Source organism: Synechococcus sp. 63AY4M2, assembly GCF_002760475.1.
Lineage (GTDB): Bacteria > Cyanobacteriota > Cyanobacteriia > Thermostichales > Thermostichaceae > Thermostichus.
This window is the reverse complement of record NZ_AXUX01000001.1, coordinates 2,037,886-2,089,475: the sequence shown is the minus strand read 5'-3', so window position 1 is coordinate 2,089,475 and position 51,590 is coordinate 2,037,886. Positions and strand designations below refer to the sequence as shown.

At 61.2% G+C, this 51,590-nt stretch carries 52 protein-coding genes, 1 tRNA gene and 2 pseudogenes; 23 read left to right on the top strand and 32 right to left on the bottom strand.

Translation table 11 applies throughout. From position 1 onward, the window contains the following. Positions 1-394 precede the first annotated feature (394 nt). Positions 395-1,357 (top strand): Gfo/Idh/MocA family oxidoreductase, encoded by a 963-nt coding sequence (locus SYN63AY4M2_RS09310; RefSeq protein ID WP_228375523.1) that lies wholly within the window; start codon positions 395-397, stop codon positions 1,355-1,357. A gap of 28 nt (positions 1,358-1,385) precedes the next feature. On the opposite strand, the gene SYN63AY4M2_RS09305 is transcribed toward SYN63AY4M2_RS09310, so the two are convergent. The 3 genes from SYN63AY4M2_RS09305 to SYN63AY4M2_RS09295 form a co-directional block, all read right to left on the bottom strand. Next, complete coding sequence (locus tag SYN63AY4M2_RS09305) at positions 1,386-1,949, bottom strand: (2Fe-2S) ferredoxin domain-containing protein (RefSeq protein ID WP_041438576.1); 564 nt, start codon at positions 1,947-1,949, stop codon at positions 1,386-1,388. After that, entirely contained in the window at positions 1,933-2,199 is a 267-nt protein-coding gene (locus SYN63AY4M2_RS09300; protein ID WP_041438578.1) for an Asr1405/Asl0597 family protein, read from the bottom strand. The genes SYN63AY4M2_RS09305 and SYN63AY4M2_RS09300 overlap by 17 nt, the downstream gene beginning before the upstream one ends. 146 nt (positions 2,200-2,345) lie before the next feature. After that, entirely contained in the window at positions 2,346-2,897 is a 552-nt protein-coding gene (locus tag SYN63AY4M2_RS09295; RefSeq protein WP_011431259.1) for a Dps family protein, read from the bottom strand. Between the two features lie 248 nt (positions 2,898-3,145). Between SYN63AY4M2_RS09295 and SYN63AY4M2_RS09290 the strand changes: the two genes are divergently transcribed. Beyond that, a complete protein-coding gene (locus SYN63AY4M2_RS09290; RefSeq protein ID WP_011431260.1) occupies positions 3,146-4,399 on the top strand; it encodes a GTPase in 1,254 nt (417 codons plus the stop codon). A 7-nt stretch (positions 4,400-4,406) separates the two neighbouring features. Here SYN63AY4M2_RS09290 and SYN63AY4M2_RS09285 read toward each other — a convergent pair whose 3' ends face one another. Then, a complete protein-coding gene (locus tag SYN63AY4M2_RS09285; protein ID WP_011431261.1) occupies positions 4,407-5,429 on the bottom strand; it encodes a glycosyltransferase family 2 protein in 1,023 nt (340 codons plus the stop codon). A gap of 49 nt (positions 5,430-5,478) precedes the next feature. Next, a complete protein-coding gene (gene hslO, locus SYN63AY4M2_RS09280) occupies positions 5,479-6,441 on the bottom strand; it encodes an Hsp33 family molecular chaperone HslO (RefSeq protein ID WP_011431262.1) in 963 nt (320 codons plus the stop codon). Between the two features lie 373 nt (positions 6,442-6,814). Between hslO and SYN63AY4M2_RS09275 the strand changes: the two genes are divergently transcribed. The 5 genes and pseudogenes from SYN63AY4M2_RS09275 to ribB form a co-directional block, all read left to right on the top strand. Further along, positions 6,815-7,102: a DUF6464 family protein gene (locus SYN63AY4M2_RS09275; protein WP_011431263.1), complete on the top strand. Its 288-nt coding sequence runs from the start codon at positions 6,815-6,817 to the stop codon at positions 7,100-7,102. Positions 7,103-7,383: 281 nt separating this feature from the next. Further along, positions 7,384-7,872: a M67 family metallopeptidase gene (locus SYN63AY4M2_RS09270; RefSeq protein ID WP_011431264.1), complete on the top strand. Its 489-nt coding sequence runs from the start codon at positions 7,384-7,386 to the stop codon at positions 7,870-7,872. 210 nt (positions 7,873-8,082) lie between these two features. After that, positions 8,083-8,364: a MoaD/ThiS family protein gene (locus SYN63AY4M2_RS09265; protein WP_011431265.1), complete on the top strand. Its 282-nt coding sequence runs from the start codon at positions 8,083-8,085 to the stop codon at positions 8,362-8,364. A gap of 2 nt (positions 8,365-8,366) precedes the next feature. Continuing rightward, positions 8,367-9,530, top strand: a complete 1,164-nt coding sequence (gene moeB / locus SYN63AY4M2_RS09260; protein WP_011431266.1) for a molybdopterin-synthase adenylyltransferase MoeB — start codon at positions 8,367-8,369, stop codon at positions 9,528-9,530. A 216-nt stretch (positions 9,531-9,746) separates the two neighbouring features. After that, a pseudogene (gene ribB, locus SYN63AY4M2_RS09255) lies at positions 9,747-10,868 on the top strand (3,4-dihydroxy-2-butanone-4-phosphate synthase); the annotation flags it as partial. Between the two features lie 75 nt (positions 10,869-10,943). Here the strand turns inward: ribB and SYN63AY4M2_RS09250 are convergent. From SYN63AY4M2_RS09250 to SYN63AY4M2_RS14215, 5 genes are all read right to left on the bottom strand, one after another. Beyond that, positions 10,944-11,369, bottom strand: coding sequence for a hypothetical protein (locus SYN63AY4M2_RS09250; RefSeq protein ID WP_011431268.1), 426 nt, complete (start codon positions 11,367-11,369; stop codon positions 10,944-10,946). A 136-nt stretch (positions 11,370-11,505) separates the two neighbouring features. Continuing rightward, positions 11,506-12,495 (bottom strand): GntR family transcriptional regulator, encoded by a 990-nt coding sequence (locus SYN63AY4M2_RS09245; protein ID WP_041438581.1) that lies wholly within the window; start codon positions 12,493-12,495, stop codon positions 11,506-11,508. Further along, positions 12,492-12,851 (bottom strand): transposase, encoded by a 360-nt coding sequence (locus SYN63AY4M2_RS14225; protein WP_228375323.1) that lies wholly within the window; start codon positions 12,849-12,851, stop codon positions 12,492-12,494. Before SYN63AY4M2_RS14225 ends, SYN63AY4M2_RS09245 begins: the two co-directional genes overlap by 4 nt. Positions 12,852-12,892: 41 nt before the next feature. Next, positions 12,893-13,270 carry a transposase gene (locus tag SYN63AY4M2_RS14220; protein WP_240530524.1) on the bottom strand — a complete coding sequence of 126 codons (378 nt, stop codon included), beginning with the start codon at positions 13,268-13,270 and terminating at the stop codon, positions 12,893-12,895. Beyond that, on the bottom strand, positions 13,248-13,439 hold the full coding sequence (locus SYN63AY4M2_RS14215; protein ID WP_240530566.1) for a hypothetical protein: 192 nt from the start codon (positions 13,437-13,439) through the stop codon (positions 13,248-13,250). The genes SYN63AY4M2_RS14220 and SYN63AY4M2_RS14215 overlap by 23 nt, the downstream gene beginning before the upstream one ends. Before the next feature lie 494 nt (positions 13,440-13,933). Between SYN63AY4M2_RS14215 and SYN63AY4M2_RS09235 the strand changes: the two genes are divergently transcribed. After that, positions 13,934-14,512 carry a DoxX family protein gene (locus SYN63AY4M2_RS09235; RefSeq protein ID WP_041438584.1) on the top strand — a complete coding sequence of 193 codons (579 nt, stop codon included), beginning with the start codon at positions 13,934-13,936 and terminating at the stop codon, positions 14,510-14,512. A gap of 38 nt (positions 14,513-14,550) precedes the next feature. Here SYN63AY4M2_RS09235 and SYN63AY4M2_RS09230 read toward each other — a convergent pair whose 3' ends face one another. Genes SYN63AY4M2_RS09230 through SYN63AY4M2_RS09220 form a run of 3 tightly spaced genes read right to left on the bottom strand, consistent with a single transcriptional unit; the run spans position 14,551 to position 18,600 of the window. Continuing rightward, entirely contained in the window at positions 14,551-16,725 is a 2,175-nt protein-coding gene (locus tag SYN63AY4M2_RS09230; protein WP_083759194.1) for an RNA degradosome polyphosphate kinase, read from the bottom strand. Positions 16,726-16,783: 58 nt separating this feature from the next. After that, positions 16,784-17,743 carry a branched-chain amino acid ABC transporter permease gene (locus tag SYN63AY4M2_RS09225; RefSeq protein ID WP_011431272.1) on the bottom strand — a complete coding sequence of 320 codons (960 nt, stop codon included), beginning with the start codon at positions 17,741-17,743 and terminating at the stop codon, positions 16,784-16,786. Then, positions 17,743-18,600, bottom strand: coding sequence for a branched-chain amino acid ABC transporter permease (locus SYN63AY4M2_RS09220; RefSeq protein ID WP_011431273.1), 858 nt, complete (start codon positions 18,598-18,600; stop codon positions 17,743-17,745). Before SYN63AY4M2_RS09220 ends, SYN63AY4M2_RS09225 begins: the two co-directional genes overlap by 1 nt. Positions 18,601-18,705: 105 nt before the next feature. Between SYN63AY4M2_RS09220 and lptC the strand changes: the two genes are divergently transcribed. Both lptC and SYN63AY4M2_RS09210 read left to right on the top strand, forming a co-directional pair. Beyond that, complete coding sequence (lptC, locus tag SYN63AY4M2_RS09215; protein ID WP_011431274.1) at positions 18,706-19,707, top strand: LPS export ABC transporter periplasmic protein LptC; 1,002 nt, start codon at positions 18,706-18,708, stop codon at positions 19,705-19,707. Positions 19,708-19,789: 82 nt separating this feature from the next. Then, positions 19,790-21,436: a sulfatase gene (locus SYN63AY4M2_RS09210; protein ID WP_099887343.1), complete on the top strand. Its 1,647-nt coding sequence runs from the start codon at positions 19,790-19,792 to the stop codon at positions 21,434-21,436. Between the two features lie 3 nt (positions 21,437-21,439). Here the strand turns inward: SYN63AY4M2_RS09210 and SYN63AY4M2_RS09205 are convergent, their stop codons facing one another. Continuing rightward, positions 21,440-21,928, bottom strand: coding sequence for a DUF3531 family protein (locus tag SYN63AY4M2_RS09205; RefSeq protein WP_011431276.1), 489 nt, complete (start codon positions 21,926-21,928; stop codon positions 21,440-21,442). Positions 21,929-22,359: 431 nt separating this feature from the next. On the opposite strand from SYN63AY4M2_RS09205, the gene fabG reads away from it, so the two are divergent. Next, positions 22,360-23,103, top strand: coding sequence for a 3-oxoacyl-[acyl-carrier-protein] reductase (gene fabG, locus SYN63AY4M2_RS09200; RefSeq protein ID WP_228375524.1), 744 nt, complete (start codon positions 22,360-22,362; stop codon positions 23,101-23,103). 5 nt (positions 23,104-23,108) lie between these two features. Here fabG and SYN63AY4M2_RS09195 read toward each other — a convergent pair whose 3' ends face one another. The 6 genes from SYN63AY4M2_RS09195 to panB all read right to left on the bottom strand — a co-directional run bounded on the left by SYN63AY4M2_RS09195 (position 23,109) and on the right by panB (position 28,122). Beyond that, positions 23,109-24,755 carry a gamma-glutamyltransferase family protein gene (locus SYN63AY4M2_RS09195; RefSeq protein WP_099887342.1) on the bottom strand — a complete coding sequence of 549 codons (1,647 nt, stop codon included), beginning with the start codon at positions 24,753-24,755 and terminating at the stop codon, positions 23,109-23,111. A gap of 37 nt (positions 24,756-24,792) precedes the next feature. Further along, on the bottom strand, positions 24,793-25,485 hold the full coding sequence (locus SYN63AY4M2_RS09190; protein WP_011431279.1) for an HAD family phosphatase: 693 nt from the start codon (positions 25,483-25,485) through the stop codon (positions 24,793-24,795). 99 nt (positions 25,486-25,584) lie between these two features. Further along, a complete protein-coding gene (locus SYN63AY4M2_RS09185) occupies positions 25,585-26,247 on the bottom strand; it encodes a YqiA/YcfP family alpha/beta fold hydrolase (RefSeq protein WP_011431280.1) in 663 nt (220 codons plus the stop codon). A gap of 14 nt (positions 26,248-26,261) precedes the next feature. Further along, entirely contained in the window at positions 26,262-26,501 is a 240-nt protein-coding gene (gene secG / locus SYN63AY4M2_RS09180) for a preprotein translocase subunit SecG (RefSeq protein ID WP_011431281.1), read from the bottom strand. Between the two features lie 566 nt (positions 26,502-27,067). After that, positions 27,068-27,199 (bottom strand): hypothetical protein, encoded by a 132-nt coding sequence (locus tag SYN63AY4M2_RS14375; protein WP_255322492.1) that lies wholly within the window; start codon positions 27,197-27,199, stop codon positions 27,068-27,070. Positions 27,200-27,336: 137 nt separating this feature from the next. Further along, positions 27,337-28,122, bottom strand: a complete 786-nt coding sequence (gene panB, locus SYN63AY4M2_RS09170) for a 3-methyl-2-oxobutanoate hydroxymethyltransferase (RefSeq protein ID WP_011431283.1) — start codon at positions 28,120-28,122, stop codon at positions 27,337-27,339. 166 nt (positions 28,123-28,288) lie between these two features. Here panB and SYN63AY4M2_RS13810 point away from each other — a divergent pair. Both SYN63AY4M2_RS13810 and SYN63AY4M2_RS09160 read left to right on the top strand, forming a co-directional pair. Continuing rightward, positions 28,289-28,375 (top strand) — tRNA-Ser (locus SYN63AY4M2_RS13810). A 227-nt stretch (positions 28,376-28,602) separates the two neighbouring features. Further along, on the top strand, positions 28,603-29,352 hold the full coding sequence (locus SYN63AY4M2_RS09160; protein ID WP_099812816.1) for a phycocyanobilin:ferredoxin oxidoreductase: 750 nt from the start codon (positions 28,603-28,605) through the stop codon (positions 29,350-29,352). 6 nt (positions 29,353-29,358) lie between these two features. Here the strand turns inward: SYN63AY4M2_RS09160 and SYN63AY4M2_RS09155 are convergent, their stop codons facing one another. Then, positions 29,359-30,231 carry a hypothetical protein gene (locus tag SYN63AY4M2_RS09155; RefSeq protein WP_228375328.1) on the bottom strand — a complete coding sequence of 291 codons (873 nt, stop codon included), beginning with the start codon at positions 30,229-30,231 and terminating at the stop codon, positions 29,359-29,361. Positions 30,232-30,638: 407 nt separating this feature from the next. On the opposite strand from SYN63AY4M2_RS09155, the gene prmA reads away from it, so the two are divergent. The 4 genes from prmA to SYN63AY4M2_RS09135 all read left to right on the top strand — a co-directional run bounded on the left by prmA (position 30,639) and on the right by SYN63AY4M2_RS09135 (position 35,209). Then, positions 30,639-31,544, top strand: a complete 906-nt coding sequence (gene prmA / locus SYN63AY4M2_RS09150) for a 50S ribosomal protein L11 methyltransferase (protein WP_049749840.1) — start codon at positions 30,639-30,641, stop codon at positions 31,542-31,544. Continuing rightward, positions 31,514-32,332, top strand: a complete 819-nt coding sequence (locus tag SYN63AY4M2_RS09145; RefSeq protein WP_011431287.1) for a 16S rRNA (uracil(1498)-N(3))-methyltransferase — start codon at positions 31,514-31,516, stop codon at positions 32,330-32,332. The genes prmA and SYN63AY4M2_RS09145 overlap by 31 nt, the downstream gene beginning before the upstream one ends. An 80-nt stretch (positions 32,333-32,412) precedes the next feature. Then, on the top strand, positions 32,413-33,672 hold the full coding sequence (gene hisS, locus SYN63AY4M2_RS09140) for a histidine--tRNA ligase (RefSeq protein WP_011431288.1): 1,260 nt from the start codon (positions 32,413-32,415) through the stop codon (positions 33,670-33,672). A 7-nt stretch (positions 33,673-33,679) separates the two neighbouring features. Next, the gene (locus tag SYN63AY4M2_RS09135) at positions 33,680-35,209 is read left to right on the top strand and encodes a hypothetical protein (RefSeq protein WP_011431289.1); all 1,530 of its coding nucleotides are present in this window, start codon (positions 33,680-33,682) and stop codon (positions 35,207-35,209) included. Between the two features lie 14 nt (positions 35,210-35,223). Here SYN63AY4M2_RS09135 and SYN63AY4M2_RS09130 read toward each other — a convergent pair whose 3' ends face one another. The 4 genes from SYN63AY4M2_RS09130 to SYN63AY4M2_RS09115 form a co-directional block, all read right to left on the bottom strand. Further along, on the bottom strand, positions 35,224-36,060 hold the full coding sequence (locus SYN63AY4M2_RS09130) for a universal stress protein (protein WP_099887341.1): 837 nt from the start codon (positions 36,058-36,060) through the stop codon (positions 35,224-35,226). 101 nt (positions 36,061-36,161) lie between these two features. Then, the gene (locus SYN63AY4M2_RS09125) at positions 36,162-37,016 is read right to left on the bottom strand and encodes a hypothetical protein (protein ID WP_206337012.1); all 855 of its coding nucleotides are present in this window, start codon (positions 37,014-37,016) and stop codon (positions 36,162-36,164) included. A 98-nt stretch (positions 37,017-37,114) separates the two neighbouring features. Continuing rightward, positions 37,115-38,251, bottom strand: coding sequence for a hypothetical protein (locus SYN63AY4M2_RS09120; protein ID WP_099887340.1), 1,137 nt, complete (start codon positions 38,249-38,251; stop codon positions 37,115-37,117). Beyond that, a complete protein-coding gene (locus SYN63AY4M2_RS09115; protein ID WP_240530523.1) occupies positions 38,248-39,855 on the bottom strand; it encodes a hypothetical protein in 1,608 nt (535 codons plus the stop codon). Before SYN63AY4M2_RS09115 ends, SYN63AY4M2_RS09120 begins: the two co-directional genes overlap by 4 nt. A 307-nt stretch (positions 39,856-40,162) precedes the next feature. Here SYN63AY4M2_RS09115 and SYN63AY4M2_RS09110 point away from each other — a divergent pair, with 307 nt between their 5' ends. The 3 genes from SYN63AY4M2_RS09110 to SYN63AY4M2_RS09100 all read left to right on the top strand — a co-directional run bounded on the left by SYN63AY4M2_RS09110 (position 40,163) and on the right by SYN63AY4M2_RS09100 (position 45,003). Then, entirely contained in the window at positions 40,163-40,543 is a 381-nt protein-coding gene (locus SYN63AY4M2_RS09110) for a cupin domain-containing protein (RefSeq protein WP_346426066.1), read from the top strand. A gap of 137 nt (positions 40,544-40,680) precedes the next feature. Further along, the gene (locus tag SYN63AY4M2_RS09105) at positions 40,681-42,624 is read left to right on the top strand and encodes a cellulose biosynthesis cyclic di-GMP-binding regulatory protein BcsB (protein ID WP_240530522.1); all 1,944 of its coding nucleotides are present in this window, start codon (positions 40,681-40,683) and stop codon (positions 42,622-42,624) included. An 84-nt stretch (positions 42,625-42,708) separates the two neighbouring features. Next, positions 42,709-45,003, top strand: a complete 2,295-nt coding sequence (locus SYN63AY4M2_RS09100) for a glycosyltransferase (RefSeq protein ID WP_099887339.1) — start codon at positions 42,709-42,711, stop codon at positions 45,001-45,003. A gap of 55 nt (positions 45,004-45,058) precedes the next feature. Here the strand turns inward: SYN63AY4M2_RS09100 and SYN63AY4M2_RS09095 are convergent, their stop codons facing one another. The 3 genes from SYN63AY4M2_RS09095 to SYN63AY4M2_RS09090 form a co-directional block, all read right to left on the bottom strand. Beyond that, complete coding sequence (locus tag SYN63AY4M2_RS09095) at positions 45,059-45,418, bottom strand: hypothetical protein (protein WP_099887338.1); 360 nt, start codon at positions 45,416-45,418, stop codon at positions 45,059-45,061. Between the two features lie 234 nt (positions 45,419-45,652). Next, a complete protein-coding gene (locus tag SYN63AY4M2_RS14370) occupies positions 45,653-45,775 on the bottom strand; it encodes a hypothetical protein (protein ID WP_276307366.1) in 123 nt (40 codons plus the stop codon). Beyond that, a complete protein-coding gene (locus tag SYN63AY4M2_RS09090; RefSeq protein ID WP_240527812.1) occupies positions 45,753-46,373 on the bottom strand; it encodes a PhoD-like phosphatase N-terminal domain-containing protein in 621 nt (206 codons plus the stop codon). Before SYN63AY4M2_RS09090 ends, SYN63AY4M2_RS14370 begins: the two co-directional genes overlap by 23 nt. 284 nt (positions 46,374-46,657) lie before the next feature. Between SYN63AY4M2_RS09090 and clpS the strand changes: the two genes are divergently transcribed. After that, on the top strand, positions 46,658-46,939 hold the full coding sequence (clpS, locus tag SYN63AY4M2_RS09085) for an ATP-dependent Clp protease adapter ClpS (protein WP_099812808.1): 282 nt from the start codon (positions 46,658-46,660) through the stop codon (positions 46,937-46,939). A gap of 15 nt (positions 46,940-46,954) precedes the next feature. Then, positions 46,955-47,755: a CPBP family intramembrane glutamic endopeptidase gene (locus SYN63AY4M2_RS09080; RefSeq protein ID WP_099835760.1), complete on the top strand. Its 801-nt coding sequence runs from the start codon at positions 46,955-46,957 to the stop codon at positions 47,753-47,755. Between the two features lie 60 nt (positions 47,756-47,815). On the opposite strand, the gene SYN63AY4M2_RS09075 is transcribed toward SYN63AY4M2_RS09080, so the two are convergent. Further along, positions 47,816-49,303 carry a sodium:solute symporter family protein gene (locus SYN63AY4M2_RS09075; RefSeq protein WP_099887337.1) on the bottom strand — a complete coding sequence of 496 codons (1,488 nt, stop codon included), beginning with the start codon at positions 49,301-49,303 and terminating at the stop codon, positions 47,816-47,818. After that, positions 49,296-49,481 (bottom strand): hypothetical protein, encoded by a 186-nt coding sequence (locus SYN63AY4M2_RS09070; protein WP_240527811.1) that lies wholly within the window; start codon positions 49,479-49,481, stop codon positions 49,296-49,298. The genes SYN63AY4M2_RS09075 and SYN63AY4M2_RS09070 overlap by 8 nt, the downstream gene beginning before the upstream one ends. Before the next feature lie 138 nt (positions 49,482-49,619). On the opposite strand from SYN63AY4M2_RS09070, the gene dprA reads away from it, so the two are divergent. After that, positions 49,620-50,777 (top strand): DNA-processing protein DprA, encoded by a 1,158-nt coding sequence (gene dprA / locus SYN63AY4M2_RS09065; RefSeq protein ID WP_099812804.1) that lies wholly within the window; start codon positions 49,620-49,622, stop codon positions 50,775-50,777. A gap of 256 nt (positions 50,778-51,033) precedes the next feature. On the opposite strand, the gene SYN63AY4M2_RS09055 is transcribed toward dprA, so the two are convergent. After that, on the bottom strand, positions 51,034-51,369 hold the full coding sequence (locus SYN63AY4M2_RS09055) for an SOS response-associated peptidase family protein (protein WP_240527810.1): 336 nt from the start codon (positions 51,367-51,369) through the stop codon (positions 51,034-51,036). A 100-nt stretch (positions 51,370-51,469) separates the two neighbouring features. Next, a pseudogene (locus SYN63AY4M2_RS09050) lies at positions 51,470-51,590 on the bottom strand (IS200/IS605 family transposase); the annotation flags it as partial.

The window sequence follows — 51,590 nt, the reverse complement described above, 5'->3', positions numbered from 1 at the left end:
GGCTGGAGCCAGGGATTTTCCCCAACAAGCTGGAGAAAGGGAGATCCCTGGGGCGGTGGTGGAAGGGATCTCTTCTTTGACACTCCCACCCAGGGGATTCTTACGCAGCCCAAAATGGACTCGCAAAGGCGCTGTCAAGACGCCCCTAGACAGTCCTTTGAGGCATAACCTCAAAGTTCTGCTTACTTCGGACTTAAGTTCCTCCAGGTTAGTTATTGCCGCGCGGGTTTTGCACCGCAGTAGGTCGTTTTCCTGGAGAAGCTCTGTACTAAAAGAAGCAACTAAAGTGGCTCAAGGGCTTTTCCGCCTCGCACCCAAGTACGGGGCTACCAAGCTATCCTTTTGTGTAATGCTACAGAAAGAGACAAGCAGGGGAAGGAAACAGGCCTTGCGGGTGGGGATCATTGGCACTGGCTATGCAGCTCGCTCACGGGCAGAAGCCTTGCGCAAAGATGGGCAGGTGCAGATTGTGGCAGTTGCTGGCCGAACCCCTGAGCGAAGTGCTGCTTTTGCCGCCGAGTTTGGGGCGGCGGCCTATTCCGACTGGTCTTCCCTGTTCTGCGAGCAGCCGCTGGATTTGGTGTTTGTTAGCACCATCAATCGGGATCATGCGGCCATCGCCCGTGCCGCCCTGGAGGCCGGGATCCACACCGTTGTGGAATATCCCCTGGCCCTGAGCGTTGCCGAAGCTCGCTCCCTGGTGCAATTGGCAGCGGAACGGCAGTTGCTGTTGCACGTAGAGCACATAGAGCTCCTCAGCGGCGTTCACCAGTTGCTGAGACGGGAGCTGGCAGGGCTGGGCAAGTTGTTTGCCGTTCGCTACATTACCCTCACTGCCACCCACCCTGCCCCCGACCGCTGGACTTATCGGCCCGACCAGTTTGGCTTCCCCCTCACAGGGGCTGTCTCCCGCATCCACCGCCTGGTGGACTTGTTGGGAAAGGTAGAGCGGGTGAGCTGTCAACTGCGCTACGACGGTCCAGACTTGCCCCACCGCTACAGCAGTTGCTACTGCACAGCCCACCTAAGTTTTGCCAGTGGGCTGCTGGCGGTGTTGACCTATGGCAAAGGGGACTCCCTGTGGTGCTCCCAGCGCCTATTGGAGTTCCATGGCCAGCGGGGGGGCCTGCTGATCAACGGCGAAGAGGCGACCCTGTTGCGCCCTGGCAGCGCCCATCCCCTGGAGACCGGATCTCGCCACGGCCTGTTTGAGCAAGATACCCGCATGGTGCTGGCTCACCTGCGCTGCGGCAGCCCTCTCTACGTGGATCCGGAGAAGATACTCCACGCCCTAGCTGTGGCCGAGGCCGCCGAGCGGTCTGCCCAAACCCAGCAGGTTGTCTGCGTCCAGGATTAGATCCCTTAGCAGCAGGCGACGTTGCCGCTCAAGGAGAAGGAACTGGGTCTGCCAGCGGAAAGTGCCGCTGCAACAAAGCCGGGATCCCTTGCGGAGAAACGCCGCTGTAGCGAGCCTTGTCGGGCAGGAACACCACGTTGGGCCCCCGTTTGCAATCTTTCATGCAGCCCACTCCCTGCACCCGGATGGTCTCCGGGTAGGCCGCCAAGTGGGCCTGCAGAGCCTGCATCACCGCCATCGCCCCCCGCCGACAGCAATCAGACTTCTGACAGACCAAGACAACGCCTTTCCTCCCTTCCTCCGCTCCGGGAGCGGCCTTGGGGGAAGCCTGGACAGGAACCACGCGGCAGAGCACCCATTTCTCTCGCCCCTTGAATGGATCCACCTCCCGCTCCCCGGCGATCTGAAGCCTATCTCCGGGTTTGAGGCTGCGGTAGAGCTCAGAACGCAGCGGCTTGGGGATCTTGCCGGCAAACACTTCTGCCCCGGCCTGCCAGCGCAAGTACTTGAGCTTGCCATCCTTATCGGGAAGAAATCCCAGGAACTGGCCCTCTGCCTCAAACGGGATCCTTTGCTTAGCCAACTTGCTCATCTTGTCCCCCAGCGTTGAGCTGCCAACATATCTCTAGGCTGTCCAATAACTCCCGCCGCCGCGCCGTGTATTGGCGGATCACGCTGCGCACCTGCACCAGAGCCAAAGGCGTGTCCACCTGCACCTGCAAATGACCCTCTCCCGTACAAACCGCTGGGATCCCCAACTCCACCAGCCGCCGCCCAATGCGCCAGCGCTCCCCCAAGGGGATCTGCAAACAATAGCCGCTCCCAGAAGATACAAAGTTCATGGCCAGAAGCAACGCCTCATCAATAAGAGTAGACCTGGAAAGCTACTAGGGAGAGTAGTTCTCAATAAATGCTTACAAGAAAAACAAAAGCCAGCGCAGAGAGGGTAGCAGGCTCGCCGACCTGACGGGCCTGCCCTGGATCCCGACTAGGCTCTGCCGTCCATCAAGCCAAACACCAGGCTGTCGTTGGCCAGGAAGTGGCTGAGGTGGAAGGCCCGGTCTTCCGTCTTCAGCAAGATCTGCTCGTAGAGGTAGCGGGTGGCGCGATCCCCTAGGCTTTCCGCTTGAGCGGCCTGACGCCGCAGCAGATCAATGATGGCCTGCTCCGCGGCCAGATCGTTCTTCAGCATTTGCCGCGCCTCAAAAGCGCCATCCGGCTCAGGGGTAAAGCAGCAGAGGCGAGCCAAGGTGGCAAAGGTGGCTACCGGCACACCCCCTAGACCTTCAAGGCGTTCTCCCAGGTCGTGAACATGTTCCCTCACCTGCTCGTAGTGATCCTTGAATAACTGGTGCAGCGGGTAGAACTCGGTGCCCTCCACTACGAAGTGATGCTTCTGGTATTGCAAGTACAACCCTTGGAAGCTGGCCAGAAGGGCGTTCATCCCCTCGCAGATCGGCTGGGTCACCTCCAGGCCGAGGGAGACAGGGTTGTTGCGCACGCTGTTGAAGGCCTGGCGCAAGGTTGCGGTTTCGGACATAGGGCAAGGTTCTCCAAGGTAAAGAGGACACAGCTATCTACCCAGTCTACTTGATTGAGTCGATCCAGGAGATCTTGGGGCTGTCCCCACCCCAGCATAGTCCAACTCGGCGCTTCTTGTGAACAGCTCTCAATAAAGTGCTGGTTGTAGCAAAACCGGTGGGCCGGTCAGGGAGGAGTCGCATCCCTTCGCGATTTACACTAGACTGGGAGCGTTAGCCCAGTTGATCCCGTACTTGGGGATGGAGCATGTCTCAAACGGAGCCGGAAAGCCGCTCCTGGATAGAAAAACTGATTCGCCTAACCCATCAAACGGTTGCGCGAGCTCGGGGGCAACAGGGAGATCTAGAAGATTCGGCCGGCCACCTGTTCAAACGCCACCTGTTCAAACAGAGCCTGCTGGAAGCGGAGGCCGAAATGGGCCATTGCAACGTCCTGGTGATCGGCAAAAGCGGGGTGGGCAAGAGCACTTTGGTCAACGCGGTGTTTAAAGATGAGCTGGCCCGCACCGGCGTCGGCAGCCCCGTCACCCGCCACATTCGCCAATATTCCAAGCAAGGTTGCCCGATCACCATCTACGATACGCCTGGCATGGAGTTGGCCGGCGAGCAGAATACTCAGATCCGCCTCGAGGTGGCCCAACTAATCGACGAGCTGCGCCTCAAGGATCCTGAACATCACATTCACATTGTTTGGTATTGCATCCACCACGAGCTGAAGCGGCTGGAGGAAACCGAGCGCAGGTGGCTGAGGGAACTGGAACTCAAAGATGTGCCGGTCATCTTGGTTTTAACTCAATGCCTGGAATACCCCAATCCGGAAGAGAGCGAGTTTTTCCAGTATTTGCAGCGCCAAAATCTCCCTGTTCGCTACATTGTTCCTCTTTTGGCTAAGGACAAGGTCATTAACCGGCAACTCACCATCCCCGCCCACGGGCTGGAGCATCTGATCGGCTGCACCTTGGAGCTGCTGCCGGAAGTGGCTCGCCTTGCCTTTATCCGCCAGCAATTGCTGCGGGTAGATCTCAAAGCCGATGCTGCTTTTAAGTATGTATCGGGCTATGTGGCCAGCGCGGCCTTTATTGGGGCAACCCCCCTTCCTTTTGCCGATGCCCCTCTGTTGGTGGCTGCTCAGATTGGCATGATTGCCAATATCAGCTTTATCTTCGGCTACAAAGCTTCCCCTTCTTTTTATTACTCTTTGATGGCGGCTTTGGCAGGCGTTGGGGGCGCAGTGGTGACCGGGCGGGCCATTGTCTCGAACCTGCTGAAGCTGATCCCCGGCGTGGGATCCCTGGCAGGCGGCATCATCCAATCCACCACAGCCGCTACCCTGACCCTTTCCCTTGGCCTGGCCTATATTGAGCTGATGAAGGCCATCGCCCGCGCCGAAATCCAAGGAATCCAGCTTTCCCAGAAAGAGATGCAGGAGATCTTTGTGCGCGAGTACCAAGAATATGCCGGACGCAGAACCCAGAAAAATGAGGTGGGAATAAGAGCATAAGAGCTTTTCATCCCGGCTTTTGAGTGGGCAGCGAGCCCGAGCTGCAAACAGGATAGGATCCTGGAGAAGGCGAATGTCCTGAGGTCTCGAACCCAAAGGCGCCTTGGACTAGGTACAGTGGCCGGCCTTTCACCTCTTCAAAAACGCGGCCCAGATACTCTCCAATTACGCCCAGGCTGATCAACTGGATCCCGCCCAAAAACAAGGTCATCACCGCCAAAGAGGCGTAGCCGGGCACATCAGAGCCAAACAGCAAAGTGCGGATGATCAGAAAAAGGCCGTACAGCAAAGCCAGCACGGAAATCCCCAAGCCCAGATAGCTCCACACCCGCAACGGCCAAGAGCTAAAAGAGGTAATGCCTTCTATGGCCAGGTTCCACAACCGCCAGTAGTTCCACTGGCTTTTGCCGCGAAAACGGGGGGCGCGGTCGTAAAAAATGGCCACCTGACGATAGCCCACCCAGGCAAAGATCCCTTTCATAAAGCGGGTGCGCTCCCGCAGTTGCCTGATGGCGTCCACCACCTGCCGATCCAATAGCCGAAAGTCCCCGGTATTGCGCGGGATCCGCACCTGGCTGAGCTGGTCGATGACCCAATAAAACCCGTTGGCCGTCAAGCGCTTGAGCCAGCTCTCTCCCCGGCGGCTGCGGCGCACCGCATACACCACCTGATACCCCTGCCGCCACTGCTGCAGCATCTCCGGGATCAACTCCGGGGGATCCTGCAGGTCGGCGTCGATGGGCACAACGGCTCTGCCCGCAGCGTAGTCCAAGCCGGCGGTGAGGGCAATTTCCTTGCCAAAACCGCGGGAGAGGTTCACCACCTTGATGCGGGGATCCTGACGATGGAAAGCGATCAGCTTTTCCAGCGTGTCGTCCTCGCTGCCGTCGTTGACACAGATGATCTCGTAGGGGATCCCCAACGGATCCAAGGTTAGGCGCAGGCGCTCGAACAAATGTTCCAGGTTGTCCGCCTCATTTTTGCAGGGGATGACAACCGAGAGCTCAGGGGCAGCAGGCTCAGAGGACATAGGAGAGCAGGGATCCCGTACCTGGCGATTATTCTGCCATCACGGGGTGCTATGGGTTTGCCGACATCTCCGCCACAATCGAGCGCAGCTCATCCTCTGAGATGCGGTAGACCTCGTTGCAGAACTGGCAAACCGCCTCTGCTCCCTTATCGGTGCGGATCATGTCGATGAGCTCGTCCCGCCCCAACATGCGCAGCGCCCCCTTCACCCGGTCGGAATTGCACTGGCAATAGAAGCGGATGGTGCGCACCTCCGGCGCGATCTTGAGATCCAAGTCGCCCAGGCAAATTTGCAACAGCTCCCGCAAACCGCCGCCGTAGGCCAGCATTGGGCTGAATTCCTCTACTTTGGCCAAACGGGCCTCCATCTCCGGGATCAGACTGGCTGGCGCTCCCGGCATGAGCTGCATCAGCACTCCACCGGCGGCGCGCACCCGCTGGGAATCGAGGTTCACCCCCAAAAGAACTGCCGAAGGGATCTGCTCCGAGGAGGAGAGGTAGTAGCTGATATCATCTCCCACCTCTCCCGAAACCAGTTCCACAGCACTGGTGTAAGGCTGGCCGTAGCCCAAGTCCCGCAGCACATGGAGGTAGCCGTAACGCCCAACGGCCTGACCCACATCCAACTTGCTCTCAGGGGTGAGAGGAAGTTCAATGGCAGGGTTGCTCACATAGCCGCGTACCGTGCCGTCCATGCCGGCATCTACGTAGATGCCGCCCAAGGGGCCATTTCCCTTCAGTTGCAGGTTGATCCGCGCCTGGCGTCGCTTCAGGTTGGCCGCCAGCAACAGGGCTGCACTCATAGCCCGCCCCAGCGCCACTGTCGCCACATAGGAGAGCTTGTGCCGCTCCCGCGCTTCCTGGACTGCCTGGGTGGACACCAAGCCCACCACCCGAATCTTGCCCTCCGCCGCCGTAGCCCGGATCAGGTGATCCGGAAGAGATGAAGGCGGTGTACTCTCAGAAATATCCTTGGTTCGCTTCAATCGTTCTGACCCAGAGGCATCCGTCATCACAACCTCAACTCCTGCCTCGAAAGCAAGCCTGCAGGGATCCCCTGGCGACTTACTTCTTTCCCCGTAGGCTCGCTGCCACTTCGCTATAAGTCGGAGCCAGCCTCTACTATACCATCATAGGCGGCTTATCCCCCTGCCCACTAGCCAGCAGCTTGCTCCGCTAGTTTTTCGGCTCAAAGCCAATCACCTTGCCCATGCTGCCGCTCTGCCCTCCGGTTGGCAAAGCGGTTCTTCATCCCAAGTAAGATAGGGAGCGTTTGCAATTCTTCTGCAATTTTTCCCTCTCCTACCAGAGTGTGCCATCCTGAGGATCTAGGCTGATCCAACGCGACCCCCAGCCTGTTGGCCTTACTCTCTGGGTGACTGCTTCATGTTGGATAACCTCACTGCCTACGTCTCGGAACATGCGGCCAAGCGTCGCTGGCGGGAACGCGCCTACAGCCGCTTTTTGCAGGATTGGCGGCGACAAGTGGTGCTGCTGCGCCGCCAACGGGCCGGTGAATTCGGCCAGCCGCTGGGGGATCCCTCCTGTATTTTCAGCGCCCAGTCGACCTGGTTGCGCTGTGCCGTCAACCCGCGAGGGCCCTGCCAGGGCTGCCCCCACTATTCCCCGCTTGCCTCTCCGCTGCCGGATCCTCACCCTGATGTGCTCGGTTAGTTCGCCGGATCCAAATCTGTTCAGACTCCCACTCATGCCAAAGGAAAACCGGCGGCGAAAGAAGGGATCCCATCCCCAGTCAACCTTCGACACTCCCCCTGCCGACCGGCTGGTTAAACGCCAAGGCAACGGCATAGCTGTTTCCCCGGAGCGCTGGGGACTCTGCGCAGTTCCCCAGCTCATCAGCCCAGAGCTCTGCCCGCACCAAAGTACGGGGCTACCAAGCTATCCCTCTGTGTCAAAATGAAAGAACGGTAACTCCATCGGCAAAGGTGAGATTCATGGCCCTTCACCTCTCGGCAGAGCACCTCCGCGCCATCCGCCAGCATGGCGAGCAAGCCTTTCCCTACGAGGGCTGCGGCATTTTGATCGGCGAGCTCAAGGGAGCGGACAAAATCGTCCATGAACTCTGGGCGGTGGCCAACACCTGGGATCAAGCCGAAAACCCCTTGGCAGACGGCGAATCCAGCCGCCGCCGCTTCTTGATCGACCCGGCGGATTTCAAGCGGGCCAACGACCATGCCGTGCGCAAAGGCCTGGGGATCCTGGGCACCTACCATTCCCACCCCAACCACGCGGCTGTTCCCTCCGAGTTCGATCGCCAGCACGCTTTTCCCTGGGGCTTTTCCTGTGTGATCGTCAGCGTGCGCGAGGGCAAAGCAGAGGAGGTGGCCAGTTGGGTTTTGGATGAGCAGGAGCAGCCCCAACGGGAGCCGATGCAGATTTGGGAAGACAAATCTCTGCCCTCGCTTGTGGCTCGGGCTGGCTAGAGAAGCTGACTGCTGTTTTCCCGCCAACCTTCCTTCCAAAAATGAGGCTTATGGCTGAGAAGCTTTGGGATCCCTGGTGGGCAATGACTGGGGTGAGGGTTGTCGGAAAAAGCGGTACTCTGAACTTGATGAGGTGACACTTGGAATAGTTCAGCTCAGAACCTCAAGGTGTAGATCAACCAGATCGCTAGAACCCTTCCCCGAACTCCCATGGCAACCAAAGTCTTGATTCCCTCCCCCTTGCGTCCCTACACCGACAACCTGGAAGCTGTCGAGATCGAGGGCAGCAATGTCGGCGAAGTGATGAGCAACCTGATCGCCCGCTATGGCGAGCTAAAGCGCCACCTCTACACAGAAGACGGCAAGTTGCGCAATTTCGTCAACGTTTACCTCAATGACGAGGACGTGCGCACGTTGGCCCAAGGCGACAACACGCCGGTGGGAGAACAAGCCGTCATCAGCATCGTTCCTGCTATTGCCGGAGGGCGTTGACCATGTTGAACCTGGACACCAGCCAAGTCAGCCTCTCCCGCGAGGAGATGGAGCGCTTTTCTCGCCACCTTATCCTGCCAGAGGTGGGCCTGGAAGGGCAGAAGCGGCTGAAAGCGGGCAAGGTGCTGTGCATTGGCACCGGCGGGCTGGGCTCGCCCCTGTTGCTGTATTTGGCGGCAGCCGGTGTGGGGCGGATCGGCATCGTCGATTTCGATGTGGTGGATGTGTCGAACCTGCAGCGGCAGGTGATCCACGGCACCTCCTGGGTGGGCAAGCCCAAGGTGGAATCGGCCAAAAACCGCATCCTGGAGATCAACCCCTATTGCCAGGTGGACGTTTACAACACCGCTCTGAAGGCCCACAATGCCCTGGAGCTGTTTGCCAACTACGACGTGATCGTGGATGGCACCGACAACTTCCCCACCCGCTACCTGGTCAACGATGCCTGTGTGCTGACGGGCAAGCCCAATGTCTACGGCTCGATCTTCCGCTTCGAGGGGCAGGCGACGGTTTTCAACTACGAGGATGGGCCCAACTACCGCGATCTCTACCCCGAGCCACCGCCACCGGGGCTGGTTCCCTCCTGTGCCGAGGGGGGCGTGCTGGGGATCCTGCCCGGCATCATCGGCCTGATCCAGGCCACCGAGACGGTGAAAATCCTGCTGGGCATCGGCACGACCCTGAGCGGGCGGCTGCTGCTTTACGATGCTCTAAAAATGAGCTTCCGCGAGCTGAAGCTGCGCAAAAACCCCGCCACTCCCCCCATCACCCAGCTCATCGACTACGAGCAGTTCTGTGGGATCCCGCAAGCCACAGAACAAGCCAGCCAAGCGGAGATCCCCGAGATCAGCGTGGCTGAGCTGAAGGCGCGGATGGATGCTGGCCAAGACTTTGTGTTGGTCGATGTGCGCAACCCCAACGAGTGGGAGATCGGCCGGATCCCTGGCGCTCACCTGATCCCGTTGCCGCAAATCGAAAACGGCGATGGGGTGGAGCAGGTGCGAAAACTCCTCAACGGCTCGGAGCTAATCGTCCACTGCAAGAGCGGGGTGCGCTCGGCCAAGGCCTTGAAGATTCTGCAAGCAGCCGGGATCCAAGGGAAAAACCTGCGCGGGGGGATCCTGGCCTGGGCTGAGGCTTACGATCCCTCCATTCCCAAGTACTAGTTCAAAGCTCTGGCTGTCCCTTGCCCTGCAGTTGAAGGCACAAGCGGCCTGCCGCTGCGCGGAAGCCAGCCCAGTAGCAGTGCGGTCAAGGGCGGCTGTCTGTTTCGGCTTCTCTCCTGCCCTTTGTCCTGCTCTAGCATAGATCTTCGAGGGTTCCTCTCCCTTTTTCGCCTCCCCTTTTCCATGAGTGCCACTTTGCCGGCAGAGACAGAAACCATCTTTCACTCCATCCCCGAAGCCCTGGAGGACCTCAAGTGTGGTCGCATGGTCATCGTGGTCGATGACGAAAACCGGGAAAATGAAGGGGATCTGATCTGTGCTGCCCAGTTTGCCACGCCAGAGGTGATCAACTTCATGGCCACCTATGGGCGGGGCCTTATCTGTCTGGCCATGCAGGGATCCCGCCTCGACGAGCTGAAGATCCCGCTGATGGTGGGGCAAAACACCGACAGCAACCAGACAGCTTTTACCGTCAGCATTGATGCCGGGCCAGAGTTAGGGGTTTCTACAGGCATTTCCGCTGCCGACCGCGCTCGCACCATCCAGGCGGCCATCCATCCCCATACCCGACCGGAAGATCTGCGCCGCCCTGGGCATGTCTTTCCGCTGCGGGCGCGGGAGGGCGGGGTGCTCAAACGGGCCGGCCACACGGAAGCGGCAGTGGATCTGGCCATGTTGGCCGGGCTGTACCCGGCAGGGGTGATCTGCGAGATCCAAAACCCGGATGGCTCGATGGCCCGCCTGCCCCAGTTGATCGAATTTGCCCGTCAGCACAATTTGAAAATTATCACCATCGCCCATCTGATCGAGTACCGCCTGCGCACCGAACGGCTGGTGCACCGGGGGGCTATCGCCACTTTGCCGACGGAGTTTGGCCAGTTTCAGGTCTACGGCTACCGCGACACCCTTAACCAGGTAGAACACCTGGCGCTGGTGAAGGGGGATCCGACCCAATTTGCCGCCAAGCCCGTCCTGGTGCGGGTGCATGTGGAATGCCCCCTGGGGGATGCGCTGGGATCCCTGCGCTGCGACTGTCGCCGCCAATTGACCGCCGCCCTGAAGATGATCGACCACCAGGGCCAGGGGGTGCTGGTGTACCTGCGCCGGCAAGAGCTCAGCCTTATCGAGCAAATCAAGTCCTATGCTCGCCAAGATCTGGGGCTAGCTGAAACTGCGCCGCCAGCAGCGATGGATCTGCGGGATTACGGCATTGGCGCCCAGATCCTACGCGATGTGGGGGTGCGGAAGATGCGCCTGATCAGCAATACCTCTCGCCACATCAGCGGCCTGAAGGGATTTGGCCTGGAAGTGGCCGAGCGGGTGCCCCTACTGCTGGAAGAGGAGGACGTGAATTTGCACTTGAAGCCCTCCTGCCCCCTCAGCGGGAAATCCGAGCCGCAACTCTACTCCAGCTTAGGCCTGTAGAGCGTTGTAAGGCCGAGCGCCCCGGTAGAAGAGGGATCGCGCTGAAGGCAGCTCGGCATCGACCCTAGAGACCTCAGCAGCTCGCTCCCAGAAGCGCCAGAAGACTCGCCTGCGGGGGGAGGGAGACGGTGCCGCTGGCTGAGAAGAACCCCCCTGCAACAGTTGCTTCGGCAAAACCGGCACTTCCGATCCCACCCGCGACCACACCTCAAACCTAGGAGGGCGCACCACCACAATGCTGATCAAGGAGCCGCGATCCATCTCGCGGCGGCAACTGGCGATAGCGTCCTGCAGCCGAGCAAAGCTGCGGTTAAAAGCGTAGAAATAATCCTGAAAGCGGATGGCCTCCCAAAACCCTTCCTTTGTCACCGCCACATGGTCGTGGTCGGCGGAGGCGTAGTCGAGGATCACCATACGTGTAAAGACTGATTAGTGATGAATCAAATCAGGATGGTTTTTTACCGTATTTCCACTTAAGCACGACATTGCACAGCCCGTCATCCGCGAAATGGCTTGCTTGCAACAAAAGGAGTTTTCTCGCCCTTGCTGCTCATGGGATCCCGCCCAATTCCTGTTGCAGCTTGGCCATGGCTGCTTCTCCGATGTGAGGGGAAGCACAGACCAGGTTGGGCGTGCGGATCAGGTCGGATCGGGCTTGGCGCACCAGAGCGCGCAGGGTAGAGTAGCTGGCCTCGTCGCAGATGAGGGTGTGGGCGCGGCGAATCAGGGATCCCACCCGTTCCGTATCGGAAATCACCGCTGTCAGCACCAGCAGGTCTGCTCGCAAGCTTTGGACGATCACCTCGGCAACTTCTAGTAGGGCAGTGCTGATGCTCACCAGCCCCAGACAAGCGTGGGAAGGCAATTGGCGGATCAGGGCAATTTCGCGGGCGTAATCCGACACCTCCACCGGGAGCACACGGGCCCCCCGCGGCTGGGCAATGGCCTCGACAGCGCTGAGAAAATAGTGCAGCGTCACCACAGTGCCGGAATGGATCTGATCCAGCACGGCGGCCAGGTCTTCCAACAGCACCAACTGGACCCGGATGCCCAAAGTCTGTTGGATTTGTTGAGCCATGAGTTGTCCTGTGCCCAAGTCTCGGCGGGGCACGCACACCAGCACCTGAGCACTGCAGCGCAGCCGCCAGTCGATCTCGGCCAGCAGCAGATCCCGCACCTGCTCCAGAGAAAAGCCTTGCTGCTGAAGCTGATCGATGCCCTGACGCACCTGCTCCAGCGCCTGTTTGGATCGATCCAGGTTCTTGCTGAGACCGCGAGAACGGTTAACCGCCTGGCGAGCAGTGCCGCTCACGTAAATGCCGGAGGCGGCGCGAGTTTCCACCAGGCCCATGGCCTCCAGTTGGTGGTAAACCTTGTGGATGGTGTTGCGATGCAGGCCCGTCTGCATGGCCAACTGACGGGTGCTGGGCAGGCGACAGCCGGGAGGAAATTGCCCGCAGGCAATGCCAAAACAGAGCAAGTTGAAGAGCTGGACTGAGCCAGGGATCCCGCTCTCCGGCTGAATAGAAATGCGCATCATGGCCTGCTTTTCTCCGTGACGTACTCCCGCACCCATGCTGACGCATAGAGTGCAGGCTTCCCAGTGACTCCTGCCCGATAGCAGGACATTTCCTGAGCTTGAAGAACGGGACGCCCCACCGCTCTGGATTTGATGACCCTCGCCGAGTTGTGATCCCTGCCAATACTCAGCCCACAGTGCGGACAATCGTGCCACCGCTCATGCAGCTTTTTGGGCACATCTCGACCACACCCCGAGCGCTCTTGACTCGTGCCATTTGGATCCCCTGCAATCGTCAACAGCCCAGCTCTTTCAGCCTTGGCTGCCAAAATTTGCAGGAACTCACCCCAACCGGCGTCATGGATAGATTTGGCCAACCTTGTCCTTGCCAGACCTTTGATGTTCAGCGCCTCATGGGCTATATGTCTTGCAAAAGCTGATGAGCAACTTTGTGGTGAAAATCCCGGCGCTGGTTGGCTACTTTCTGATGCGCCTTGCTCAACCTCTTGACCGCTTTCTGGTAGCGGTTTGACCCCTTCTGCTTGCGCGATACAGACCGTTGCAGCCGCTTGAGGGGCTTTTGCGCTTTACGGTAATACTGAGGAACCTCGATAACCTCACCCTCATCGGTGACCAAGAAAGAGCTTAGCCCCAGGTCTATCCCCATCGTGTTTTCCCACGTTGGCGGGTCAGGGCTCCATTCCGGGACAGACGGATCCTGCAGGCTCAAGGTGAAGTACCACCCATCCACCTTGCGGGTGATGGTGGCCGTTTTAATCACGAAGCCGTCCGGCAAAGGACGGTGTTGGATGAGCTTGACCGGCCCAATCTTGGGCAGATGGATAAACTGCCCTCGAATGCAGTCCTGCTTCATCTGAGGGAAAGCGATTTTGCTCCCACCCGTTGAACCGTTCTGCCAAGCGATAGTTGTACTGCTTACGCAGCAGCTCCAGCCACTCACCCATCAGGGCGACTTGGCTAGCAGTGGGCCGCAAGCGGTACTGGTAAGCGGTTCTCATGATGAATGCATTGTACCTGTTGAACGCTCCCGCCTCTCATCCCGACTCTGGCCGGCCCGCCCCCCTACATCCCTCCGCCCCCCTATATCCCCCCGTATACGGGGGGACTGGGGGGCTGGGGGGCTGGGATATAGGGGGGTACAGAGCGGGGCTTCCAGGACTACGTCCCGCTAGCGCGAACGGCGGATTAGCTAAAGACAGGGATCGTCTGCCAGAAGAATTGCGCCAACACTTCACAAGGATAGGCACTCGAGAACGGCTCGGGCGCATCTTGTCCAAGCGACGCTGCGGGGGCAGGGATCCCCTCTGTTGCTGCGCCCACCCCCAACCCAATGGCCGACGATCCGGCCTCCGAAGGACAGGGGATCCCGCCCTGGTCTTGTTACAGAAATTTAGAATCGTTACAATAGTTAGCATCTTTGCATTGCAGGTTGCATCTCATGGCACTCACTCAGCAGTTTCCCGTGCTGCTCGTCTCGGTTTTGCGTCACGACAGCGTTCCTCCGCGGTGGTCCCAGTTGGGGTGGACCGTCTTGCGGGTGGTGGCGGGGCTATTCATGATTCACAACGGCCTCGACAAGCTGGCCGATATCGAAGGGTTTGCGGCGGCCTATGTGGAAGTGATCGGCTTGCCGTTCCCCATCTTTTTCTCCTATGTAGCCGCCTACACTGAACTGATCGCAGCTCCCCTGGTGGCCCTGGGCCTGTTCACGCGGCCCGCCGCATTGAGCCTGGTGGCCACGATGGCGGTGGCCATGTTTCACCACATCAAGGTGGCCGGCTTCAGCATTCCTTACCTGGAGCTATCGGCCATCTACGCGGCCATCTTCTTGGCCTTTGCCGTCAATGGCGGCGGTTGGTTCTCTCTGGATCAGCTCTTGGTGAACGGCATTGAGGCGGGGCTGAACCGCTCCAGCCGACAAAAGTTGGAGAGCTTGCAGTCTTCGCTGCAGGCCACCGAGCAGGTGATCGCCCTGGGCGAGCAAGAGGCCGAAGCTGCCCAAACCCCTCGCTCCTAAGCCAACTTCCCAGAGGGAGAGGGGACCGGGGGTGAGGGCTAAAGGCGGCTGGCGGCCCGCTCCATCAGGCGTTGGTGGGTGGAGCGTACCGGCTCTCCCGGCTTGGGCTGTCGCTGTACGTAGGTGCCATCGGGACGCAATTCCCAAGCTTGCCGGTTATCCGTCAGACAGATCTCCAAGATCGCCTTCAGCTCTTGCTGCAACAGGGGATCCTCTACAGGGGTTACCACCTCGACGCGGCGATCCAGGTTGCGGGTCATGTAGTCGGCGCTGCCGATGAAGTACTCTTCCTGGCCGCCGTTGTAGAAGTAGAAGATGCGGGAGTGCTCCAAGAAGCGCCCGATGATGCTGATGACACGGATGCGCTCGCTCAGGCCCGGGATCCCTGGCTTCAGGCAGCACATGCCACGCACAATGAGGTCGATCTCCACCCCTGCCTGGCTGGCCTCGTAGAGCACTTGGATCATGCGCGGGTCGGTGAGGGAGTTGACCTTGACGATGATGCGTCCCCGCTGGCCGGCTTGGGCATGGCGCATCTCTCTCCGGATCAAGGCTTCCATCCCCTGGCGCAGGGTGCGAGGGGCCACCAGCAGCTTGCGGAAGTGCCGTTGCCGCGAATAGCCCGTCAGCAGGTTAAACAATTCTGTTACATCGTTACAGAGAGTCTCATCGCAGGTAAACAGGCCCAAGTCAGTGTAGATGCGGGCGGTCTTGGGGTTGTAGTTGCCGGTGCCGATGTGGACATAGCGGCGCAGGGATCCCCCCTCTTCCCGCACCACCAGCGCCAGTTTGCAGTGGATCTTCAGCCCCGGCAGGCCGTAGGCCACGTGCACCCCAGCTTTTTCCAGCTTCTTGGCCCAGAGGATGTTGTTTTCTTCGTCGAAACGGGCTTTGAGTTCCACCAGGGCGGCCACCTGCTTGCCGTTCTCGGCAGCCTGGATGAGGGATCCCACCACCGAGGAGTCGCCGGAGGTGCGGTAGAGGGTTTGCTTGATGGTGAGCACCTGGGGATCGTTGGCCGCCTCCTCCAAAAACCGTTCCACACTGGCAGCAAAGGAATCGTAGGGGTGGTGCACCAGCAGATCCCCTTCCCGGATGACGGAGAAGATATCCACCGGCTCATCGCTGACCGAGGCAGTACGCAAGCGGGGAGGGGTGACGGGCCCCCAAGGGGGATCTTTTAAATCAGGGCGGTTGAGGTTGAGAAACGCCATCAGCCCCCCCATGTTGAGGAGCCCATCCACCTCGTAAACGGAGTCGGCATCCAGATGCAGCTCTTCGCACAGCCGTTGGCGAATGGCAGAGGGCATCGACTTGGCGATCTCCATGCGCACCACCGAGCCAAAGCGCCGTTTGCGCAGCTCTTCTTGAATGGCTGCCAGCAGATCGTCGGCCTCGTCCTCTTGGATCTCCAGATCGGCGTCGCGAGTGATGCGGAAGGGGTAGTACTCCAGCACTTCCATGCCCACGAACAGGGCCTCCAGGTGATGGGCGATCACCTGATCCAGCGGCACGAAGCTCACCCCGTCCCGCAGCGGCACAAAGCGGGGCAGGGTGTTGGGCACCTTGACGCGGGCAAAGTGTTCCTTGCCGGTCTCCGGATCCCGCACCACCACCGCCAAGCTGAGGCTGAGGTTGGAGATATAGGGAAAAGGATGGCCCGGATCCACCGCCAAGGGGGTGAGCACGGGAAACAGGCGGCGGTCGAAATACTCCCGCAGCTCCTGCCGCTCCGGTTCGGCCAGCTCGGAAAAATCGCGGATGTGAATGCCCTGTTCCGCCAGCTTAGGCACCAGTTCCTGCCGAAAACACTCGTGTAACTTTTGAATCAGGGGGCGCAGGCGATTGGAGATCTGCCGCAACTGCTGCTGCGGTGTGAGGCCATCTGGAGTCAGCACCAACACACCCGTCTCCAACTGACGGCGAATCACCGCCACTCGCACCATGAAGAATTCGTCCAGGTTGCTCTCGAAGATGGCCAGAAACTTCAGCCGCTCCAACAGGGGAGTGCGCTCGTCCAGAGCCTCGTGCAACACTCGGGCGTTGAACTCGATCCAGCTCAGCTCGCGGTTGAAATACTGCTCCGGCAAGGCATAGCCCTCCTGGATGGGCGCAGTCGGGATCCCGGGCTGTCCGGCATCGGGATGGCAGCCTGTCGCGTCGGGGTTGTGGGGCGACAAGGGAGAGTCCGTTTCCTGGGGGCGCGGAGTCATGGTGGCAGAGGTCTGGGTTGTCTCAAACACGTCAACAACGGCTGCAGCCGACCCCATCCTATCCTGCTGGGTTCTGCTTAGACGAAACGGAAGTAGCCACAACAGGCTTGGGCGGACGTTCTGGCAACAGCCCTTGGGAGCGCGTGAGAAGAATCACCTGCAGCAAGATCCCGATCAACAAAATGCGCAAGGGGCCGGCCCGGGTGGCCCATTGGGGCGGCAGACGGTTGGTCAACCATTCGCTGCCCGACCACACGCCCCAAATCACCAGCGCCCCCAGCAGGGCGCCGCGGTTGTTGCCGCTGCCCCCGGCAATCAACATCACCCAGACGATGAAGGTGGCAAACTCCGGCTGGAAGGCTTCCGGGCTGATGAAGTTGACAAAATGGGCATAGAGCGCCCCCGCCAGCCCCATGAGCATGGATCCCAGGACAAATGCCTGCAAACGAAACTGGAGCACATCTTTGCCAGCGGCTAGGGCTGCCGGCTCGTCCTCGCGGATAGCCCGCAGCACCCGTCCCCAAGGAGAGCGATAGGCCCGCTCGCTCAGCCAGTAAACCACCGCCAAGACCAGCAGCACCAAGCCCAAGTACAGCAGCGTATCCTGTCCTGGGATCCAGCCGCGAAAGGGCCGCGGAATGCGGGTGATGCCACGCACGCCGTTGGTCAGCCAGCCCTCGTTTTTCAGGATTTGGCTGATGATCTCGGCAATGCCGATGGTGGCGATGGCCAAGTAGTCGGAGCGCAGCTTGAGGGTGATCAAGCCGATCAAGAAGGCGATCGCCCCGGCGGCGACCACCGCCATGGCAAAGCCCACCCAGAACGGCAGATCGAACCCGCCCAGGTGCTCAGGGGTGGGCGGCGTCGTGGCAATGGCGCTGGCGTAGGCCCCCACAGCAAAAAAGGCCCCCACCCCAATGTTGAACATGCCGGCGTAGCCCCACTGGATATTGAGGCCCAGCACCAGCACGCCGTAGATCCCCACCAAAACCAAAAAGAAAATGGCGTAGCTCAACATCAGGCCCGTCCTCCCAACAGCCCTGTGGGCCGCAAGATCAGCAACAGCACCAGAATGGCAAAGGCCACCCCCGTCTTGTAGGCTGGGCTGAGCACCAAAGTAGAAAACTCCTCCGCCAGGCCAATCACCAGCCCCCCGGCGATGGCCCCGTAAGGGCGACCAATGCCGCCGAGGATGGCTGCAGCGAAAACGGGCAACAGCAGCCGCCAGCCCATGGTGGGGTGCAGCCGCGTATCCAGGCCCAGGAAGATGCCCGCCACACAGGCCAAGGCGGCGCCAATGGCCCAAGTCCAGAGAATGATCCGCTCCGTATCGATGCCGGTCACCTTGGCCAAGTCAAAATTGTCGGCCATGGCCCGCATGGCTTTCCCCACCCGCGTGTGCTGCAAAAACAGGTGCAGCGCCACCACCAACAGCGCCGTTCCCACCAGAATCGCTACCCAATCCGGCTTGACGCGCAGCCCCCAAAACTGCCAGGGCAACTGGATGCCGCTGCGGTACACCTGGTTGTTGGGCCCCCAGAGAATCTGCACCAAGCTGCGCAAGATCAGGGCCGTGCCAAAAGAAGAGATCAGCAAAATCACCGGCGCTTCCCGGCGCAGGCGGCGATAGACCAGTTGGTCGATCCCCACCGCACACAGTGCTGTCGCCAAGGCCGCCGGGATCCAGCTCACCTCTAGCGGCCAACCCCAGCCGACAAACGTCAGGGCAAAGTAGGCCCCCAAGGTCATCAGATCCCCGTGGGCAAAGTTGGCAAAGCGCAAAATGCCAAACGTGAGAGACACCCCAATCGCCCCCAAAGCATAGATGCTGCCCAGGACGAGGCCGTAGATGAACAGTTGCAACAGTTGGGTCACACCTGCCCCCGCAATACCCTGCCCTGATGATGCCACAGCGGGATCCCATCCGGCCCAGCGGCAGGGTAAAGCTAGGGTAGGAGAAAGCGCGCAAGAGAGAGAGCCATGCAGCCCAGTTCTTCTCGGATCCTAGGTTGGCTAGTGGTTTTGGCCCTGCTGAGCGCTGCCTGTGGTGGGCCGGAGCCACCCCCGGCCAGGGATCCCGAGGCTCCTTCCGCACCCATCTCCACCCCCCAGTTGATCTACGAAGACATCACCCTCACCCAGGCCAAACCCGATGGTGGCCTGCTCTGGCGCCTCCAGGCTCGCCTGGCCGAATACGAGTCCCCCCCAGAAAATGGCACCACTCCCGTGCAGTTGGGATCCGCCCATTTGCAGTCTATCGAGGGAGAGTTTTTCGACGCAGAGGATCGCGCCATTCGCGTCCGGGCCGAGCGGGGATCCGCCTACCCCGGCGAGCGGCGGCTGGAACTGACGGGCCAGGTGGAGGTGGAATCGGAGCGGGACAACCTGCGCCTGCAGGCAGAGCGGCTGCAGTGGTTGCCGGAACAGCGCCTCCTCGAAGCCGAGGGCCAGGTGCAGGTGGAGCTGTTGGACGGCCGGGGATCTCTGGAGGGGGATCGCTTGCGCATCGACTTTGGCCAAGCCCAGATGCAACTGGAGAATCGGGATCCGAGCCAACCGGTGCGGGCCAAGTATCGGGATCCGGAGCTGGAGCTGGCCGCCCGCCGTTTCTTGTGGGAATTTGGCGCCGGCGAGGTGCAGGCGCTGGGAGCAGTCGAGGTGGATGCCCCCCAGCAAAGGGTGCGCCTCAGCGGCGAGCAGTTGCGGGCTCCGCTGCCCCTAACCGAGCTGCGCCTGCTGGGCAACGTGAAAGCCAAAGCCGTTCGCGTTGGCGGGACGGAGTCCCTGCAAACCGGCCAAGAGTTGCAGGCCCAAGAGATCCGCTGGCGCATCGGCTCCACCCAACTGCAGGCCCTGGGCAATGTGCGCTACCGCCAGCCCGGACAAGCCCTGACCGTGAGCGGCGACAGCGGCATCCTAGACTGGCAGGCCAACACCGCCCGGATCCAGGGCAACAGCCAAACCCAGCTCACTTTGCCCTAGGAGCCGGCGACAAAGGGCCGACAGGAGCATGTCAAGATAGTTTAAGAACCGTGTTGGGTGGGTTGTGGTGAGGAGTTCAGCAATGGCAGAGGCCGCCTTGGGGGAACGCCCCAACATTCTGTTGATCGTGCTCGATACCCAACGGGCGGATCGCCTTTCCTGCTACTGGTCAGAGGAAGAGCGGGCCCGCCAGGTGCCCACCAGCCCCAACCTGGATCGGCTGGCGGCAGAATCCACCCTCTTCGAGCGGGCCATCGCCCCCGCCCAGTGGACGATCCCCTCCCACGCCTCCCTGTTTACGGGGGAATATCCCAGCACCCACCAGACTGTCCAGGCAGACCTGGAGCTGAGCCCCGCCCTGCCCACCCTGGCGGAGCTGTTGAAACTGGGCGGCTACACCACCGTGGGCTTTTGCAACAACCCCCTGGTCGGGATCCTGAAAAACGGACTGCGGCGCGGCTTTGACACCTTCTACAACTACGGCGGGGCCCTGCCCACCCGCCCCCCCGAAGGCAATCCCTTGCCCACCCCCCTCAACCGCTGGCTGGCCGCCTACACCCAGTTTTGGCGCCGCCTCTCCTACCCGGTGCAAAACGCCTTTGCCCGCTCTGATACTCTCTTCCAACTGGCGCTGCACCCCTGGTTTGCCTCCCTCTGGACCCGGCTGATGAACTTCAAGGGCAACACGGCTGCCTCCATTGCTGACCTCAACGGTTACTTGCAGCAGATAGCCCGCCGCCAGTTGGATGGGCAAGCGCCGCCCTTCTTTTGCTTTGTCAACCTGATGGAGCCCCACCTGCCCTACTGGCCGCCGGAGCCCTTTGTGCAGAAATATGCTCCCTACTTCAAGACCAACCGCGAGGCGCGCGACTTTTTGCGGGAGTATAACGCCCAGCCCTACCGCTGGATGGCGCCCCTGCCCCAGCCGCTTTCCCCGCTGCAGGCCCAGGTGCTCAGGGACATCTACGATGCCGAGGTGGCCTACCAGGATCACCTGCTGGGATCCGTCTTCGAGACCCTGCGCCACACCGGCCTAGAGCAGAACACCCTGGTGGCCATCGTCGCCGATCACGGCGAAGGCTTAGGGGAACACGACTTTGTCGGCCACGCCTTTGTGGTTTACGAAGAGCTGATCCGCGTCCCCCTGATCCTGCACTACCCCGGCTACTTTCCAGCAGGAAAGCGCGTGGCCACCCCCGTTTCCACCCGCCGCCTCTTCCATACTCTCTTGGAAGCAGCCGGCTTCCGCCCCAGCCTTTCTCTAGCCAACGGCGCCCCCCGCGTCAGCCTCCAGCTTCGCCGCGAGATCGCCCGCCTCAGCCTGAGCCGCACCCTGGCCGGCGAGGATCCGGAGCAGGGAGTGGTGCTCAGCGAAGCCTTCCCGCCCCAGATTCTCCTGCGCGCCATGGAAAACCGCAACGACAACCTGCTGCAGGCGCGCGCCTGTTACGACACCCGCCGCGCTCTCTACGAAGGGGTGACCAAGCTGATCCAAACCGGAGATCGCCCCAGCCTCTACAACCTGGAGCAGGATCCGGCGGAACTGCAGGACTTGCTGGCGGCCGGGATCCCTTTCCCCCAGGCTTGGCTAGACCGCCTGCGGCAAGGGCTGAGGCAGTGGTTGGAGTGGGCAGAATCGCGCCGGCCCAGCACCGCTCCTCGCCGAGTTGACATGGAAAGCAACACAGACTTGGTGCGGCGGATGCAAGAGCTGGGCTACCTGGAGTAGGAGCTATTCCAGCTCTCCCTCTTCCCCCCAATGATCCCGCAGGTAGCCGTTGAGATCATCATAGACATCGGTCTCCTCGGGATCCGGTGTTGGCCAGTCCTCGTTCTGCCCGCCGATGATGACGCGGCTGAGGTTAATGTACTCGAGGCTGAGGGTGCGCAGGGCGTTGATCAGCACATCCAGCGCCAAGGCATCGGCCGTGCCCAGGTCAAACCAGCAGCGGGCCCAGTTGCCCTTTTCTTCCAAGGATCCCATGTTGTGCATCAGGGAGGTCAAGGGAGCTGAGTCGCTGGGGTACTCCAAATAGCTCAGATCCACCTCCGCCTCTTGGGCCACCAGGCGCTCGGCGTTGAATCCCCCCAGCTTGCCCAGCACATACCAGGATTCCAGCACCTCCTTGAGGTACTCCAGCTCCGCTGGAACCGGCGGCTCCGCAAACTCAAACCAGATCCAGAGATTTCCCGGATCGCACTCGCGAAACTCCACTTGCATGGACGGTTCCTCGGCTAGGCCTAGCCATCGATCTTAATCTGGCCCAGCTTACTGGTTTCTCCCCAGAGGGCAAGGATCCTCCTGGCGTCAGCGCTTAGGGAACACCGTTCCGCTTGCGCGAGCAGCGACAGCACCTACCGTTGGGGCCTGCGGCCCGCTGACGCGAGGGGGTCTCCCCAGCCAGTTGCTCAAACGCTCCGCGCTGCTGATGCGACCAGCCGCGGCCCCTCTCCCAAGAGGAGCTAGCCCTCACCCCCAGCCCCTCTCCCAAGAGGAGAGGGGAGTTTGGGATCGAGGCGACAGGCGGTCTCATCGCTGTTGGAACGGCCATAGGGGGGAGTCTCCCCGCCCCAGACAAGGCCAAAGCATCCTATACTGTTGCGGCGGTAGAAATAAGCGGGAAGCTGCTGCCTATGTCTGAACTTCTCCCCTTGCCCTCGCTCCATAACCAGGTGGCGGTGGTCACCGGAGCCAGCCGGGGCATTGGCCGGGCCATTGCCCTTCACTTGGGGGCGATTGGCGCCAAGGTGGTCGTCAACTACGCTCGCTCCGCCGCCGAGGCCGAGTCGCTGCTGCAGGAGATCGCCGCCCTGGGGGGCGAAGGGATGGCTGTGGCCGCCGATGTCTCCCAGCCGCAGGCGGTGGAACAACTCTTCGAGCAGGTGATGGGGCGCTGGGGCCGGGTGGACGTGCTGGTGAACAATGCCGGCATGGCCCGCGACACCTTGCTGCTGCGCATGAAGCCGGAAGACTGGCAGGCGGTGCTGGATCTCAACCTGACGGGGGTCTTTCTCTGCCTGAAGGCAGCCGCCAAGATCATGGTGAAGCAGCGCCAGGGGCGCATCATCAACATCACCTCGGTGGTGGGCCTGGTGGGCAATCCCGGCCAGGCCAACTACAGCGCCGCCAAAGCAGGGGTGGTGGGCCTGACCAAGACGGCAGCCCGCGAGCTGGCCAGCCGCAACATCACCGTCAACGCCGTGGCACCGGGGTTCATCACCACCCAAATGACCGAAAAACTGGATCCTGGCCCGATTTTGGCGCAGATCCCCCTGGGGCGACTGGGATCCCCGGCAGAAGTGGCGGGGCTGGTGCGTTTTTTGGCGGCAGATCCGGCGGCGGCCTACATCACGGGACAGGTTTTTGCCATCGATGGTGGCATGGTGATGAGCTAGGCACTCTACCACGCCAGGGCTAGGCCATCGGCACGGGGTTCGGAAGCCGCAATGAAGTGATCCCCATCCCGCAAGAGGATCTGTCCCCGGCCAAAAAGACCGCAATCCTCTTCTGCGTCCACCACCTGCACTGCATGGCCGCGGGCGGAGAGTTCGCGCACCACCTGGGGCGGCACCGTGCTCTCCAGCGCCACCTGCGGGATCCCCTGATCCCACAGCACTCGCCAGCGGGGCGCATCCAGAGCCGCCTGGGGGTTCAGGCCGTAATCCACCAAATTCACCACCACCTGCACATGGCCTTGGGGCTGCATTGCCCCCCCCATGACACCAAAAGGGCCGAGGGGGATCCCTTCTCTGGATAGAAAAGCGGGGATGATCGTGTGGTAGGGGCGCTTGCGGGGGCCCACCTGGTTGGGATGGCCGGGCTCCAGGGTGAAACCCGTGCCGCGGTTGTGGAGAGCAATGCCCGTGCCCGGAACCAGCAGACCACTGCCGAAGCCATCGAAATTCGACTGAATCAAAGACACCATCAACTCACCATCAGCTGCAGCCAGGTAAACCGTTCCCCCCTCCGGCAGCCCTGGCTGGGCCAGGGGGATCGCCTCCCTCCCGATCAACTGCCGCCGCCGCTGTGCATAAGCCTTATCCAGCATCTGGGCAGGACTGACCCGCACATACTCCGGATCCGCCACCTGTCGGCTCACATCGGCAAAGGCCAGCTTCATTGCCTCAATCTGCAGGTGATAGCGCTCGCCGGCATCGTAGGAGATCCGACCCAGCTCAAAACCCTCCAAAAGGTTGAGCGCCATCAAAGCGGCAATGCCCTGCCCGTTGGGGGGGATCTCCCAGACGGTGTAGCCGCGGTAATCTGTATGGATGGGTTCCACCCAATCGGCCTGGTGCTGGGCCAAGTCAGCGGGGGACAGGAAGCCGCCCGTGGCCTCCGAGAAAGCCAGCAACTTCTCCGCCAGCTCCCCCCGGTAAAAACTCTCCCCACCGCTACGGGCAATCTCTTCTAGGGTTTGAGCATGTAGGGGGCTGCTCCAGCGCTCCCCAGCCCGTGGGGCACGCCCTTGGGGAAAGAAAACGGCCTTGAAGGCGTCGTGGCGGGGATCTGGCAGGGGCAAATAGATGGACTCCGCCGCCTGCCACAGTTGGGCCACCCGGGGAGAGACCGGAAATCCCTCTTGCGCCAGACGAAGGGCAGGCACAAACAGACGCTCGAACGGCAGCTTTCCCCAGCGCCGGTGCAGGGCCTGCCAAGCGGAAACTGCCCCCGGCACCGTCACCGCTAACCAATCGTAGGGGGGGATCCGCCCATGGTCCCGGTACCGCTCCGGCGTCAGGGCGGCTGGGCTGCGACCGGAAGCATTCAACCCGTACAGCTGACCCTCCTCCCACACCAGAGCAAAGGCATCGCCGCCAATGCCATTGGAGGTTGGCTCCACCACCGTCAAAGCCACCGCCATTGCCACGGCTGCATCCACAGCATTGCCGCCCGCCCAGAACATCTCCATGCCCGCCATTGCCGCCAAAGGTTGGCTGGTGGCCACGGATCCCTGTCTGCCCATCACCACCCGTCGCCGCGAAGCAAACGGATAGCGATCCAGGGCCTGCCGCAAAAAAGTGGGTGCTGGAGTGGGTGCTGGCATATCGCTACGCGACGCTCTCGCGAATGGGCTGGGCTCCCTACACAGGCAGGTTATCGCTACGCGACGCTCTCGCGAACAGGAGTGCGGCCAACTCCGCAAAGCTGTCCACCACCACATCTGCCCCGGCGTGGCGCAGTTCCTCGGCGGTGAAAGCCGTGGTGAGGCCCACCGCAAAACAGCCAGCCCCCTTAGCGGCGCGGATCCCATGGGTAGAATCTTCAATCACCCAACACAACGCCGGATCCAACCCCACAGCGGCAGCCGTTTTCAGGTAAGGCTCTGGGTCGGGCTTGGCCCGCTGAATGTCTTCGGCGGTAATCACCGCGTCAAACCAGCGGTGCAGGTCGAAGCGCTGGAAAATCTGCGCTTGATCCCGGCGGATGGCCGAAGTGGTGACGGCCAGGGCAGAAAAGCGCTGGCGGCTGGCCGCCAAAAACTCCAGCACCCCCGGCACCAGGGGTACCTCTGCCAGCAGCTCGCCAAAAGCCTTGGCCTTTTCCTCGATCAAGCGCTGCACCAGCAGGGGCTGTTCCGCAGGCGGGGTGTCTGTCTGGTGTTGGACGAGGTACTCGAACATATCGCGGTCGGTGCGCCCTTTGAACTGCAGGGAGATGGGGGCCAAATCCAGGGATAGGTGGCAGCGTTGCAGGGCAATGGCTCCGGCGCGGGCATGGATTGGTTCCGAATCCACAATCACCCCGTCCATATCGAAGAGCAAGCCGGCAGTCACGTCAGCCTTCCCCTGTTGTAGGCACAGCACTTTGGATTGCATAGACATTATCGCTACGCGACGCTTTCGCGAATGGGCAAGCACGGGACAGGGATCCTCTTAACAACCATACTGCCCCGTCTCCATCCCCCACCCGCAGAAGCGGCTGGTGATCTGCCAGATGGGATCCAACACATCCGTCAGGGCGTGGTCACTCTCCACCGCCACCAGTTGGGCCCAGGGGCGACGGGCCACATAGTCTCGGCTGGCTTGAATGGGGATGGTGTCGTCTTGGATCCCATGCACAATTAGGGTGGGCACAGGCCGTCGCAACGCCCCATCCGGGTAGCGTTGGGCATCGGCAACAAAGCCGTACTCCAAAGGGAGAGGGCGGCCTTCTCCGTAGTGAAACACCATGAGTTGTCCGGTTCGCTGCCAAGTCTCCACCGCCTCTGCCCCCAGCCGCGGCAGCCAATGGCCCAGAAAGCCAAAGGCCGGTGCCAAGAGCACCAGACGCTGCACGCAGGGTTGCTGCTCGGCCACCCAGGCGGCCACCAGTCCCCCCAAGCTCGAACCAATAAGGGTAACGGGAGGATGGCCCATTTGCGCCAACTGCTCAGAAACCTGCCGGATCTGGCGGGTCAAGGTAAGCTGGGCAAAGTTGCCCTGGTTGAGATCGGGCACCTGCAGAGGGATCCCAAGCTGCTGCAGCCGCTGCCGGAAGAAAGTAGCCTTAGCCGATTGAGGCCCAGAGCCGAATCCGTGCAAGTAGATGACCGCCACGATGACAGGGATCCCTAGGGGCCTGTGGCTGCCGAGAGCCAGCCTGCCCCCAACACCACGCTGATGGAGAGGAAGAGGGTGGCCACCGTCCAGGTGATGCGGTTGAGGTTCTGCTCGGCACTTTTGGAGCTGGAGAACAATTGGGCCTGGCCGCCAATGCCCGCCAGCCCATCCCCTTTGGGGCTATGCAACAACACCAGTATCACCAGCAAAACGGCCGAGGCAGACCAAAGGAACTCGAAGAAGGCTTCCATCGCAGAGGATCCCACTAGGGCACGTTGCTGAAGCTATTATCGCCTGTATCTCCACCCTGGCACACCCTGCGCTCCCCTTCCAAAATCCATTAGATTGGAGTTTCAGCGTGGGATCTCTCACTGCCAACTTTTCCCTCTCTGGGGGACGTTATACAGCCGAGCCTGACCCCGTCTTGACACTTCCCCGACTAAGGGGGGGGATTCTTACGCAGTTCAAAAACGAACTTGTAAAGGCGTTGCCAAACCGCCTCTAGACAGTTCTTTCAGTCAAAGCCCCAAGGTTCTGCTTACTTGTCTGATCGCGTCAGCGGGACGGAGTCCTTGCAGGTTGGCCGAGAGGTTGGCATCTCGCAGACGCTTGCCACCGGTCGGGTTTTTCACCGTGATTAGAGGCTCGCCTGGGAACGGTACGCCTCGTCTACACTATTGGCAAGCAACTAAAGCTGCTTACGGGCTTTTCCGCTCCGCACTAAAGTACGGGGCTAGCAAGCTATCCTTCTGTATTGCTGGTGTCCTGTATGAGCTCTCTTCCGCCTCCTCTGAGCGGGGCCATCGCGTGGCTATTGCTACTCTTGCCGTTGTGGACGGTGGCCAGAGCAGTCGCGGACTTCTTGCATCAAGCTCAACAGATGCACCGCATCCCCTGCCACAAGTGCAGGTTTTACAGCGGCGATCCCCACCTCAAGTGCGCTGTCCATCCTCAGCAAGCTCTGACAGAGGCGGCAATCGGCTGCCCCGACTGGCTTCCAATTTCTGGAGATCCTCGCCAGGGGAGCGCAGTAACCAACAACTGAGCTGCCAGAAGGTGATACTTGCGAGTTTCCCAGGGGATCCCCTAAGTGGGGGGAAACAGTCTCTGATGAACATCGCCGACAAAGGCTTCCACCGCTTCTCGGATCACCTCTCGCAGGTTGGCGTAGGCTTTGGCGAAGGGCGGGATCCGCTCGCTGAGGCCGAGCAGGTCGTGGGTGACGAGAATTTGGCCGTCGCAGGCCGGGCCAGCCCCAATCCCCAGAGTCGGGATCCCGACTTGCTGGGTGATCTGGGCAGCCAATTCCGCCGGCATGTGTTCCAAAACCAGGGCAAAGGCTCCTGCTCGCTCTAGGCTCAGGGCTTCCTGGCGCAGCCGCTCCGCCTCCGAGGGGGTTTTCCCCTGCTGGCGATACCCCCCCAGTTGATGTTTGGCCTGTGGGGTGAGGCCGATGTGGCCCAAGACCGGGATCCCTCGCTGGACCAGAAAGGCCACTGTTTCCACCATGTCTGGGTAGCCCCCCTCCAGCTTCACCCCATTCACCCCTGCCTCCTTCATCAGACGTCCTGCCGAGAGGAGGGCCTGCTCTTTGCAGACTTGGTAGCTCAAGAAAGGCAAGTCGGCCACCAAAAAGGCTCGTTCTACGCCGCGGCGCACTGCCTGGGCGTGGTGGATCATCTGTTCCAGAGTCAGGGGCAAGGTGCTGCTGTGCCCCAAGCTGGTCATGGCCAGGCTGTCGCCTACTAAGATCAAGTCGATCCCGGCCCGATCCAAGATCTGCGCTGTGGCGTAGTCAGCAGCCGTGAGGGCCACCAACGGTTGACCCGCCTGTTTGGCCTGGCGAAAGTGGTGAATGGAAAGGGCAGCCATACCTCTATGATCTCATTTGCCCCGCCATTTCCGGCTGGTCGGGCCGTACCCCCCAAGGGCTTTGGCCCTGGGGTGCTTGGCCAGCTTGCATCTGCCCCATTCCACGAGAGGGGATCCGGGCAGGATAGCCCGTTTGCCGCTAAGATGGTAAAGCCCTATGCAGACTGGAAGGGTGACAGAGTGGTTGATTGTGACGCTCTCGAAAAGCGTTGTGGCCGCAAGGTCACCGTGGGTTCGAATCCCACCCCTTCCGTCCTCGATCAATCCAATGGCGCTCAACGCTGCCAACGCCCGCTAGGGTCAGCATCCGGCCCTCTCCACCTCCGCCAAAGCCCCCGGCAGCCCTGGACTGGCTGGGATCCCTCGCTTTATTAAGTCCCACCTCAGCTTCCTGAAACCTGGATCTCAGGAGGGCACCTTTGCGGATTGGCCCGGCAGGGCTTTCGAGGACTTGTCGCTTAACCGGTCTTCTTGGCTCCCATGTTCACCGCCCCTGCTCTGCAAGCGCAACTGCATCCCCTCATCCAGCGCCTTTCGGAGGCGATTCTGAGCATTTGGGGATCCCACCTCAGCCTGGCTCCCTATGCCCTGCCGGCGGAGCTGGGCTATGTGGAGGGCCGCCTGGAAGGCGAGAAACTGCAGATCGAAAACCGCTGCTACCAAGGGGATCCCTTTCGCAAGCTGCACCTGGAGCTGGCCCAGGCCGGGCAAAGCCTGGATATCCTCCACTGCGTCATGTTTCCGCAGCCGCAGTACCCGCTGCCGCTGTTTGGCTGTGACATTGTGGCCGGCCGCGGCCAGGTGAGCGCCGCCATCGTCGATCTCTCGCCGGTCACCCCCACTTTGCCGGATCCCTACATTCAAGAGCTGGAAGCCTTGGGAGCTCATCTCGCCCCTTTCCAAAACCGGCGCCAGTTGCCGCCGTGGGGGACGATTTTTTCTCCCTACTGCCTGTTCATCCGGCCCGGCGATGAGGCGGAAGCCGACCGCTTTTTGTATTTTGCCTGCCGTTACCTGGAAATCCACTGCCGGCTGGCGCAACAGATCCCCCCGCAGACAGATCCTGTCCAGATCCTGGCCCACTACCAAGGGCAGCAGCGCTACTGCAGCCAACAACAGCAAAACGACCGCACCCGCCGCGTTTTGGAAAAAGCTTTTGGCCCCGCCTGGGCCGAGCGCTACCTGAGCACCGTCCTTTTCGATTTGCCCCCCAGTCCTATGCAGATCTAGTGCCGATTAGACGGGATCCCCTTGCAGCCGCTGCTGGATGCTCAACGCCAATTTTTGCCCTAGGAACTCCGGCAGGGTTGGAGTTGCATCCGGCCCCAGCAAGTAGAAAATGAAGCGCGTCTGCTTGCGGCGGAGCATCAGATTGAGGTGAACAACGGTCAACTCCTCCTGCGCCAGAGCGGTCATCACCCGGTAAAACACGCCCGGCTGGTTGTCCACATCCACCAACAGCGTGGGCAGATGAAACACCGGGTCAAAATAAAAAGAAACCTGGGTGTCTTTCAAGCCGGCCTTGAGATCAAACTCCAGCGCCAAGGTTTCGTGAACGGGAAACACCCCCGCCAAGCACTCGTGAATAGCCCGTTCTAGGTTGAGCTTGGTCTGGGCAGAAAGGCTGTGGCCATCGCGCGAGACGGTGACGCGGATAAACACCAAGTGCGGTGAGTAGATCTGCCCGTAAAGGTGGATGCCGTGCACCGAGAGATTGAAAGCGGTGAGCACCCCAAACAGGTCGCTGAGCAGAGAAGGGCGGTTGCGATAGGCCAGACAAACCACCGTCTTGCTGCGCTCGTCCCGCATCTGTACCACGGCCTTGCGGGTTTGGTAGAGGGCATAGGCCAAGCGCAGATTTTGAGCCTGCACCTCGCTGCTGACGAACTGGCTATAAAAAGGCGGAAAGCTGCGGTTAAAGCGCTGCATGAGAGCCGTTCGCGCCAGCGGGACGGAGTGCTTGCGAGTGCTGACTGCGAGCGGCTGGGGATCCTCGTGGCCAGCCCTTTCCCCTCTGGCAAGAGGAGCCACCTTCGGCTGCTGCGCTGACTGCTCGGTTGACATCGACTTTGCCGCCTGCATTGCTTCCTCTCCATCGTTACTCAGCATGCCCCGGCCAAACCTCATCTATCAGTAAAATCACTGAGGCTGGAAAGCACGTCAACGCTGTACCCAATTCTTGTTCAATGCTTTTGGATTTAATCTATCTCACAAGGCCGAGCTGGGCATCCAAGGAACCGCTGAGGGCCATCCCCCAATTGGGGGGAAGTCCATCCCTGCGTCGCTGCCAAGCCGACGGGTGTGCGCCTTCAAATCCCAGACCAACCAGGAACAGTGGGGCAGGCTCTTAAAGCCTAAACTATGAATTGAGGGGAGAACTGCAATTTTTGATATAGAGTGCTGGATTAAGTGCTAGCCTGCTGGCAACTTGGAGCGCTATTCTGTTAGCCAAAACTTCGGTTTTCCTTAGGTTTGTTGAAGGGATCCCCGTGAGCACAACCGTTGCCGACCCCAGCCTGCTCTCGCCTGCCCAAGCGCCGGATCCCGGTGGGGCCTGGTGGGCTCTCAACATCATCGCTTCCCCTGCCCAGGAGGATCAGATCTTTTGGCGGCTGGAGAGCTTTGGCTGTCAGGGCATGGCCAGCCAGGCTCATGGCGAAGATCGAATCAGCATTCACGCCTATTTGCCCTGGTTCCGCGCCACCCTTTTGGATTTGGCCGCTCTGGCGCTGCGCCTGCGGCAAGACGCCCTTGTGGCTGGCCAGCCCATCCCCAAACTGCGCTGGGAACGCATAGAAGCGGAGGATTGGAGCAACAGTTGGAAGCAGCACTGGCAGCCCGAGCCAGTTGGGGACAAGCTGCTCATCTGTCCGGCCTGGCTGGATCCCCCCCCCCATCCCGGTCGTCTCCTGTTGCGGCTGGATCCGGGCATGGCCTTTGGCACGGGCACGCACCCCACCACCCAGCTCTGCCTGGAGGCTTTGGAGATGCGCCTGGGGGCGGGCACAGAGGGGGTAACAGTGGCCGATGTGGGCTGTGGATCGGGCATTTTGTCGGTGGCGGCGGCTCTTTTGGGGGCAAAGCGGGTGTTTGCGGTGGACATCGACCCGCTGGCGGTGCAGGCCACGCTCCACAACCGCGACCTCAACGGCCTCACCGATCGCATTGTGGTGGCCCAGGGGAGCCTCGAGCACATTCCCGAGATGGTGGACGGGCTGGTGTGCAACATTCTGACGGACGTGATCCTGGATATGATCCCAGAGTTTGGCCTGGTGGTGAAAAAGGGGGGGTGGCTGATCCTCAGCGGTATCCTCCTCGAGCAGGCCAAGTTGGTGGCGGAGATGTTGGAGGCCAACGAATGGGCGGTGGCAGCCCTCTGGCGACGGGGAGAATGGTGCTGTCTGAACGCACGCATGACCTGAGTTCTCTGCCCCGCCTGGCCATCGACCCGGCTCAACGGGATGCCGGCGGTGTTCTCCGTTTAACCGGCCCGCAAGAGCACTACTTGCAGCGGGTGCGCCGCCTCAAGCCGGGGGATCCGTTCTTGGTTTTGGATGGCTCCGGCAAGCTGTGGCTGGCCCATTGGCAGCCGCAGGGATCCCAGGTTATGGGCGAGGTGGAGGCGCTGCCGCGGGAGCTGCCCGTTTATTTGCATCTGGGCTTGGCAGTGGTCAAGGGGCCGGGGTTTGACGAGGTGTTTCGCCAGGTCACCGAGCTGGGAGCGGCGCGCATTACCCCTCTGCTGACGGAGCGCACCGTGGTGGAGCCGGGATGGGGCCGGCGGGAACGCTGGCAGAAAATTGTGCAGGAGGCCGCCGAACAATGTGAGCGGCTGCGCTGGCCCCAGGTTGATCCCCCTACCCCTTGGACAAGTTGGCTGGCCGAGCTCAAAGCCGATTGGTGGGGCATTGCTGTGGCGCGGGAGAACGCTCCCCTCCTGCTGCAAGCCCTGCCGAAGCTGAGGCTCTCGGAGAGGGATCCCGTCTTGGCGGTGGCCATCGGCCCAGAAGGCGGCTGGACGGAGGCCGAGCGCCGTCAGGCGGAAGCCCATGGCGGAGTGCCGGTTTCCCTGGGCACCACCATTTTGCGCTCCACCACCGCCGCTGTGGCTGCCAGCAGCCAAGTGGCCGCCACCTACTCCTGTTGGGGTTTAGCTCAGGCTCAGCTTGCCCCGTCGGCAATGGGGAACGCGGCTGCCGATAGCCGATAATCGATAATTGAGTTGATAGGAAAAAACTGACGCCGACCATTGGCGCAGCAAGCCGTGGTTCTGGGCGGGGGAGAACAGGCATGGAGATGATCCAGGCGGTGCGCGGCACCCGAGATATCCTGCCGCAGGAGGTACGGCTTTGGCAGCAGGTGGAGGCCAGCGCCCGCGAGATCTTGGGGCGAGCCAACTACCAGGAGATCCGCACCCCGATTCTGGAGCTGACAGAACTCTTTGCCCGCAGCATTGGCAGCGCCACCGACGTGGTGGGCAAGGAGATGTACTCCTTTAGCACCCGCGGCGAGCAGGAGGTGAGCCTGCGCCCCGAGAACACCGCCGGCGTGGTGCGGGCCTACATCCAGCATGGGTTGCAGGTGGCCGGCGATGTGCAGCGCCTCTGGTACTGTGGGCCGATGTTTCGCTATGAGCGTCCCCAAGCGGGGCGGCAACGCCAATTCCACCAGTTGGGGGTGGAGCTGCTGGGCAGCCGCGATCCCCGCGCCGATGCCGAGGTCATCGCCTTGGCCTGGGATCTGCTGCGGGCAGTGGGGGCGGAAAACCTCACCTTGCGGCTCAACTCCCTCGGGGATCCGCAGGATCGGCGGGCCTATCGCCAAGCCCTGGTGGACTACCTTACCCCTTTGAAGGAAGAGCTGGATCTGGACTCCCAGGAGCGCCTTGTCCGCAACCCGTTGCGCATCCTCGACAGCAAGGATCCCCATACCCGCACCATTGCTGAACAAGGGCCCAAGCTGCCCGATTACCTCAGTGCTGACTCGCGGGCCTTCTTCGAGCAAGTGCAGGCCCATCTCCAAGCCCTAGACATTCCCTATGAGCTGGATCCCTACCTGGTGCGCGGCCTGGACTACTACACCCACACCGCCTTTGAGATCGTCTCGCCGGAGCTGGGATCCCAGAGCACCGTCTGTGGGGGTGGCCGCTACGACGGTCTGGTGGAGGAGCTGGGCGGGCCTCCCACCCCGGCGGTGGGCTGGGCCATCGGCCTGGAGCGGCTGGTTTTGCTGCTGCAGAAGAAACAACAGGAGATTCCGCCAACATCGGTCGAGGTTTACGTGATCTCCCGCGGCGCCAAAGCGGAGGCCCAATCCCTTCAGATTGCCCAAGCTCTGCGCCAAGCCGGCTTCTGCACCGAGCTGGATCTGAGCGGCAGCGCTTTCAGCAAGCAGTTCAAGCGGGCCAGCCGCAGCGGTGCGACCTGGGCTGTCGCGCTGGGGGATGCGGAAGCTGCGGCCGGGGAGGTGCAGCTCAAGCACTTGCCCACGGGGCAGCAGCAAACCCTCTTGCAAGCTGACCTGGTGAAGTATTTGGTGTCCCAGAGGTGAGGGAGCGATGTTGAGTTTTTGGGTGCGGCGCAACGGCCGAGAAGACTGGCAGCCGGTACCAGCCGAGGGAGCCATTCTGGAAGAGGACACCTACACCATCGTTGCCCGTTCTCCCCAGCCCCACTTCACCATCACAGTGGAAGTCCGCCAGCGCCCTCTGCCGACCGAAAATAGCGGATCCCCAGCGGTAGCCAACCCCAAGACAGCCGCCTCGCTCATGCAAACCCGTTCTGTTCGCACCAACGAGGAGGGGATCGGCGTCATCCTGCCGGCCACCCACCTCGCCCCTGGTTTTTGGGAGTTGCACTGCCGAGATGCCGATTTGATCGCCGAGTTATTTGGCGAGGCGGAGCTGAACAATTGCCTGCGCTTCCAGGTTGTGCCCGCCCCGGTGCAGCGGAAACAGGCACTATCCCCGGCGGCCCAAGAAGTCGCGTCTGAACCTCCTGAGCTGGCTCAGAAAAAAGAGGTTGCCATCCCGCCAGAGCTGTTTTCCCTGATGCACAGCGAATTGGAGGGATCTCCGGGGGAAGTGCTGGTGGTGACGGGGCGGATTGGCTGTAGTGGCGAGCTGCGGGTACGAGTTTGGCAAGAAGATGAAGGGGAGCAGAGCCCGGTTTTCGAGGGGCAACGGCTGATTCAATTTCCGACTGAAGCCCGGACGGCAGTGTTCAGCATTCCCATCACCCTGCCGAGCCATACCTGGAGCCGTCCGCTGCGGGGGGAACTGCGCCTCACTCCCTCTTCCTGGTCGGATCCAGAGCCGCTGCGGATCTCCTTTTCCGTTCGCTGTCGCGGCCAGGGGGAAGTCCTCCCACCCTCCCCAGGGATCCCTGCCGGTCAGCAGCGGCAAGAAGAAACGCCAGCCGCAGCCGGCAGTTCTTCCCCGCCCTCACCCTTGCTGTCCCCCGAACGCACCCTGCAGAAGTTGTTGCGCATCTCGCAGCGCAGCGCCCCTGCGGAAAAAGAGGAGGCTGGAGAAGTTTTGGGCCCGCTTCAGCCAGAAGAGCTCCCAGCCTCCCTAGCAGACACCGCGCCCGAACCTGCCGCCCAACCTGAGGTTGGGCCAGTGCCCATCTCATCCTCTTCTCCACCACCCCAACCTGAGCCACCTCGCGAGGAGGCGGTTCCGCCGCCACCGCTCGCCGCCGCCAGTCCGGGAACCTCGCCTCTTTCCCCGCAGGTGCCGGGAGCTTGCCCGGCGCCGCAACTGGTGGTGCCTGAGCAACTGCGGGCAGGTGACAACTTCGATGTAGTGCTGCGTTTGCCGGCTTCCGTCAATTCTGCCAGTAGCTCCACCGCTCAGCCTCCTTTGTGGATTAAGTTTTGGGTCAAGCACGGTCACACCCGCTCTTTGGTGGATGGCCCCCGGTGGTTGTTGGACTTCTCCCGCGACGAGCAGGGGCGGTGGCAAGCCCTCACCCGCATGACCATCCCCCCTGGCGTCCCTGAGCTCATCTTCGAGGCTTGGGCCGTCAGCCCGGATCGCCAGCAGCAAAGCGACCGCGTGACGGAGCGCCGTTCTATCCTGCCTTAGGGAGTGACCAGTCTCTAGTCTTGAGCAGAGCGCACCATCAGCACGGGGCAGCCGATGTGCACCCGCACATAGTCGGAGATGGAGCGCCCCAGCAGGCGATCCAAATCGGGGATGCTGCGGGCAATGCTGGGCCGGCGATCTGGGGATCCCATCACCAGCAGGTCGGCCTTGCTCTCTTCCGCCAGGCGCACGATCTCGGCGCCGGGATCGCCGACCGCCGTAAACACCCGGTGGGGGATTTGGCGGCTTTTGAGGGTGGCAATGGCCTTATCCAAAGCCTCGTCCCGGCCTTGGGCATCGGCATCCAGTTGCACCGAGGCCAAAAAGATCTGGGCCCCTGGGATGCCGGCAACCAGATCCAGGGCCGTGGCAAAGGCGGCCTGGGCGGCGGGGGAGTTGTTGAGGGCCACCATGACGTGGCTGGGGTATTTGACGTAGGCGTCGTCTTTGACCAGCAGCATGGGGCAGGAGGCGAGCTGGAACACGTATTGGCTGACCGAGTTCTGCAAAATGGCCATGATGCGGTTGCGCCCCCGCGATCCCATCACGATCAGGGGATCGGGCAGGGACTCGGCCACCTGCAGCACCACCACCTTGGGATCCCCTTCCACCAGTTGGGTGCTGATCTTCAGCCCAGGTCGCGGGGGAAAGGTCTGCAGCGTCTGGGCCAGCAGTTCCTGCCCCTTTTGCCAGGCAGCTCGCATCTCCTCGGCAGAGGTCTGGGAAGGCACCGCATGCAGCAGGGTCACGTGGCACTGGGCAAAGGCCGGCAGAGACAGCAGCGTGTGCAGCATCTGCTCGGTGGGGCCGCTGCCGTCGATGGCGGCAATGATGTTCTCAAAGCGAGGCATGGGATCCGTTCTCCAGGCCAAGGTTTGCCAAGACTCATCCTAGATCTGGCTCTGGGGATCCCTGTTACCGAGGCGGATATCCCGCAACATTTTGTTGGGTTTTAGTAACTCAGCCACACATAGCCGGTGAAGCCGCCGCCGGCGTTGGTGTTGCGACCAGTCAAGAATTGAAACCCTCCTAGGCCCAGCGTTAACCCTCCCTCCAACCGCCAGTTGAGCTGGCCCGAAAGCTTGAGGCTGTCGTAGTCGGGATCCTGCACTGCCACATCTCCAAAGAGCAAAGGGGCGCCGTTGCCAAGGGTGAAGTCACCGTCCAGGGCCACAATGGCCTGGACCTCAGGGCTGAGATCTGCTCCAAAGGTCAAGTTGGCTTTGAGGCGGTCGCCCGGATAGCCCAGGTAATCCCGAAACGTAAGACAAGAGTCGAAAAAGGCGGGCAGGGATCCCAGCTCGACATTAGCCGCCGCTCCCAAGCTGAAGTCGTAGCCGAAAACCCCATAGCCCAGGGGCAGGGAGGTGTTCTGGGTGGCATATCCCGGCGGGATCAGGGCCGTCAATTGCGCCGAGAAAAAGGGATCCCCCTCTCCCCAGGTGTGGCGCAGGCCCAGTTCCAGATCCCGCAGGCCCTGGTTGCGCTGGGTCACGAGCTGGTCGCAGCTGGCGAAGCGGTTTTCCAGGAAAACATAGCTGGTGTTGAGGTTGAGGGTGAGGCGATCGCTGAGGCCGGTTTCGGCAAACAGGTTGAGGCGGGTCTCGCCGTACTCTGAAGGGGCCTGCTGCAGGCGTCCCTTCTGGTCAAAGCGGGTGCGGGGTTGGTACACCTCGGGCTGGAGGGAAAAAAACGTCTGACCTGCCCCGCGCGGAAAGCCACAGCCCGCCCAGGCCGGCAGCTCCCACCCCCCCAGGGCAAGGCCCAGGGCCAGCAGCCAGCTTCTGGTAATTGCAAAAGGCTTCATCTAGGGATCCCTCTCTTCTTTTCCCGGCAACAGCAGCGCCGCCGAGGGGGATTGTATCGGCAGAAGGCCGCTTTGGGCCGTCGCCCACAGGGCTTTCCCTACACCCCCTGGGCCACAGCCGGCAAACCCACGCGGGCCCGAAATTGCCGCGCTGCCGTCAGCGCTCCATAGGGATCCCCTTTGTAGAGGCCGTAGTGCATGAGAGACATGCGCCGCAGCCCCAGTTGCGACACCTCCTGCAGCCAGTCGGGCCGGCTCATGATCTCAAAATCCACCTGGACGGTGTCGGCCCGGCCGCCGTTGGGATGTTTGTCCTTAATCGAGGGCTCGTAGTGGGCCAACATCAAGTTGCGGTGGATGGGGGCAAAGAGGCGGCAGCAGAGACGGATCTGCTCCGGGTTGCCCGGATCCGGGCCGTTCAGCTCCGGGTTAAACTCCCCCGGCCGCCGCTGGCGCATCGACTGGAAGGCGATCCCGTCCATCTGGCTCATCGTCTCGGCAAAAGGCGCCACCATGCTGCGGCCTGCCCCGCGGCGTGGGTCGTCGAAGGTGGCAATCCAGCCGCCCCAGCAGAGGGCCACCTCGGCCTCTGGCAGACGCTCCTTGATGGCCTGGCGAGCCCGCAAGACGTTGTCCATGAGGGCGCGGTAGTAGGGGGCGGTGTCGGCATTGTAGGCATCGGCGGGGATGCGCCAGTAGGAAAACTCGGTGGCCAGGCTCCAATAGGTGGGGCGGCCTTGGGGATTGGCTTGAGCAACATACCCGGCCAGCTCGGCCACGTCCTGGACAAACTGCGGCGAGATGTGGTAGTCGCCGCAGGGGCGGTTGGTGTCGTCTTCCCAGGTGATGATGTGCAGGCTGTAGCCCCGCTCAAACCACTGCCGCAAAAGCCCCGCCTGGTGCCAGTTGCGCCAAAAGGAGAGATCCCCCTGGCGGTGGTCAAAGCTGTTGAGCCAGCCGCTCAAAAAATGGGGATCCCAGCCCCGCGCTACTGCCGCCACCTGCGGATCCGACTCGATCTCCCAGAGAAAGCGCCCCGGATCCTCGCCAATGCCCACCTCCCAGCGGGCCAGCAGCTCGGCCAAGCTCAGGCTTCCAGGCTCGCTATTTTCCGAGCTGCGGTTCCCTTGCGGCCCCAAAAGTGCTTGACCGCAGCCGCCCATCCCATAGCCGGCCAGCAGCGCTCCGCCCATCTGCAGCACCTGTCGTCGCCGCCATTGCCGTCTCCAGATCATCCCGTTTCCTCCCGAGGCTCTGCCTGGCGGGCCCACAGCCGCACTTGGGGGGAGCTATAAACCTCCCTAAAGCCCGGCAGCCCTTCAAAGGCGAGCTCAGGCCAAAATTGCAGGATGCGATCGGCGCTCCGCAAGGGATCCGCCAGCCCCGCTACCAAGAGGTAGTCCACCCTTTCCTGGGGATGCTGAAGGGCCAGGGCAAACTCGTACTGGTGAGGAGTAAGGAAAGAGCGGGGATCCCTTGCCCAAAAGATAGCCTCAAAGTGGATGTCGTCGTCCACCAGCACTTTTTGTCCGGGCAACAGGTGGCGATAGAGATACTGCCCAACCTGGCGCTTTTCCTGCCGCAGCCTCCGCCAGTCTTCTAGGGCTTGCCCAGCAGAGGTTACTTCATACAGGTTTTGGGCAGCTTCCAACTCGCCACTAAGGGGCACTACCCCTGCCACCAGCCGCTCCCAGAGATCCCGCTCTTCTGCCACCAGCGGGGCCAAAAACCCCGGCTCTTGGCTTACCCCATAGCCACCGGTCAAGCAGTTCAGCCCCAAGAGGGCCGTGATCAGCAGACGCTTGGCCCAGCCGGGGCCGGCTCCGCGGCAGAGATAGGCCCTCATCAGCAACGGCAGCGGCACCCACAAAAGGCCAAAGCGGCTCAGCTCCGGCAGAAACAGCCCCTGCCCCAGCGAAGCCAAGAGGACCACCAGCGGCATCCCCCAGATCAAAGCCCACACCCGGCGGCCCAGCAGGGATCCCATCCCCAACAGGAGATAGGCAGGGGCCAGCACCGCCAGCCACTTCCCCAGCTCCACCAGCCCCCGCCAGCCGCCGGCCTGCTGCAGGTCTTCTCGCAACTGCGGCAGGCGCAGGCCGCTGCCCACCTGGTAGGTAAAAGCCCAGGGATCCCCTACTGCCAGCCAGTTGACATACAGCCAGCTCAGGATCAAGGCCAGGCTGATAAACCCGGCCACCAGCAGCGAGGTCCAGCGAAATCCCCAGGACTGTTGGCGAAAAGCCACCAGCAGCACTCCTGCCAGCCAGGGCAGCAGCCAGACATTTTCCCAGCGCAACACCATCAGCGGCCCCAAGGCCAGGCCCAGCAGCAGCAGCCGCAGGGTAATCGGCAGCTCCTCCTTCTCCGCTGCTTGTTTCTCGTCGGCCAGAGGGAACAACAAGGCCATGTTCACCCCCAGCAGCAGCGAGGTGGCCGTCCAAACCGGGCTGCGCAGCAGCATCAGGATCAAAGCTGGCTGCAGCAGCAGCAACAAGCCCCACAGCCAGCGCCATCCCAGGCCGGCGGGCAGACGGCGCAACTGCTGCCCCACCCAGCCCACCAGCAGGGATCCCAAAATGGCCTGCAACAACAGCGGCGAGCGCCCCAAAATGGCCGTGGCCAGCACCAGGGAAGGGGGAAAAGTGGTGCCCACAATGGGCAGGCGCGGATCCGGCCCCAGGGCGGCTACGGATCCCTTGTAGACAAGAAACTGCATCTCCAGGCTCACCCAGCCCCAGCCTTCCTTCAGCCCCCACAAGAGACCAGCCAGGAGCAGCAAGGGGATCCCTACCGGCGCAACGAGCCTCCAGAAGGCTTTAAGCTGAGTTGCAAACATAGATGCTTCACGAACAAACTTAGCTAAACTTCACAATTAGTTCTAGGAGACTTGAACACCTCATCGAATCCCAAGGAGTGACTTAATGCCAACAAGTTTCAGAAAAACTATTTGGGATCGATGGACGTGTTTTGGGATCCCTACAAAGCTAGACTAGTTTTCCCTTTTTTGAGGCGTTTCTTCTACGCATTTTGGCGTATTGGGTTCAGCAAGATGGTCGATGAACAGTGGCCGGGCTGCAGGTGAAGATAGGGAAGTCTTTGAACTGGAACAAGGTGTGACCTCAATGCTACAGTCTGTGCGGGACATGAACGACGCGGCAATTCCGGCGCTGGAGCTTTTGCCCTCCCAGGCTGAGACCCGCCCCTGGGGCTCCTTCTGCGTCTTGGATGAAGGCCCGATGTATAAGATCAAGCGCATCGAGGTCAAGCCCGGCCATCGCCTCAGCCTGCAGATGCACTACCACCGCAGCGAGCACTGGATCGTGGTTCGGGGTACGGCGCGCGTCACCCGGGGCGAGGAGGTAATGCTGCTCAACTCCAACGAATCCACCTACATTCCCCCCTGCACCAAGCACCGCCTGGAAAACCCCGGCACCATTCCCCTGGTGATCATCGAGGTGCAGAACGGAGAATACCTGGGCGAGGACGACATCGTGCGCTTCGAGGACGACTACGCCCGCGCCTAGGCCAGTTCCTGAGCGAGAGGGCTCTCCTGTGGCCAATTGATAACTATTGCGCCATATACTTCTAAAAGCTTGGCAGTTGCCCCTGCTTTGGGTCTAGGCTTTTTTTGTCGTCGGGGCAGGTTCTGGGGATCCAGCAAATGGCTGAGGTGAGGCAGGCAAGAAGGCGGTGGGGATGGCTGGTGGCCGGCTTGCTCTGCTGCGTGCCGACCCAGGCAGTGGGGGCGGAGCCTCTTTCTTTCCAGAGGCTGGGCTACGAGCGTTCGGTGCTGCTGCAGGGATCCAACCCGCGCCTGGATGTCACCGTCCCTGCGCCCATCAACGGCATCGACCCGGAAGCCAGCTTTGTCCAGTTGCGCCTGGATCCCTCGCCGGTGCTCAAGCCCACCTCTACCGTGCGGGTGCTGATCAACGACGAGCTGGCGGGGATCTTTCTGGTGCGGGATCTGCGGCAGGAGCCGGTGGTGCGGGTGCCGATCCCGGCCCTGCCCCCAGGGGAGCGCTTCATCACGGTGTCGGTGCAGCCGTTTTTGAGCATCACCGACGACATCTGCGCCGACCTCAACACCGGCAACCTGCTGCTGAGGGTGGGGCGCGATAGCTTCTTTGAGCTGGTGCCCCGCGTGCCCGATGCTACTGTGGCCGGCTTTCTGCGCCTGATGTACCCCCAGCTCACCCTGGTGGTGCCCGCCAACCCCTCTCCTGAGGTGGCGGAAGCAGCTCTGGGCCTGTACAGCTTGCTGGCCCACCTTTTTCCCCAAATGCCCATCCTCTGGAGCAGCCGTCCAGCCAAAGGACCTCAGGTGATTCTGGAACCGGCCAACTTTACCCCCCACCTGCAGCATCAGATTACCCCAGAGGGATCCCGGCTGCGGGTGGCCGCCCGCCGCGAGGCCATTCTTGCCCTCTATGAAGAGTGGAAGCGGGCCGGGCTGGTCAGCCGTGGGATCCAGGTAGCGGCGGTGGCAGACTGGGAGAGGGCCCTCAGGGCCAACCGCCTCAGCTTCCGTGAGCTGGGGATTGTGGATCCCCTGCTGCGGGGGTTTGGCAGCCAGTCTTTGGTCTTCAACTTCAACTTGGCCCAGTTGGGGGGGCGCCCGCGGGATCTGGCGGCCCAACTGGATGTGATCATGAACCCGGTGGATGGCCGAGCCGGGGATCGCCTGACGGGCTACGTGTTCTTAAATGGGGTGATGCTGCGCACCTACAACCTAACGGGCCGCACCCAGCTCAACGACACCGTCACCCTGCCCACCCGCCTGCTGCGCCGCTTCAACCAATTGGAGCTGCGCTTCGACTACGGGGCCAGCCCCGGCAATTGTCAGGGATCCCTGACGCCGCTGACGGTTCAGGTGCGCTCGGATAGCTCCGGCTTCCTCTGGAGTGGCTACCAAGCCCCCAACGGCGAGCTGCAGGAGATCCCGGCGGTGCTGCAGGGATCTGGACGGGTTGGGCTGGGGGATCCCGCCTTGTTGCCGGCTGCCGCCTATCTGGTCGGGGCCTTGAGCCGGCTATCTGCCCGGCCGCTGCTGCCTACCCTTCAGTTTCTCCCCAAGGAAAAGACCAAGCTGGAGACAGGGGATTTTGCCTGGCAGATCCTAGTGGCCGCCTCGGAGCAGGTGGAGCTGAATAGCCCCATCCGGCTGGGATCCCAGTTTGAGATCCTCAATCCCTTAAACCAGCAGGTGGCCCTGGCTGCTCAACCACAAGAAAACCTTGGCCTGCTGCAGTACTTTTTGGTTCGGGGCAGGCCTACCCTCTGGCTGTCTTGGTGGGGATCTGATCCGGCCTTGGCGGAGCGCCTCAGCCGTGGCCTTGCCGATCCGCGCAGTCGCCTAGCCAACCAACTGCAGGGAAATGTGCTCACTGCCTACGCTGCCACCCCCCAGCTCACCCAGGTACAGAGTTGGGATCTCACACCCCAAGGCTATCGGGTGCGCTACCCAGGCCGCTTCAGTTGGCAGCTTTTGGTGTGGCAGTACCGCTATTGGCTGCTGCTGCTGCTGGCCATTCTGCTGGCAGTGGGAGCCTGGAATACCTACCAGCGCTTGGCCCGCCGCCCCGAGTCGCCCATTCCTTCCTAGGGGGGTTGGGCATGGGCTTGCGCTTGAGCCAGACTGGAGCCGAGCAAGGACTCCGTCCCGCTGACGCGCCCAGGGTTTTAGGCCATGCTCCAGTCTCTCAAATCCTCGCTTTTGCGCACGGGCTATCTCACCCGCCAGCAACTGGCGGCAGCCGAGGAGTACCGGGAAGAGGTGGGCTGCTCCTTGCCCAGGGCTCTTTGGAGCCTGCGGGTCATGCACCCCGACAAGTTCGCCGACCTGTGTCGCCAGATTTTGGATCGGCCCAAGCTGCGGGACTGGCTGCTCAAGCACCCCCTGGATCTGGAGCTGCCTTGGCTAGTCGAGCCCGGCGATCTCATACCGGTGCGCTTTTTGCCCTGTGGCTGGCTCAACCCGCAAACCGTGGTGGTGGCCACGGAAGAGCCCGGCTACCCCGGCGTTTGGCAGGCCGTGAAATCCCTATGCCCGGAAGTGGAAAAACTTTGGGAGATCCCGGCTACCGAAAAGCAGATCCTGACGGTCATCCTTGAGCGCAAGCTGGCCGCCGAGCTGCTGGGCAGCCGTCTTACCTTAGAGCAGTGGCAGCAGGCTTTGGAGATCCGCCGCCGCACCGGCTCCAGCCTGGGGCAGGTGCTGACCCGGCTGAGCTACCTCTCCACCCCCGAGTATCTCAGCATCCTAGCCCATTTGCTGGGCTACCCCGCTGTCTCAGAACTAATGGGGACAGGGCTGCTCCACCGCGACGAGAGCCTGAGCCGGCAGTTTGATCCCGAGGTGATGATGCGCCACCTCTTCTACCCCTTGAGCTGGACGGATGAGCACACCCTTACAGTGATGGTCAATGACCCCCTGGACTGGGCGGTGGATGAGCTGCTCTACAGCTGGCGGCCAGGCTTGCGGATTGAAAAGGTGCTGGGCACCGAGCAGGATATCACGCAACTGCTCAGCCAAGACCAGGGATCCCGCTTCAGCCAAGAGGCGGTGTACAAGCTGATGGCCCGCCTGCCGGAGGAATCGGCCTCGCGGGTGTTTACTCCTTCTCAGATTGCAGTGGGCTACGGCCTGCTGCTGCTATTTCTATTGGGGTTGGCCACTGCTCCCTGGACGACTCTGACCATTTTGGTGCTGCTGATCAATCTTTTTTACGTCGCTTCGATCCTGTTCAAACTGCTGCTCAGCCTAGTGGGATCCGCCGATCGCTTCCACCAGATTACCGATGAAGAAGTGGCCGCCCTCGATGACCGCACCTTGCCCATCTACACCATCCTGGTGCCGGTCTACAAAGAGCCGGAAGTAATGCCGATTTTGATCAAGTCTCTCTCTAAGCTGGATTACCCCCACGAGCGGTTGGATGTGCTCATCTTGCTAGAAGAAAACGACCGCGCCACCATTGAGGCAGCTCGAGCTGCCAAGCCCCCCCGCTACGTGCGCCTGCTCATCGTGCCAGATAGCAAACCCAAGACCAAGCCCAAAGCCTGTAACTATGGACTGGCCTTTGCCCGCGGCGAATATCTCACCATCTACGACGCTGAAGATATCCCCGACCCCGACCAACTCAAAAAAGCAGTCATCGCCTTCAAAAAAGGGGATCCCAGCTTGGTCTGCGTCCAGGCTGCTCTCAATTACTTCAACCGCAACGAGAACTTCCTCACCCGCATGTTTACGCTGGAGTATTCCTACTGGTTTGACTACCTCCTGCCAGGCTTGGAAACTCTGAAAATGCCCATCCCCCTGGGAGGCACGAGCAACCATTTCCGCACCGACCGCCTGCGGGAATTGCAGGGGTGGGATCCCTTTAACGTTACCGAAGACGCCGATCTAGGCATCCGCGCCAGCCAGCACGGCTACACGGTAGGGGTGATCAACTCCACCACCTACGAAGAGGCCAATTGCGCCCTCAAAAACTGGATCCGGCAGCGCTCCCGCTGGATCAAGGGCTACATGCAAACTTGGCTGGTCCACAACCGCAACCCCCTGCGCTCCTTGCGCAAGCTGGGCCTCAAAAACTGGCTGGCCTACCAATTTTTTATCGGGGGCAGCTTCTTTACCTTTCTCACCAGCCCCATCATGTGGCTGCTGTTTATTTACTGGCTGCTCACCCGCGCCCATTGGCTGCAAAACCTATTTCCCAGTTGGCTGGTTTATCTGGGCTTGTTTAACCTCCTGGTGGGCAATGCCATTGGGATTTACCTCAACTTGGTGGCCGTTTTCCGGCGAGGGTACTACGATCTAGCCTTCTATGCCCTGCTCAACCCCATCTACTGGCAGCTCCACTCCATCGCAGCCTATATGGCCCTGTGGCAGCTTTTTACCAAGCCCTTCTACTGGGAAAAGACCATCCACGGCCTGAGCAAGTTTACCCACGCCAAAGTCCAGGAAGCTGCTCACAAAGCAGCCTAGGCTACGGACTGAGTTCCTAAGCAGTAGCAGCGAAGTGAGGACAGCCAGCACCCTTCTAGAAGCTGTAGTCCGAGTCTACGATCACAGCACAACCACTGGGGTGGAGACAGCTAGCCATGATCACCTTGACAGAAAAGTTGCCCTCGTAGGGCGCCTGCACGATGGGGAAATCGTCCAACAGTTCGTCTGCAGCCACCACCTGACCGCTGGCATCGTAAAGCACCAGATCCACATCGAAGCAATCCCGATCGCACTGCGCCCAGATGTTTTCACCTCGGTAGAAATAGCCTGTAACTACGGTCGATTGTCCATTAAGAAGCCACAAACTACGGCTCTGAGCCCAGGCGGCAGCGCCCCCGATAACTGTGGCCGCTCCTATTAAACTTGCCACCAACCAGCCCCGCACCGAAGCCATAAGACTGCCCTCCTACTGAAAAACGGAGAAAGAATAGATTTTCTACAGAGATCCACCTCAACGCCCACACTCTAGCACCCGGATCCGTCTTTCCCGAATGATCCAGATCACGTTAAGGATCCCACGTTAAAAATCGCGAAAAAGGGATACAAAAAAGGGATCCCGAGTAGAGCAGGGATCCCTCAATTCTGACCAGAAATCCGGCGAAGCTCCCGCATCGGTCTGGCCGACTTCTCATTGCGGCAAATTCAGTTCCCCCCTTCGCCCTAAGGGATCCGTCAAGACATTGCCGGCGGGGCCTTTGATTTGAATGGTGCAGCGGCTGCCGGACACTTCAATAACGTTGTAGTTGGGCACCGCCAGCTCCAAAAAGCGCAGGTTGCCTGTGGTTACCCCTGGGATCCCGCTCACTTGCGGATTGGTCGGGTTCACCGGTGCCAAAAAGCCGTTCACAATTAGGAAAGGGAGGCTCGTTGGCACAACTGATGTGTAAGAAGCGAATGGGTCGTCCATCTCCAGGAGCCGGCAGGGTGCGGAACTGTCCCACGGGACTGGTAAACCCCTCGCTGACAAACCGGTAGAAGTAGCGCTGCGCTGGCCTCAAGCCGGTGACGACGGCACGAGCAATGTAGTCGCCTGGCTCAGTGCGGTAGTTGCGGCCCGCCACACGGCGAGCAGTAAGCGAAACTTGTTGCGAAATGGGGTTGAACTCGGAATTCTCAGCCACCTGCAACGTCACCGCAACCGTGTCTGTTGCACTGGCCGGGATCACCCGCGTGGAAAGCACCGCCCCCTCAGCGGTGGGATCCCCGGCAAATACCCCTTGGGGAAATCCAGGCACTCCCAGGGGGGGAATGGAGGAACTGGAGGTGCCCCCACAGGCAGCCAGGGCGGCTGCCCCACCTCCAAACATAAGCAGTTGCAGGAAAAAGCGACGGGAACGCAGGGAACTCATAGGGCCCACCTCAGGGACGCAGGCAAATGTAAAGGGATCCGCAGCAGAGGCCAATCGCCTTTTTAGTCAAGCACCTTTGCCCCCAAGCTGAGGTTGTGGGCAGGTGAAGGCTGGGTTAGGGTTGGTTTAACGGCTCTGACCCCTGCGCCCAGGTTCCCCACGGCCTTTTCACAGAGCTTGCTGAGAAGGCTAAAATTTCATTACAGTTTTTCCTGCTTTTGCCCCATTTTTGCGGTTTTGCGTTCCTTAGACTTCTTGTTGACCCTGCCGAAGGAGGGATCGTTGTGGCTACAGAGACCCTGGTCAAGCCTTCTGTAACCCCGAAGCACATGCCCATGTACCGGGTGTTGCTGCACAACGACGATGTCAACACCATGGAGTACGTGGTGCAGGTGCTGGTGAAGGTGATCCCGGCGATGATGCCGCCGCAAGCCACCGAGATCATGCTAGAGGCCCACAACAACGGTGTTGCTGTGGTGATCGTGGTGCCGCGGGAGCACGCGGAGTTTTACTGCGAACAGTTGCGGCAACATGGCCTGACCAGTTCCATTGAGCCGGAACGCTAAGCAGGAGCGGTTGGGGTGGGCCTGCTGATTGCAAAACTCAAGGCTTTGCCCTTGCCGCTGCGGCTGTTGCTGTTTTTGGGGATCCCGCTCTTGGCCTGGCTGCCGTTGCTCGGGCTGGGGAGTTGGCTTCTTCCTGAACGACGGGAGTACCTGTGGCTGCCCCTGTATGCCTTGCTGCTGGTCTGGCTGGGGCTGTGGAGATCTGGATTTGCTGCCTATGGGCTAGATAGCAGTTGGGCCTGTCGGGGCGGGATCCTGTGGGGCCTGGGGATCGGGGTCGGGGGGCTTTTTCTGCTCTTTGGCCTAGAGGGTGCCCTGGGCTGGCTGAGCTGGCAGCCGGTGGCAGGGGGATCCCTGCTCGGCTATGGCTTGCTGGGGTTAGGGGTGGGCCTGGCGGTGGCGCTGGCGGAAGAGCTGTTGTTCCGCGGTTGGCTGCTGCAGGAGATGGCCTTGGACTACGGCTGGACAAGCGCTCTGTGGGGATCCAGCCTTCTCTTTGCTTTGGCCCATTTCTTAAAGCCGCTGGCGGAGATTCTCGCCACCTGGCCCCAGTTTCCGGGGCTATGGCTGATGGGCTTGCTGCTGGCCCAGGCCAAGGTGTGGAACCAAAACAAGCTAGGACTCAGCCTGGGGCTGCACGCCGGCTGGGTGTGGGGCATCACCTGGGTCAACAACTTGGCTTGGATCGAATACACCGGCAAAGCGCCAGAGTGGCTCACCGGCATCGGCGGCAACCCGCTGGCCGGCTTGATGGGCCTGTTCTTCCTAGTCGGCACCTTCCTTGTTCTCAAGAGGTTGGCTGCCGGCAGAAGCTGAGCAGCGCCGCAGCATCTCCCCTCTCCCTGAGGGAGAGGGGCTGGGGGTGAGGGCCGCCATCTAGGTCGAGACAACTGAAGATTCCGGGATCCCTTCCTCCGCCCAAGGGCCGTTCTCATAGTAGGCGGCCACCCTCTCCCGGTCGGGCTGGGTTAGCAGGCTGACCACCACCAGCACGGCTGTGCCGGCGACCACCGCCGGGATGACCGGCAGCCAGCCGCCCGTCCAGCCTTTGGGCAACAGGCCCGACAGCCAGCCCAAGGTGAGGCCGCTGGAGACCAAAGCTCCGGCCACGGCCCCGGCGCGAGTCGCCCGCTTCCAGTACAGGCCGGCGATCAAGACGGGAAAGAGCATGGCGTTGCCCTGGAAGCTCCAGGTGGCAATCTGGGCAATCAGCCCCGGCGGCCTGACGGCAATGGCAAAGGAGACCAGCCCAATCCCCAGCACCACCCAGCGGCCCAACAGCTCCTCCTGGTGCGGGGAAAGCGGGCGCTTGAGGAAGGTGACCACCAGATCCCGCGTCACTAGGGAGCTGGCCGTGAGCAGTTGCGAGTCCGCCGTGGACATCAAAGCCGCCAGCGCGGCTGTAATCACCACTGCCGCCACGCCGCTGGGCAAGCTCTGCAACATCAGCGGCATGATCTGGTCCGGCTGCTGCAGGTTAGGAAAAGCCAACCGGCCCCAGACGCCAATGAGGGCTGCCGGGAAAAACACCAGCAGAATGAGCAGCGGCCAGACCACCATCAGAGTCTGGAAGGGACGGGCACTTTTGGCCATGTAGAAGCGCTGGAAAAACTGGGGAAAAAGGGGCGTGGCCATGAAAAACAGCAGTTGGTTGCCCAGCAGGGTCTGCCAGCTCCAGCGCCCCTGCGGGCCGGGCAAGCTCAGCCAGGGATCCAACTGGCTGCCAGCCTCCTGGCCCCACCTCAAAGCCACTGCCACAAGAGCCACCCCCATCCCCAAAACCAAGATGATCCCCTGCACCACGTCCGTCCAGACCACCGCCTGGGAGCCGCCGAAGAGGACATAGCCCAAGATCACCAAGGCCACCACCACCGCCAGGGGCCAATAGGGGATCCCCTCCCCCCACACCGCCGCCAGGGTGCGGGCTCCGCCAATGATCTGGATGCTGATGTAGGGGGCGGTAAACATCAGGGCGCTAAGGCAGTAGAGTAGAGCCAAAAGAGGGCTGTTGAAGCGGTGGCCGAAAAACTCGGAAGGGGTGATGAAGCCAAAGTGTTGGGCTGCTAGCCATACCCGGTAGCCCACCCACAAAAACAGCCCCGAAATGAGGGCGGTGGTCACCCCCACCCCCAGGAAGATCCCTAGGCCGTGGGTATAGGCATCCGCTGGCACCCCAATGAAGGTAAAGGCGCTGAGCAAGGTGGCCAGCGTCGTCAAAGTTAGAGCCAGGGATCCCAACCCCCGCCCTGCCAAAAAATAGCTCACCGGATCCTGGCCGCTGTGGCGATAGCTCCAGAAGCCAATGGCCGCCAGCAGCAGCAAGTACACCCCCACCACACCCAAACTTAAAATGCTGTCAGTCATCTCCAGGCCAGCAAACGCGCACAATGTAGAAGTTAAGAGGTACCAACAGCAGGACAGCCAATCCCGCCAGCCAATACCAGGCCGGGATCCCCAAAAACTGGGGCTGGGCCGAGCGGGATCCCACCCAGGTCAACAGCCACAGCAGGGGATAAAACCCCCACACCCAAGCTTGGCGCATCCGCCCAAACCGCAGCTGCCTTGATCCTTGAAGGTTACCGGCGGGATCCAACCCTGACATCTACCCATCTCCTGCTTTTTTGCCAAGCGTTCCTTTTGCCAATCATTTAAGATACAGCCACTACTGCGCAGAGCTAAATTGTCTTTTCCCCTTTCCCCTTCAGATCCTGTTGGCAAGAGGGAGCCTTCCCGTGGGCCAGGCCATGAAGAACGGGAGCGGCCCTACTGGCTAGCTTGGGCCCGCATCAAAGGGATTGGCCCCCACCGGCTCAAGCGGCTGGTGGAGTTTTTTGGATCCCTGAAGCAGGCCTGGCAGGCGGACGCCCTGGACCTGCAGCAGGTAGAAGGCATCGGCCCTACCTTGGCCCAGGCAATTGTCTCTGCCCGGCCTGGCCTCGATCCTGAGGAGATCCTGGAGCAGACCCAAAAGCCTGGGATCCCTTTCCTAACCCCGGCGGATCCCGGCTATCCGCCGCTGCTGTGGGAGCTGCCGGATCCGCCGCCCCTTCTCTATGTCTTAGGGGAATGCCCCGATTGGCAGCAGCCGGCCATTGCTGTTGTCGGCACCCGCGCCCCCACCTCCTACGGTCGGCTCTGGACTCAGAAAGTTAGTGCCGCCCTGGCAGAAGCCGGCTGTGTGGTGGTCTCGGGGCTGGCCACCGGGATCGACGGCATTGCCCACCAGGCCTGCCTAGAGGCAGGCGGCAAGACAGTGGCCGTGGTGGGAACGGGGGTGGATCAGGTTTACCCCGCCCACCATCGCTCCCTCTACCGGCGCATCTTGGAGCAAGGAGCCGTCCTCAGCGAATATCCTCCCGGCACGCCGCCGGCCAAGGAGCACTTTCCCCAGCGCAACCGCATCATCGCCGGCCTCTGCCGCGCCACCTTGGTGATGGAGGCCCCAGAGCGCTCGGGGGCGCTGATTACCGCCCACCTGGCCAACCACTACGGTCGGGAAGTGTACGCCCTACCGGGGAATATCGACACAGCGGCGGCCCGCGGCTGTCTGCAGCTCATCCGCAACGGCGCCGGCATGATCCTGGGGATTGAGGAGCTGCTCCAAGAGCTGGATTTGGTTCAGGGATCCCCTCCCCCAGAACAGCCCCCCTCCTTCGGCCCCAGCGATCCCCAGCAGCAGCTTCTCTGGCAGCTCCTGGGCAACGAAATCCTCAGCCTCGACGCCCTGGTCCAGGCCACCCAGATGGACATTGCCACCCTCTCCAGCACCCTGCTGCTTATGGAACTGGAAGGCTGGCTGGTGCAACTGCCGGGGATGCGCTACCAGCGGGCTCGCTGAGGTTGGATCCCTGCCCAGCTTCTCCGATGGGAGCATGACTCTAGTCAATAATAAGCTCAACTATACTGAAAATAATGTATAATATGTTCAGTACGGATTACTACCAGTTGATCTTTCTGTTTACTTTCGAGTCTGCCAACATGGTAGCCAAAGCAAAGCAGAAAATTGGTAGTAAGACGACACGGAAACTGCGCTTTGGGTATTCTACTCAAAGCTTTGCGGGATACCGCCATTCTGTTTGGAAACAAACAGAATGCTATCGCTGCATAGTTGAACAGTGATGTTCAGCAGTGTTCAGCGTAAATGTATCAGCACGACACGTGGGATCCTCGTGGCGCGGGTTGTTCACATGGGTGCTGACGGGGTAGGCGGCCATGGCCTCTGCCGGGTAGGGGCGGAGCAGGGGCAACAGCAGCTTGGGATCCCGCACCCGTGGATCCAGCGAGAGGTCGTAGTCGTTTTCCGTCAAAATGGCCGGCATCCGCTCGTGGAAAGGCTCCATCATGGCCGGCGTGTTGAGGATGGCGCAAGTTTCTATCTCCACCCCTTGTGGGCTGCGCCAGCGCTCCCAAATACCGGCAAAGGCAAACACAAGAGGATAGCTTGCTAGCCCCGCACTTGAGTGCGCGCCGGAAAAGCGCGCTAGCCACTTTAGTCGCTTACCCATGATGGGGGTCGTTGATATAGTTTCATAGCTCAAACAACCTCTTCCTGACTTCTCCTACCAACACCTTTTTCCTTCTCTTTGGCCAAAAAATAAGATAAACAACCGCTAGCCCCACACCATGGTTGTAGTGATTGTACCGTTGACTT

Excerpts from the sequence above, each read along its gene's own strand:
- SYN63AY4M2_RS09145 (WP_011431287.1), top strand. The coding sequence starts at position 31,514 with ATGGTGCTGTCTGAACGCACGCATGACCTGAGTTCTCTGCCCCGCCTG.
- lptC (WP_011431274.1), top strand. The coding sequence starts at position 18,706 with ATGCAGCCCAGTTCTTCTCGGATCCTAGGTTGGCTAGTGGTTTTGGCC.
- SYN63AY4M2_RS09110 (WP_346426066.1), top strand. The coding sequence starts at position 40,163 with ATGAACGACGCGGCAATTCCGGCGCTGGAGCTTTTGCCCTCCCAGGCT.
- SYN63AY4M2_RS09120 (WP_099887340.1), bottom strand. The coding sequence starts at position 38,251 with ATGATCTGGAGACGGCAATGGCGGCGACGACAGGTGCTGCAGATGGGC.
- SYN63AY4M2_RS09070 (WP_240527811.1), bottom strand. The coding sequence starts at position 49,481 with ATGCGCCAAGCTTGGGTGTGGGGGTTTTATCCCCTGCTGTGGCTGTTG.
- SYN63AY4M2_RS09210 (WP_099887343.1), top strand. The coding sequence starts at position 19,790 with ATGGCAGAGGCCGCCTTGGGGGAACGCCCCAACATTCTGTTGATCGTG.
- SYN63AY4M2_RS09270 (WP_011431264.1), top strand. The coding sequence starts at position 7,384 with ATGGCCCTTCACCTCTCGGCAGAGCACCTCCGCGCCATCCGCCAGCAT.
- hslO (WP_011431262.1), bottom strand. The coding sequence starts at position 6,441 with ATGACGGATGCCTCTGGGTCAGAACGATTGAAGCGAACCAAGGATATT.
- SYN63AY4M2_RS09130 (WP_099887341.1), bottom strand. The coding sequence starts at position 36,060 with ATGCCTCGCTTTGAGAACATCATTGCCGCCATCGACGGCAGCGGCCCC.
- SYN63AY4M2_RS09295 (WP_011431259.1), bottom strand. The coding sequence starts at position 2,897 with ATGTCCGAAACCGCAACCTTGCGCCAGGCCTTCAACAGCGTGCGCAAC.
- SYN63AY4M2_RS09125 (WP_206337012.1), bottom strand. The coding sequence starts at position 37,016 with ATGAAGCCTTTTGCAATTACCAGAAGCTGGCTGCTGGCCCTGGGCCTT.
- SYN63AY4M2_RS09195 (WP_099887342.1), bottom strand. The coding sequence starts at position 24,755 with ATGCCAGCACCCACTCCAGCACCCACTTTTTTGCGGCAGGCCCTGGAT.
- hisS (WP_011431288.1), top strand. The coding sequence starts at position 32,413 with ATGGAGATGATCCAGGCGGTGCGCGGCACCCGAGATATCCTGCCGCAG.
- SYN63AY4M2_RS09275 (WP_011431263.1), top strand. The coding sequence starts at position 6,815 with ATGTTGGATAACCTCACTGCCTACGTCTCGGAACATGCGGCCAAGCGT.
- panB (WP_011431283.1), bottom strand. The coding sequence starts at position 28,122 with ATGGCTGCCCTTTCCATTCACCACTTTCGCCAGGCCAAACAGGCGGGT.
- SYN63AY4M2_RS09155 (WP_228375328.1), bottom strand. The coding sequence starts at position 30,231 with ATGCTGAGTAACGATGGAGAGGAAGCAATGCAGGCGGCAAAGTCGATG.
- SYN63AY4M2_RS09245 (WP_041438581.1), bottom strand. The coding sequence starts at position 12,495 with ATGATGCGCATTTCTATTCAGCCGGAGAGCGGGATCCCTGGCTCAGTC.
- moeB (WP_011431266.1), top strand. The coding sequence starts at position 8,367 with ATGTTGAACCTGGACACCAGCCAAGTCAGCCTCTCCCGCGAGGAGATG.
- SYN63AY4M2_RS09095 (WP_099887338.1), bottom strand. The coding sequence starts at position 45,418 with ATGGCTTCGGTGCGGGGCTGGTTGGTGGCAAGTTTAATAGGAGCGGCC.
- SYN63AY4M2_RS09305 (WP_041438576.1), bottom strand. The coding sequence starts at position 1,949 with ATGAGCAAGTTGGCTAAGCAAAGGATCCCGTTTGAGGCAGAGGGCCAG.
- SYN63AY4M2_RS09285 (WP_011431261.1), bottom strand. The coding sequence starts at position 5,429 with ATGTCCTCTGAGCCTGCTGCCCCTGAGCTCTCGGTTGTCATCCCCTGC.
- SYN63AY4M2_RS09225 (WP_011431272.1), bottom strand. The coding sequence starts at position 17,743 with ATGTTGAGCTACGCCATTTTCTTTTTGGTTTTGGTGGGGATCTACGGC.
- SYN63AY4M2_RS09135 (WP_011431289.1), top strand. The coding sequence starts at position 33,680 with ATGTTGAGTTTTTGGGTGCGGCGCAACGGCCGAGAAGACTGGCAGCCG.
- SYN63AY4M2_RS09160 (WP_099812816.1), top strand. The coding sequence starts at position 28,603 with ATGTTCACCGCCCCTGCTCTGCAAGCGCAACTGCATCCCCTCATCCAG.
- SYN63AY4M2_RS09100 (WP_099887339.1), top strand. The coding sequence starts at position 42,709 with ATGCTCCAGTCTCTCAAATCCTCGCTTTTGCGCACGGGCTATCTCACC.
- SYN63AY4M2_RS09105 (WP_240530522.1), top strand. The coding sequence starts at position 40,681 with ATGGCTGAGGTGAGGCAGGCAAGAAGGCGGTGGGGATGGCTGGTGGCC.
- SYN63AY4M2_RS09230 (WP_083759194.1), bottom strand. The coding sequence starts at position 16,725 with ATGACTCCGCGCCCCCAGGAAACGGACTCTCCCTTGTCGCCCCACAAC.
- SYN63AY4M2_RS09075 (WP_099887337.1), bottom strand. The coding sequence starts at position 49,303 with ATGACTGACAGCATTTTAAGTTTGGGTGTGGTGGGGGTGTACTTGCTG.
- secG (WP_011431281.1), bottom strand. The coding sequence starts at position 26,501 with ATGGAAGCCTTCTTCGAGTTCCTTTGGTCTGCCTCGGCCGTTTTGCTG.
- SYN63AY4M2_RS14375 (WP_255322492.1), bottom strand. The coding sequence starts at position 27,199 with ATGGACAGCGCACTTGAGGTGGGGATCGCCGCTGTAAAACCTGCACTT.
- SYN63AY4M2_RS09300 (WP_041438578.1), bottom strand. The coding sequence starts at position 2,199 with ATGAACTTTGTATCTTCTGGGAGCGGCTATTGTTTGCAGATCCCCTTG.
- SYN63AY4M2_RS09290 (WP_011431260.1), top strand. The coding sequence starts at position 3,146 with ATGTCTCAAACGGAGCCGGAAAGCCGCTCCTGGATAGAAAAACTGATT.
- SYN63AY4M2_RS09090 (WP_240527812.1), bottom strand. The coding sequence starts at position 46,373 with ATGAGTTCCCTGCGTTCCCGTCGCTTTTTCCTGCAACTGCTTATGTTT.
- SYN63AY4M2_RS09250 (WP_011431268.1), bottom strand. The coding sequence starts at position 11,369 with ATGGTGATCCTCGACTACGCCTCCGCCGACCACGACCATGTGGCGGTG.
- SYN63AY4M2_RS09265 (WP_011431265.1), top strand. The coding sequence starts at position 8,083 with ATGGCAACCAAAGTCTTGATTCCCTCCCCCTTGCGTCCCTACACCGAC.
- SYN63AY4M2_RS09235 (WP_041438584.1), top strand. The coding sequence starts at position 13,934 with ATGGCACTCACTCAGCAGTTTCCCGTGCTGCTCGTCTCGGTTTTGCGT.
- SYN63AY4M2_RS09115 (WP_240530523.1), bottom strand. The coding sequence starts at position 39,855 with ATGTTTGCAACTCAGCTTAAAGCCTTCTGGAGGCTCGTTGCGCCGGTA.
- SYN63AY4M2_RS09205 (WP_011431276.1), bottom strand. The coding sequence starts at position 21,928 with ATGCAAGTGGAGTTTCGCGAGTGCGATCCGGGAAATCTCTGGATCTGG.
- SYN63AY4M2_RS14215 (WP_240530566.1), bottom strand. The coding sequence starts at position 13,439 with ATGGGTGAGTGGCTGGAGCTGCTGCGTAAGCAGTACAACTATCGCTTG.